Annotated in this window: 47 protein-coding genes (1 of these 47 running past the window's edge); 31 read left to right on the forward strand and 16 right to left on the reverse strand. The window is 41.1% G+C overall.

Features of this window, described 5'->3' with window-relative positions:
• Positions 1 to 228: 228 nt before the first annotated feature.
• Positions 229 to 600, forward strand: coding sequence for a single-stranded DNA-binding protein (locus BVH04_RS20125; RefSeq protein ID WP_086543266.1), 372 nt, complete (start codon positions 229 to 231; stop codon positions 598 to 600).
• Positions 601 to 1,483: 883 nt separating this feature from the next.
• Positions 1,484 to 3,796 carry a GH92 family glycosyl hydrolase gene (locus tag BVH04_RS20130; protein WP_086543267.1) on the forward strand — a complete coding sequence of 771 codons (2,313 nt, stop codon included), beginning with the start codon at positions 1,484 to 1,486 and terminating at the stop codon, positions 3,794 to 3,796.
• Positions 3,797 to 4,554: 758 nt separating this feature from the next.
• Here the strand turns inward: BVH04_RS20130 and BVH04_RS20140 are convergent.
• The 3 genes from BVH04_RS20140 to BVH04_RS20150 all read right to left on the reverse strand — a co-directional run bounded on the left by BVH04_RS20140 (position 4,555) and on the right by BVH04_RS20150 (position 9,842).
• On the reverse strand, positions 4,555 to 6,540 hold the full coding sequence (locus tag BVH04_RS20140) for a M1 family metallopeptidase (RefSeq protein WP_086543269.1): 1,986 nt from the start codon (positions 6,538 to 6,540) through the stop codon (positions 4,555 to 4,557).
• Positions 6,541 to 6,687: 147 nt separating this feature from the next.
• Positions 6,688 to 8,874 (reverse strand): acylase, encoded by a 2,187-nt coding sequence (locus BVH04_RS20145; protein WP_086543270.1) that lies wholly within the window; start codon positions 8,872 to 8,874, stop codon positions 6,688 to 6,690.
• 77 nt (positions 8,875 to 8,951) lie between these two features.
• Entirely contained in the window at positions 8,952 to 9,842 is an 891-nt protein-coding gene (locus BVH04_RS20150) for an aldo/keto reductase (RefSeq protein WP_086543271.1), read from the reverse strand.
• 205 nt (positions 9,843 to 10,047) lie between these two features.
• Here BVH04_RS20150 and pfkA point away from each other — a divergent pair, with 205 nt between their 5' ends.
• Complete coding sequence (gene pfkA / locus BVH04_RS20155) at positions 10,048 to 11,022, forward strand: 6-phosphofructokinase (protein WP_086543272.1); 975 nt, start codon at positions 10,048 to 10,050, stop codon at positions 11,020 to 11,022.
• A gap of 1 nt (position 11,023) precedes the next feature.
• A complete protein-coding gene (locus BVH04_RS20160; RefSeq protein WP_086543273.1) occupies positions 11,024 to 11,359 on the forward strand; it encodes a hypothetical protein in 336 nt (111 codons plus the stop codon).
• Here BVH04_RS20160 and miaA read toward each other — a convergent pair.
• Complete coding sequence (gene miaA / locus BVH04_RS20165; RefSeq protein WP_086543310.1) at positions 11,347 to 12,255, reverse strand: tRNA (adenosine(37)-N6)-dimethylallyltransferase MiaA; 909 nt, start codon at positions 12,253 to 12,255, stop codon at positions 11,347 to 11,349. The two genes, BVH04_RS20160 and miaA, sit on opposite strands and share 13 nt — an antisense overlap.
• A 42-nt stretch (positions 12,256 to 12,297) precedes the next feature.
• Here miaA and BVH04_RS20170 point away from each other — a divergent pair, with 42 nt between their 5' ends.
• The 5 genes from BVH04_RS20170 to BVH04_RS20190 are packed head-to-tail and all read left to right on the forward strand — an operon-like array spanning position 12,298 to position 16,045.
• Entirely contained in the window at positions 12,298 to 13,050 is a 753-nt protein-coding gene (locus tag BVH04_RS20170; RefSeq protein WP_086543274.1) for a response regulator, read from the forward strand.
• Positions 13,047 to 13,424: a response regulator gene (locus tag BVH04_RS20175; protein ID WP_086543275.1), complete on the forward strand. Its 378-nt coding sequence runs from the start codon at positions 13,047 to 13,049 to the stop codon at positions 13,422 to 13,424. The genes BVH04_RS20170 and BVH04_RS20175 overlap by 4 nt, the downstream gene beginning before the upstream one ends.
• A gap of 1 nt (position 13,425) precedes the next feature.
• Positions 13,426 to 13,704 (forward strand): hypothetical protein, encoded by a 279-nt coding sequence (locus tag BVH04_RS20180; RefSeq protein WP_086543276.1) that lies wholly within the window; start codon positions 13,426 to 13,428, stop codon positions 13,702 to 13,704.
• Positions 13,701 to 14,465, forward strand: coding sequence for an MBL fold metallo-hydrolase (locus BVH04_RS20185; protein WP_086543277.1), 765 nt, complete (start codon positions 13,701 to 13,703; stop codon positions 14,463 to 14,465). The genes BVH04_RS20180 and BVH04_RS20185 overlap by 4 nt, the downstream gene beginning before the upstream one ends.
• Positions 14,465 to 16,045 carry an NFACT RNA binding domain-containing protein gene (locus tag BVH04_RS20190; protein ID WP_086543278.1) on the forward strand — a complete coding sequence of 527 codons (1,581 nt, stop codon included), beginning with the start codon at positions 14,465 to 14,467 and terminating at the stop codon, positions 16,043 to 16,045. Before BVH04_RS20185 ends, BVH04_RS20190 begins: the two co-directional genes overlap by 1 nt.
• Before the next feature lie 345 nt (positions 16,046 to 16,390).
• Here BVH04_RS20190 and pyk read toward each other — a convergent pair whose 3' ends face one another.
• Positions 16,391 to 17,815: a pyruvate kinase gene (pyk, locus tag BVH04_RS20195; RefSeq protein WP_086543279.1), complete on the reverse strand. Its 1,425-nt coding sequence runs from the start codon at positions 17,813 to 17,815 to the stop codon at positions 16,391 to 16,393.
• Between the two features lie 7 nt (positions 17,816 to 17,822).
• Positions 17,823 to 18,251: an IPExxxVDY family protein gene (locus BVH04_RS20200; protein ID WP_086543280.1), complete on the reverse strand. Its 429-nt coding sequence runs from the start codon at positions 18,249 to 18,251 to the stop codon at positions 17,823 to 17,825.
• A gap of 152 nt (positions 18,252 to 18,403) precedes the next feature.
• On the opposite strand from BVH04_RS20200, the gene BVH04_RS20205 reads away from it, so the two are divergent.
• The 5 genes from BVH04_RS20205 to BVH04_RS20225 are packed head-to-tail and all read left to right on the forward strand — an operon-like array spanning position 18,404 to position 23,644.
• Complete coding sequence (locus BVH04_RS20205; protein ID WP_057940051.1) at positions 18,404 to 18,640, forward strand: acyl carrier protein; 237 nt, start codon at positions 18,404 to 18,406, stop codon at positions 18,638 to 18,640.
• A gap of 19 nt (positions 18,641 to 18,659) precedes the next feature.
• Positions 18,660 to 19,910 carry a beta-ketoacyl-ACP synthase II gene (gene fabF, locus BVH04_RS20210; RefSeq protein WP_086543281.1) on the forward strand — a complete coding sequence of 417 codons (1,251 nt, stop codon included), beginning with the start codon at positions 18,660 to 18,662 and terminating at the stop codon, positions 19,908 to 19,910.
• A gap of 8 nt (positions 19,911 to 19,918) precedes the next feature.
• Positions 19,919 to 20,659, forward strand: a complete 741-nt coding sequence (gene rnc / locus BVH04_RS20215; RefSeq protein ID WP_086543282.1) for a ribonuclease III — start codon at positions 19,919 to 19,921, stop codon at positions 20,657 to 20,659.
• 32 nt (positions 20,660 to 20,691) lie between these two features.
• Positions 20,692 to 22,530, forward strand: a complete 1,839-nt coding sequence (nadE, locus tag BVH04_RS20220) for an NAD(+) synthase (protein WP_086543283.1) — start codon at positions 20,692 to 20,694, stop codon at positions 22,528 to 22,530.
• Positions 22,531 to 22,540: 10 nt separating this feature from the next.
• Positions 22,541 to 23,644 carry a prolipoprotein diacylglyceryl transferase gene (locus BVH04_RS20225; RefSeq protein ID WP_086543284.1) on the forward strand — a complete coding sequence of 368 codons (1,104 nt, stop codon included), beginning with the start codon at positions 22,541 to 22,543 and terminating at the stop codon, positions 23,642 to 23,644.
• Here BVH04_RS20225 and yidD read toward each other — a convergent pair.
• Entirely contained in the window at positions 23,641 to 23,865 is a 225-nt protein-coding gene (yidD, locus tag BVH04_RS20230) for a membrane protein insertion efficiency factor YidD (protein WP_086543285.1), read from the reverse strand. The two genes, BVH04_RS20225 and yidD, sit on opposite strands and share 4 nt — an antisense overlap.
• A gap of 63 nt (positions 23,866 to 23,928) precedes the next feature.
• On the opposite strand from yidD, the gene BVH04_RS20235 reads away from it, so the two are divergent.
• The 8 genes from BVH04_RS20235 (at position 23,929) to BVH04_RS20270 (ending at position 36,531) form a co-directional block, all read left to right on the forward strand.
• Positions 23,929 to 25,389: a hypothetical protein gene (locus tag BVH04_RS20235; RefSeq protein ID WP_240510996.1), complete on the forward strand. Its 1,461-nt coding sequence runs from the start codon at positions 23,929 to 23,931 to the stop codon at positions 25,387 to 25,389.
• A gap of 74 nt (positions 25,390 to 25,463) precedes the next feature.
• A complete protein-coding gene (locus tag BVH04_RS20240; protein ID WP_086543286.1) occupies positions 25,464 to 26,285 on the forward strand; it encodes a PorV/PorQ family protein in 822 nt (273 codons plus the stop codon).
• Positions 26,282 to 28,381: a helix-hairpin-helix domain-containing protein gene (locus BVH04_RS20245; RefSeq protein ID WP_086543287.1), complete on the forward strand. Its 2,100-nt coding sequence runs from the start codon at positions 26,282 to 26,284 to the stop codon at positions 28,379 to 28,381. The genes BVH04_RS20240 and BVH04_RS20245 overlap by 4 nt, the downstream gene beginning before the upstream one ends.
• 66 nt (positions 28,382 to 28,447) lie before the next feature.
• Entirely contained in the window at positions 28,448 to 30,880 is a 2,433-nt protein-coding gene (locus tag BVH04_RS20250) for a zinc-dependent metalloprotease (RefSeq protein ID WP_086543288.1), read from the forward strand.
• A gap of 116 nt (positions 30,881 to 30,996) precedes the next feature.
• The gene (locus BVH04_RS20255; protein WP_086543289.1) at positions 30,997 to 32,373 is read left to right on the forward strand and encodes a tetratricopeptide repeat-containing protein; all 1,377 of its coding nucleotides are present in this window, start codon (positions 30,997 to 30,999) and stop codon (positions 32,371 to 32,373) included.
• A gap of 22 nt (positions 32,374 to 32,395) precedes the next feature.
• Entirely contained in the window at positions 32,396 to 34,432 is a 2,037-nt protein-coding gene (locus tag BVH04_RS20260) for a M3 family metallopeptidase (RefSeq protein ID WP_086543290.1), read from the forward strand.
• 61 nt (positions 34,433 to 34,493) lie between these two features.
• Positions 34,494 to 35,612, forward strand: coding sequence for an AI-2E family transporter (locus tag BVH04_RS20265; protein WP_086543291.1), 1,119 nt, complete (start codon positions 34,494 to 34,496; stop codon positions 35,610 to 35,612).
• Positions 35,596 to 36,531 carry a tetratricopeptide repeat protein gene (locus BVH04_RS20270; RefSeq protein ID WP_240510997.1) on the forward strand — a complete coding sequence of 312 codons (936 nt, stop codon included), beginning with the start codon at positions 35,596 to 35,598 and terminating at the stop codon, positions 36,529 to 36,531. The genes BVH04_RS20265 and BVH04_RS20270 overlap by 17 nt, the downstream gene beginning before the upstream one ends.
• Here BVH04_RS20270 and BVH04_RS20275 read toward each other — a convergent pair.
• The 3 genes from BVH04_RS20275 to BVH04_RS20285 form a co-directional block, all read right to left on the reverse strand.
• A complete protein-coding gene (locus tag BVH04_RS20275) occupies positions 36,519 to 38,759 on the reverse strand; it encodes a PAS domain-containing hybrid sensor histidine kinase/response regulator (protein ID WP_086543292.1) in 2,241 nt (746 codons plus the stop codon). The genes BVH04_RS20270 and BVH04_RS20275 overlap by 13 nt on opposite strands.
• A gap of 141 nt (positions 38,760 to 38,900) precedes the next feature.
• Positions 38,901 to 40,115, reverse strand: coding sequence for a porin (locus tag BVH04_RS20280; protein ID WP_086543293.1), 1,215 nt, complete (start codon positions 40,113 to 40,115; stop codon positions 38,901 to 38,903).
• Between the two features lie 62 nt (positions 40,116 to 40,177).
• On the reverse strand, positions 40,178 to 42,439 hold the full coding sequence (locus BVH04_RS20285) for an aconitate hydratase (protein WP_086543294.1): 2,262 nt from the start codon (positions 42,437 to 42,439) through the stop codon (positions 40,178 to 40,180).
• Positions 42,440 to 42,743: 304 nt separating this feature from the next.
• Between BVH04_RS20285 and BVH04_RS20290 the strand changes: the two genes are divergently transcribed.
• The gene (locus BVH04_RS20290; RefSeq protein WP_086543295.1) at positions 42,744 to 44,522 is read left to right on the forward strand and encodes a sensor histidine kinase; all 1,779 of its coding nucleotides are present in this window, start codon (positions 42,744 to 42,746) and stop codon (positions 44,520 to 44,522) included.
• Here the strand turns inward: BVH04_RS20290 and BVH04_RS20295 are convergent.
• Entirely contained in the window at positions 44,519 to 45,526 is a 1,008-nt protein-coding gene (locus tag BVH04_RS20295; RefSeq protein WP_086543296.1) for an acyl-CoA reductase, read from the reverse strand. The genes BVH04_RS20290 and BVH04_RS20295 overlap by 4 nt on opposite strands.
• Positions 45,527 to 45,665: 139 nt before the next feature.
• Between BVH04_RS20295 and BVH04_RS20300 the strand changes: the two genes are divergently transcribed.
• From BVH04_RS20300 to cas6, 5 genes are all read left to right on the forward strand, one after another.
• The gene (locus BVH04_RS20300; RefSeq protein WP_086543297.1) at positions 45,666 to 46,013 is read left to right on the forward strand and encodes a 4Fe-4S binding protein; all 348 of its coding nucleotides are present in this window, start codon (positions 45,666 to 45,668) and stop codon (positions 46,011 to 46,013) included.
• 178 nt (positions 46,014 to 46,191) lie between these two features.
• Positions 46,192 to 46,521, forward strand: coding sequence for a DUF3276 family protein (locus BVH04_RS20305; protein ID WP_086543298.1), 330 nt, complete (start codon positions 46,192 to 46,194; stop codon positions 46,519 to 46,521).
• Positions 46,522 to 46,610: 89 nt separating this feature from the next.
• Positions 46,611 to 47,696 (forward strand): AI-2E family transporter, encoded by a 1,086-nt coding sequence (locus BVH04_RS20310; protein WP_086543299.1) that lies wholly within the window; start codon positions 46,611 to 46,613, stop codon positions 47,694 to 47,696.
• A 7-nt stretch (positions 47,697 to 47,703) separates the two neighbouring features.
• Positions 47,704 to 48,801, forward strand: a complete 1,098-nt coding sequence (ychF, locus tag BVH04_RS20315; protein WP_086543300.1) for a redox-regulated ATPase YchF — start codon at positions 47,704 to 47,706, stop codon at positions 48,799 to 48,801.
• 97 nt (positions 48,802 to 48,898) lie between these two features.
• Positions 48,899 to 49,795: a CRISPR-associated endoribonuclease Cas6 gene (gene cas6 / locus BVH04_RS20320; protein WP_086543301.1), complete on the forward strand. Its 897-nt coding sequence runs from the start codon at positions 48,899 to 48,901 to the stop codon at positions 49,793 to 49,795.
• A 255-nt stretch (positions 49,796 to 50,050) separates the two neighbouring features.
• Here the strand turns inward: cas6 and BVH04_RS20325 are convergent, their stop codons facing one another.
• Both BVH04_RS20325 and BVH04_RS20330 read right to left on the reverse strand, forming a co-directional pair.
• On the reverse strand, positions 50,051 to 50,539 hold the full coding sequence (locus tag BVH04_RS20325; protein WP_140160629.1) for a hypothetical protein: 489 nt from the start codon (positions 50,537 to 50,539) through the stop codon (positions 50,051 to 50,053).
• Positions 50,540 to 50,567: 28 nt separating this feature from the next.
• Positions 50,568 to 51,671: a ferredoxin--NADP reductase gene (locus tag BVH04_RS20330; RefSeq protein WP_086543303.1), complete on the reverse strand. Its 1,104-nt coding sequence runs from the start codon at positions 51,669 to 51,671 to the stop codon at positions 50,568 to 50,570.
• A 219-nt stretch (positions 51,672 to 51,890) separates the two neighbouring features.
• On the opposite strand from BVH04_RS20330, the gene purB reads away from it, so the two are divergent.
• On the forward strand, positions 51,891 to 53,234 hold the full coding sequence (gene purB, locus BVH04_RS20335; protein ID WP_086543304.1) for an adenylosuccinate lyase: 1,344 nt from the start codon (positions 51,891 to 51,893) through the stop codon (positions 53,232 to 53,234).
• Positions 53,235 to 53,569: 335 nt separating this feature from the next.
• A complete protein-coding gene (locus BVH04_RS25550) occupies positions 53,570 to 53,707 on the forward strand; it encodes a hypothetical protein (RefSeq protein ID WP_169714472.1) in 138 nt (45 codons plus the stop codon).
• 226 nt (positions 53,708 to 53,933) lie between these two features.
• On the opposite strand, the gene ctlX is transcribed toward BVH04_RS25550, so the two are convergent.
• Both ctlX and BVH04_RS20345 read right to left on the reverse strand, forming a co-directional pair.
• Complete coding sequence (ctlX, locus tag BVH04_RS20340) at positions 53,934 to 54,863, reverse strand: citrulline utilization hydrolase CtlX (RefSeq protein WP_240510998.1); 930 nt, start codon at positions 54,861 to 54,863, stop codon at positions 53,934 to 53,936.
• 5 nt (positions 54,864 to 54,868) lie between these two features.
• Positions 54,869 to 55,732, reverse strand: a complete 864-nt coding sequence (locus BVH04_RS20345; RefSeq protein ID WP_086543306.1) for a hypothetical protein — start codon at positions 55,730 to 55,732, stop codon at positions 54,869 to 54,871.
• Positions 55,733 to 55,843: 111 nt separating this feature from the next.
• On the opposite strand from BVH04_RS20345, the gene BVH04_RS20350 reads away from it, so the two are divergent.
• Positions 55,844 to 56,266: a hypothetical protein gene (locus BVH04_RS20350; protein ID WP_086543307.1), complete on the forward strand. Its 423-nt coding sequence runs from the start codon at positions 55,844 to 55,846 to the stop codon at positions 56,264 to 56,266.
• A 58-nt stretch (positions 56,267 to 56,324) separates the two neighbouring features.
• Here BVH04_RS20350 and BVH04_RS20355 read toward each other — a convergent pair whose 3' ends face one another.
• Positions 56,325 to 57,671 carry the 3' portion of a xanthine dehydrogenase family protein molybdopterin-binding subunit gene (locus BVH04_RS20355; protein ID WP_086543308.1) on the reverse strand. Its footprint extends 939 nt past the window's final position, so 1,347 of the gene's 2,286 nt are visible here — the last part of the coding sequence; its start codon lies beyond the right edge, outside the window; the stop codon is at positions 56,325 to 56,327.

The following is a 57,671-nucleotide window of genomic DNA, read 5'->3' on the forward strand; positions in this document are numbered from 1 at the left end:
AGTGTATACCCGCAACTCCTCCTATTTTTACTAAACCTACTAAACTTTTTTGATTAGACAATCAACCTCAATACCTATCAAACCCACTTTATCCGACCACAAACGGATACTATCGAATACAAACGACTAGCTACCGACTTAGCGCTTTCCCATCCTGCAACTTTGGATCATAAGTTTTTCCTCTAGCGAAAACGACAAACAAATTTTCTAACCAAAACAACAAACATCATGAATGCGCTAAGAAACAAAGTACAGCTAATCGGTCACCTGGGAGCCAAAGTAGAATTGAAAACCCTGGAAAGTGGCAAGATCGTAGGGAACGTAAACATCGCTACCAACGAATCCTACAAAAATCAAAAAGGTGAGAAAGTCACTGAAACCACCTGGCATAGATTGGTGATCTGGGGCAAGAATGCGGAGCTCATCGAAAAATACACTGACAAAGGTTCTGAGATCGCCATTGAAGGCAAAATCTCCAACCGCGACTACAGCGATAAAGATGGCGTGAAGCGTTACATCTCCGAGATCGTGGTGAATGATTTCCTGCTCTTGGGCGAAAAAACTGCGAAGATGAAGGAAGAAGCAGATCTGCCTTTTTAAGAAAATTAGGCTCTAATATTAAAGTTAGAAAGGCAGGAAGTGTGTGAACTTCCTGCTTTTTTTTTCTATTTATTCCTTCATCGATTTATTTTAAGACTTGTAATTGTAATACTGATCGTGCCGTTGGCACTCTATCAAAAAAACCTTCTGTTCAAACCCAGAATTATATTCTGGGCTTTTACCTGTCTTGCCGTTGGCAAGAGGTCTGGAAATACTACTGAATACTTGTGCCAACGGCACAACCAATAATAGCCCCGAATACAGCGAAGCAAAATTCGGAGGCTTTCATAGTACTAAGTGTTGATAATACTGATAGCGCCGTTGGCACTCTATCAATAGAACCTCCTGTTCAAACCCAGAATTGCATTCTACGCTTTTACCTGTATTGCCGTTGGCAAGAGGTCTGGAAATACTACTGAATACTTGTGCCAACGGCACAACCAATAATAGCCCCGAATACAGCGAAGCAAAATTCGGAGGCTTTCATAGTACTAAGTGTTGATAATACTGATAGCGCCGTTGGCACTCTATCAATAGAACCTCCTGTTCAAACCCAGATTTGCATTCTGCGCTTTTACCTGTATTGCCGTTGGCAAGAGGTCTGGAAATACTACTGAATACTTGTGCCAACGGCACAACCAATAATAGCCCCGAATACAGCGAAGCGAAATTCGGGGTTAAAAGTAGAATATAGAATTCCAGAGTGCCAAAGGCACGATCAGTAATTCACTCAAATCCAATTTAACTGTATGCATAATAAATACTTACCCATAAACATTGTAAATCAGAGTGCGGAAATCCTTTGCGTAAATACCCTACACCTCAGGTTTGTTATCCGAACTTTTGAAACTTACTTAACCTCTCAATTCAACTGACCTCCAAGATGAAGCTCAAACATTTCCTCACTTTTCTATTTTTTCAGATATCCCTTTTCACTTTCGCCCAAACGAAAGAATCCCCAGCCGATCTGGTAAATCCATACGTGGACAGTAAAAACTCCCGCTGGTTCTTTTTCAATTCTGCCACCCGACCTTTCGGAATGGTGAATCTAAGTCCAGATACAGACACTGGCGGGGCTTGGGGTTCAGGCTATAGATATGACAGTGACTCCATCAAAGGTCTCAGCCATGTGCACGCTTGGCAACTTTCAGGACTATCTGTACTTCCGGTTTCAGGCATTGCATTGGACAAAAACACAGATTTCGGGTCCCCTTTTTCTCATGATTCAGAAATCGTCAAACCAGGTTATCATCAGCTCATACTGGACAGATACGACATCAAAGTAGAACTCACCTCCACCCTTCGCGTGGGTTTTCACCGCTATACTTTCCCGAAAAACAGTCAGCAGCAAGTCATGATCAGACTTGGTGGAATGCTGGGTCCTTCTGACATCATCGACGGCCAGCTTATCCAAGTGGATCAAACCACGCTTCAGGGATACTTGATCAATGGATCGACAATCAGGAGACCATTCAATACTGCAATATTTTATGCGATCAAGTTGAATAGACCAATAGCAGAAATTACAGGATGGTCAGACGAGGGAGTGACTTCTACGCTAAGAGACATCAAAGGAAAAAATTCTGGAGCGCTTCTGTCTTTTGATAATTCTAAGGATGAATTGCTGATGAAAGTGGGGATTTCCTATGTCAGTGCAGAGCAGGCAATGCTAAACCTGAATACAGAACTGGCTCATTGGGATTTTGAGAAAACACAAAATGAATCTTTCGAAGAATGGAATAGCTACTTAAGAAGAATAAAAGTTGAAGGAGCTACAGAGAAAGACAGAAGACGGTTTTACACTGATTTATTCCATGCACTTCAGGGCAGAAGAACGATCTCCGATGTCAATGGTAAATATGGGGACATGACCAGCGGAACGCTTTTGGCAAAGCAAATCCCACTGGACGATGCAGGAAAACCAAAATTCAGGCATTTCAATTCGGATTCATTTTGGGGCGCTCAGTGGACGATCAATACACTTTGGCACCTCGTCTATCCTGAGATCACCGAGGAGTTCGTGAACTCCATGCTGCGCTACTATCAGGACGGAGGATTGATCCCAAGAGGTCCTTCTGGCGGCAATTATACTTATGTGATGACTGGTGCTTCGAGCACGCCATTTATCGTCAGCGCTTATCAGAAAGGAATCCGGGGATTTGATGTTGAGATGGCCTTCGAAGGTCTCAAGAAAAATCACCGGCCTGGTGGAATCATGGAAAAAGCGGGCTATGAGCATAAGACATCCAAAGGTGGCGGACTATCTCATTACTTAAATATTGGCTATGTTCCATGGCCAACCCCGGAAGGAACAAGGTTTGGATTTCATCAGGATGGTCCAAGTTTGACTTTGGAATACGCCTATCAGGATTGGACACTTGCACAGTTGGCAAAAGCACTGGGAGATGATGCTTCCGCAAATGAGTTTTTGACCCGATCAGAAAACTATAAAAACACCTTTGACTGGGAATCAGGATGGATGCGCCCAAGAAATGTGGACGGAAGCTGGAAAATGCCTTTTGATGCATACGAATACAATGCAGGCTTTAACGAGGCAAATGGAAGTCAGGCAACTTGGTTTGTCCCACATGCCCTGGAAGGATTAGCTGCTATGATGGGAGGAAAAGAAAAAGCGATTGACCGACTGAACAGGTCATTTGAAGAATCTGAAAAACTTGGTTTCACTTCTGGCACCTCCCACTCTCAGGAAACTCATCCAGAATATCGAAGAATCCCCATCAACTATGGAAATCAACCTTCAATTCAGACTGCGTTTATTTTCCATAAACTTGGAAGACCTGACCTGACACAGTATTGGTCTAGAGCGGTTGTGAAAGCAATCTATTCTGACCTTAGTCCTGAAAATGGCTACAACGGAGATGAAGACCAAGGGCTAATGGGAAGTTTGGCTGTATTGATGAAAATCGGGTTGTTCCAAATGAACGGTGGCACCGAAGCTGATCCCGCCTACCAGATTGGCAGTCCTATTTTTGATAAAATCACCATAGCACTCAATCCTAAGTACTATCCCGGTAAGGAATTCATCATCAAAACCGGTGGGAATAGCCCTACAAGTGTCTATGTAAATTCTGCTTCGTGGAAGAACCAAAATGTAGGAAATATGGAGCTTTCGCATTCGCAAATCACAGGCGGCGGTGAGCTGAACTTGGAGATGAGTGAAAGCCCGAATAAATGATAATTCGGCAAGCCATGCCTACGGAAGGCAGGCATGAACCAGCTATGAAAAACAGTAGGATATTTCGCTCTTTCAGAGCTTTACTATTCTGCCTTTGTCTTTTTTAACCCAGCCCTTCCGAGCTGGGCTAAGTTATATCGGACTTTCAGCCCTTTTCCTTTGGGATAATAATCAAGTCCAGCGTCTGGAGAAGCAGGCTTCGACTTCGCTCAGCCTGACAGCTGTGCCCTCTGCGCAAAGCTCTGTGGTCTTTGCAGTTAAAAATATCTTGTGCAAGCCTGCCTAACGGAGCTTTCATCCCTTTTCCTATGGTATGACTTTCGAGTCTAGCTTCCGAAGAAGCAGGCTTCGACTTCGCTCAGCCTGACAGCTGTGCCCTCTGCGCAAAGCTCTGTGGTCTATGCGGTTAAAAATATCTTGTGAAAGCCTGCCTAACGGAGCTTTCAGCCCTTTTCCTTTGGGATGACTTTCGAGTCTAGCGTCTGGAGAAGCAGGCTTCGACTTCGCTCAGCCTGACAGCTGTGCCCTCTGCGCAAAGCTCTGTGGTCTATGCGGTTAAAAATATCTTGTGAAAGCCTGTCTAACGGAGCTTTAAGCTCTTTTCCTATGGGATGACTTTCGAGTCTAGCGTCTGGAGAAGCAGGCTTCGACTTCGCTCAGCCTGACAGCTGTGCCCTTTGCGCAAAACTCTGTGATCTTTGCGGTTAAAATCGACTTCAAAAAAATGAGGCTCCATCGAGCCTCATTCTACATTCAATTTATCTAGGCCAAACATTGTCTGCCTTTTCCTTATCAGGAAAACGTCCATGAGGATCTAAGGTGATTTGTTTGATTTTTCGATCTCCGAAGTCCATCACTGCATCAAAGGTTCGGCTGCCATCAAACCAAACCGTCACTGGCCAAGTCACTTCTGCCGTCGAAGCATCAATCATTTTCGCATTAGCCAAATTCTTGATCGCGGCTCCTTCTTCTTCAAACTCCACTTTCAAGAAAACTGGTGAAGGCATTTGTCCAGCCTGATAAACTGTCACAGTTGTTTTGCCATCTGAAGTACTAACATTCTGGATAGATCCTTCCACGGATTCTGTGGTAAATAACCAGTAATACCAGAACCACCCAAGATTTTGCCCCAACTCATTATTCATAAAGAACATGTAATCCCATGGCGATGGATGCTTGAATGCCCAAGCCTCCGCGTACTTTTTCATGGCACTGATAACTGCCTCATCGCCTACTATCCCGCCAAGCATGGATAGCATCAGTGGTGCTTTTTGATATGTCTGAAATCCGTACATAGGGCCTGCGTCATTTGCGCTCCACATCATCGGTGCCTCATCCTCCAAGCCGCTGATTCGTCCGTAGCTTTGACCCAAACCATCAAGATTATAATCCACTCCTCTACTATCTGCTGTAGAAAGAATATTCATGTATTGGTTGAAACCTTCATCCATCCAGCCGTAGCGAGTCTCATTGGTTCCGACCATCATTGGCCACCACTGATGTGCGGCCTCATGATCTGCAGCGCCTTGATTCGAATTGATCACCATAGGATACTCCATACCAGCACTTGGCCCATCTTGCAGCGTTAGTTGAGGGAAAGGATAAGGTGCCCAAAGTTTGGAATAAAACTCAAGTGCATGTCTCGTATTCTCTCCTGCTTTCTCAAAATACTGAGCTCTCTCAGGGATGAAAACCATGTAAATCGGTACTTGCCCTTTACCTGGAATATCAGCTTTAGTAGCTTTCCATATAAATCTATCCGAAGTAGCCCAAGCGAAATCATTCACTTTATCCGCCTTAAATCGCCAGGTAAGTTTATCTCCAGCTTTAGTTGCTTTTCCCGGACCTTTTTCATCTTCGCCCACTAGCGTCACTTCTGTATCAGAGTCAAGTACTTTAGCAAACCTTTCCGCTACCGTCGGAGTCAAAACTTCAGTTGGGTTTTGCAACACGCCTGTGCCACTTACAATCCAGCCAGCAGGAACCGTCAGCGACACGTCATAGCTTCCGAAGTTATTAAAAAACTCAGCTGGCCCTAAGTAAAGGCTAGTTTCCCATCCGCGAAGATCATCGTACTTAGCCAATCTTGGAAACCACTGTGTAGGCTGAAATAAGGTGCTATCAAAACGCTGAGTCATTCTATGCCCTCTGCCATTATCACCTCCGGGTAATTTGGTGTGCCAGTCAATTTCTACTTCCGCAGTTGCCCCTGCTTTGATAGGATTCACCAATGTGATGGTCGCAACTGTATTCTTCAAGCCTCTTACACTCAGCGCTGGAGGATCATTTCTCCTTCGGGGAGCAGCATTCAGATCAACAGATTCTCCCTGCACTTTTATCGCAGTGACGATCATACCCTCGGTATTTTCCGCAGGAACTGAACTTCCGCGGGGCACGTCTCCCCGAAAGACATTATGATCAAGTCGAAGGATGATCGCATTCAAATCGTCTTTGCTGTTGTTATGCACAAGGATTTTCTCAGATCCTGTGATCGTCTGTGTGCTCGGATCCAAACTAGCCTTGATCGTAAAGTCCGTTTCCAGCTGCCAATAGTTAGCACCGGGCTTACCAGAGAAGTTTCGCGATCCTTTTTCAAAAGCTTTTCGAATCGAATTCGTCATCGGAATATCTTGCCGAATTGCACGCGTATCTGTTTCTATGGACGATCGCTGCGGCTTGGGATTTTCTTGCTGCGCAAAAGCTACAGAAGTACTTAGGAGCATGAAAAAGAGTATTTTTCTCATAAGCTGAGGTGGGTTATATTCAAGTAGGAAAACTTAGTAAAAAATCCATTAACATCGTCAAAGATTGAATATGAACGGGTCTATGGATTTGATGTGCTTATATTTTTTTACATTTTTTACTTCTTACAATTTTTACTTTTCACAGAGCTACTCCCTTTTCCCCGGCACATATCTCTCGGCTGCCCTAGCCTCCACATCCTCGCGGTAAAAAGCAACATCCTTAAATTCACCATCTACATAGCCCTGAGTCTGGTCATAGAAATGTGGTGAATTTGGATCTGAGCTTTGTCCACCTGCCAGAATTGACTTGGCTTTTACTTTCTCACCAAATTCCACTGCGGCTACAAAACTGTTTCCTCTGTAACCATACAATCTCTTCGTCCCCGGATAGGTTTTGGCACCAAAAGCAGCCAAAGCTCCCCAGGTGCCTGAAGCCATTCCCACTGGAGTGTATTCCTTGGAATCATCAAATGGCATATCAATTTCACCAGTCAATCGCTGGAATCTATTGATTTCCGACCAAGGCGTATTCCAAGTACCAAAGTCCGCATTCATCTCCTCCAAAGTCTGACTGAAAGTGGAAAGAAGTTCTGTCGGTGAGGGATTTGGAATCGTAGTATTTTCGTCTGTATTGAAGCTGATCAAGTTGTTGATGTTTCCATGATTCCTCATGAAATTCATCCCGAGAAAATGAGCCAACGACATAGCCACAGACTCCTTGGAGGTGCGATAATCCCAAGCTTCTAAGATTTTGATTGCTTCGGTAAACTGAGGATCAGCTATACCTTTCTTCTCATGAGCTTTCAGCAGCATGGGAATTATTTTTTCAAAAGCAGGCAAGTATGGATCGTACGCAAGATCGATCAAACCATCCAATGTCAGTTCAGAAGCTTCATTTAGCACTTTCATAGCATGAATCCCTCTGTAATTCTCTTGGTCTGGAGCCATATAAAACGGATAATCTTCCCTTTTTGGGCTAAACTCTGCCGCAGCAGTGAAAGGCGTGGAATTACAATTTTGAATCCAACCAGTTCCAGGATTTAGTATCATAATACTTTCATCTACGGTATGTAATCCCTGCCAATCGGAATTCGGATCAGAGCCATCTACCGGTTCAGAAAAGTCAAATCCTTCATTTCTCTTTGGGATAAAATTCCCGTGGAAATAAGCGATGTTTCCGTCTGCATCTGCAATAACAGTATTGTTGGAAGAATTGGTGCGGATGTCCATCATCTTCTTAAACTCGGTATGATTGCTCAATTTAGTCCTCGTAAAACTTTGGATAAGTGCATTTACCGGATCCCAATTGATCTTGGTTGCCACCCATTTATCATCGATTTGATGTGTAATCGGGCCGTGGTGAGTTCTATAGAAAGTGAAAGGTATTTCCTTTAATTCCTCACCCGCCTTATATTTCAAAGAGATCTGAAATTCTTCTACAGCTCTACTTTCATCTCCATATTGATATTCATATTTCCCGTCTTTCTCGGAAACTTCCTCCACAAATTCGTCTATGAAATCCACTTGGGTAGAAGTATGCATCCATCCCGTCTTTTCATTGAATCCCTGATAAACAAAAAACTGACCCCATGTCACAGCGCCGTAAGCATTCAAACCCTCTTCACTCACCACATGAACTTCCGGTCTGAAATAAAATGAAGTATGCGGATTGATGAGCAGCATGGCATTTCCGGAGGCAGTCATCTTGCCATTTACAGCAATTCCATTTGAGCCTTTCGGCTCATCCAATAAGGCTTCGTACACCATTTCTTTCTCATACTGCGCCATCACATCTGGCTCTTTTTCAGCATAAAAAGCCTGAATTCCTCTCGTAGGAATCTGCTCGATATCACCACCGATAGAACCCTCACTGAAAAACATCGGCATCCAAGGTTCATAGTGTGTGATCACTTGTGGCTTCACTTCCGGATGTGTTGCCAAATAGTAATTGACCCCATCAGCAAATGCCACGCAAAGCCCCTTCAGCCAATCAGGTGCAGTTTCATAAGCAGCTTTGGCTTCGGCTTCCGTCATGTAGAGATTTGCGCGAAGGTCACTGTAAATAGACTCCTGCCCCTCCAGCTCAGCTAAACGCCCTGTGGCCCAGATATAATTTCGCTCCACTCTTCTGAAATCGTCCTCACACTGTGCATACAATAATCCAAAAACTGCATCCGCATCGCTCTTCCCGTAGATATGTGGAATTCCATAATCATCCCGGAGAATCTCAACCCTGCTAGCCGTATCTTCCCAACGTTCGGATTCGCTGAGTTCCTTGGGCTCACAAGACCAAATTAAAACCGGTAAAACAAAAAGCAACAGTCTAAATTTCATAATTGGGTGTTTAAAAAGATGAGATAAAATCAATCCTCCCAAAATAGACTATTTGTCGAGTCTAGGCAATTGGAATTTTATCTATGCTGCGTGTATAGGTTTAGCGGTATTTTCGCAGAGATTTCCTTGATCAATTCATCAGATATCATTTCGTGCTGCTGATAAGCGTAAATCATTTTTTCTACTTGCTGCACCGAACTTGCTCCTATCACAAGCGATCCTACTGCTGGCTGAATCAATCCAAAACGAATCAAAAATGCCTCGGGTAGCAAACCAGAATCTGCGATCAACTCACGGATTTCTTTTACCTCAGCGGCAGTATATTCCAGAAATGGCTCTGCAGACTTATTGATCAAAAGCCCTTTGGCAAAAGTACCTCGAATCAAAACCCTGGAATCAGACTGAGCGATCAATGGAAAAGCTGATTCCTCAGGCCTGCGGTCCAATGGATTGTATTGCATCATGATGGTAGCAGGAGAATTCATCTCTAGCACTTTTCGGATCACATTGGGTCGAATGGAAGAAATCCCAAAAGCGCGGATTTTCCCTTGACTTTTTAGAATCTCGAAAGCCTCCAGTGTTTCATCCCAAGGATCTTCCAGCGTGCCTCCATGCAACTGATATAGATCAATGTAATCTGTTTGCAACCTTTTCAGGCTTTCCTCCACAGCTTTCAGAATATAGGATTTCTTGGGATTCCAATCCCATCCGCTACCATCTTCCCTCAATTGATTCCCAACTTTAGTAGCGACTATTACATCTTTCCTTTTATCTTTTATAGCCGCTCCGACAATTTCTTCATTCAAGCCTTTTTGGTACAAATCTGCCGTATCCAAAAAATTAATTCCTCCCAAAACAGCGGCATCAATGATCTTTTGATCTTCCTTTAGATTGCCTTTCAGCGACATACAGCCTAGTGCGACGGGGCTTATTTCAAACTCTAGTCCAGGTAATTTTCTCTTTTCCATCCTTACAAATTCAGATAATTAGCGCTGGAATTCAAGCTCTTTTCCAAATCAGGATTTAATAAAAGTTTAATAATTTAAGAAACTGAAATCATTCTTCCTTTAATCCCTATTTTTGAGCTTTAAACCTATGAACATGAAATCGAGCAATATTCAGGTGTCACACATGCGAGATTCCATATGACCGCTGAAAAACAATTATAGACATATGAAAAAAATAGCAGTTTTTACTTCTGGAGGAGATAGTCCTGGCATGAACGCTTGCGTAAGAGCGGTGGTTCGGACCGCTATTTTCAAAGAATTAGAAGTATATGGAATATATCGTGGATATGAAGGCATGATCGATGGCGAAATAAAGCGCATGCAATCACATTCTGTCAGTAATATAGTACAGCGAGGTGGAACGGTGCTGAAGTCTGCCAGATCTATGGAATTCATGACGCCTGAAGGCAGAAAAAAAGCTTTTGATAATCTTAGCGCTTTTGGCATCCAAGGCTTGGTGGCAATAGGTGGTGATGGTACGTTTAGAGGTGCGAAGGTGTTTTTTGAGGAGTACGGAATCCCAACTATCGGCTGTCCGGGAACTATAGATAATGACCTATATGGCACTGATTATACCATTGGATTTGACACGGCGGTAAATACTGCACTGGAAGCGATCGATAAAATCCGTGATACGGCGGCGGCTCACGATAGGATTTTCTTTATTGAGGTGATGGGAAGGGATGCCGGATTTATTGCTGTAGAATCAGGAATAGGCGGAGGTGCCGAATTCGTGATGGTTCCAGAAACGCAAACAGACCTTGAAGAAGTCGTAAAATCTCTGAAAAACCTCAGGAAAAGCAAATCCTCAAGTATAATCGTGGTAGCTGAAGGTGATGATGCAGGTAATGCACAGACCATCATGGAAAAAGTGAAAACCAAGTTAAACGATCCTTCGAAGGATTTTAAAGTAACTACTCTTGGTCATATTCAGCGTGGAGGAAACCCTACTGCACGAGATAGAGTATTAGCTAGCAGATGCGGAATGGCGGCAGTAGAAGGTCTTATTGCTGGTCATCAATTTCACATGGCTGGAGTTGTCAATCAGGAAGTGGTATTCACAACCTTCGCAGATTGCATAGGAAAGACTAAAGCACTGATCGAAGATCATCTTAAATTAATGAAAATCTTAAGTATATAAAATGGGTTTCATACCAATATTTATCATGCTGGGAGCCGGAGGGCTCCTATTTTTCCTCACTGTGAAAAATGCTTTGCAGCGCAAACTAAATCATCAGAAAGAGCTACTCATTAAGTTAAATTCCTTAAATCCTGCTTTGGGGATTATGGTGGAAGATTCTTCTGATCCAGATTTGCTAATAGGTGCACTCAAGCAAAACCGAGTAGATAAAAGTATTGCGGAGAAAGCTCTTAAAATCATTCGAGACTTGAAGGTCAACCGTATTCAATACAATGCACTGCTAAAAAAAGCGCCATATAACTGGGTTGGTAAAATTGCCAGCTTTCAGAAAATCTGAGCTTGTAGGTAAGCTAAAATATCTTCCTGATTTTCGGGAGAAAACCACCTGATCTTCCCGTCTTTCTTGAACCAAGTCAGTTGGCGCTTGGCATAGCGTCTTGAATTTCTTTTGAGCAAGCGGATAGCTTCTTCCTTGTTGTATTTCCCCTCTAAGAATCCGAAGATTTCTGAATATCCTACAGTTTGCAATGCATTCAGATGTCTTTTCTCAAAAAGAGAACCTGCCTCATCAAACAATCCCGCATCAATCATCTGATCCATACGAAAGTCTATCCGAGAATACAGTTCTTCTCGATCTCTTTCTAAACCGATTTTGATCACCTTGAATGGCCGTTCCTTTTTGGATTTCACTCGAAATGAGCTGAATTTCTTGCTCGTAGCTCTCCAGATTTCCAAGGCTCTCATGAGTCGCTGAGGATTCTTTTGATCGACTTTTTCGAAATACTCCGGATCATTTTTAGCTACTTCCCCCTGCAGAAATCCCAAGCCTTTTTCCTCATACTCCTGTATAATCTGCTGCCTGACTCCTGCTGCTATTTCAGGCATTTCATCCAAGCCATTTACGATAGCATCGGCAAACAAACCTGATCCGCCAGTCATGATCACCACTTGGTGCTTTGCAAACAATTCCTCCAGCAATGCCATACTCTCCCGCTCAAACTTGCGGACATCATACTCCTCAACGATGGACAAACTATCGATAAGGTGGTGAGGAACTTGCTTCAATTCATCTGAATTGGGTTTTGCCGTACCTAGATTCATCTCACGATAAAACTGTCTGCTGTCACAGGATACAATTTCAGTCTTGAATTTTTTAGCTAGATTTAGACAAACATCGGTCTTGCCGACGGCGGTGGGGCCCACCACTAAGATCAAGTAGGAATGATTAGACAAAATGTGTGTGATTAGCTGAAAGCAAAAATCCAAAGTAAAGTAATGAAAAGCAAAAAGGTGTTGATTGTGGATAATAATGACTTGAACAGAAAGTTATTTGAAAGCCTGATCGGCCAGTTCTATAGCTTTGAAGCAGTCAAAAATGGAGTGGAGGCGGTTCAGAGAGCTTCCAAAGAGAAATTTGATTTGATCTTAATGGATATCCAAATGCCTGAAATGGACGGTATCACTGCATCAAAAATAATCAGACGACAAGCAGCACATCCATGTCCCATAATCGCAATTACTGCTTATTCACCTGAATCCACTAGAAAATGCTTTTTGGAAATGGGGTTTGATGATTTAATCACAAAACCTATCCGCGCCAAGGAGTTTTTGGCTGTGATCTCAGCTAAAATCCATCCTAATAAACATAATGATTCACAACTCGCAGACACCAATCATGAGGATGCTGTTTTAGATAAAAAGGTCATTCATCAACTCTTGAAATACACACCCATAGAGACTATCAAATCCATCTACGTTGACTTCCTGAGGGAATATGACCAGCTGATCTGTCATATAGACACCGCTTTTCAGGAAAGAAATATAGAGGTTCTGATTGAAAATCTACATACACTTAAAGGGAATTCGGGCACGTTGGGTGCCAACGCTATTTTTAATTTATCAAGTGATGCTGATGGGAAAGCAAGGGCACAGGATTGGGATTCTTTGGAAAAAGCAATAAAAAAACTAAAAAATGAGCGCATTATATTTGAGAATTATCTCGCAGAAGAGACTACTTTTAGCACATGAATAACCCTAAAAAAATCCTTGTCGGAGAAGACAGTTCAGTTATCATCAACTTGACAAAAAGCATTCTTTCATTTGAAAATTACCAAATGAAGGCAGCCAAAAATGGCAAGCAAGTTTTAGAGATGCTAGAAAAAGAGGAGTTTGATCTTATTCTAATGGATCTCAACATGCCCGTAATGGATGGGGCTAGCTGTACCAAAATGATCCGAGAATTGGATGAACCCACCAAATCTAAGCTTCCGATCATTGCTATTTCAGGAAACATGCATAACTATACCATGGATGAATTCAGAAGATTGGGATTTGATGATTTCATCCAGAAACCACTTGATTACGACAAATTACTTGCTACTGTGAAGAGATTCCTGAGTTGATATGGCAATAAAATATACTAAGCACTTTTTGGATAAACTTGAAAATCTATTCGCTTCATCAGAATACATGCTGCGCTACGAAAAGGGTACTTTCAAATCCGGCTACTGTGTATTGAATGATGCCAAAATCGTAATCGTAAACAAATATTTTCCCTTAGAAGGAAAAATCAATGCACTAATTGACATTCTGATCGAGCTGAATCTAGACCCCGCAGATTTCAAGGATAAAGCAAATCATGACTTCCTCACTGATCTGAGACAAACCCAGCTAAAATTTTGAAAGTAACTTTTTTAGGCACCGGTACTTCACAAGGCGTTCCCGTGATCGGATGCAGCTGTCCTGTATGCAAATCACTGGACTTCCGAGACAAGAGGTTTAGATCCTCCGTCCATATTCAAATCGGCAAATTGAGTCTGGTAATTGATACAGGGCCAGACTTCCGAAGTCAGATTCTCCGAGCAGGAATCACCGAACTCGATGCGGTGATATTCACCCATGAGCACAAAGACCATACAGCCGGTCTGGATGATATTCGCCCATTTAACTTCAAGCAACGAAAGGATATGCCTGTCTTCGGGAAGCCTCAAGTGCTGGAGCAGATCAAACGTGAGTTCGCATATATTTTCAGTGGAAAAAGATATCCCGGAGTTCCGCAAGTAGAGACCATTGAGATCGACGACAATCCATTTACGATAGAAGGAATCACGATCACTCCTATTCCTGTGATGCATTACAAGCTTCCTGTTTTGGGATTTCGCATAGGAGATTTCACCTATATCACAGATGCCAATCACATTCCGGAAGATTCGCTGAAATTAATTGAAGGAACTGAAACGTTGGTTCTCAATGCGCTGCAAATGGAGTCTCATATTTCCCATTTCACCCTTGACGAAGCTGTAGAAATGGCGAAGAAAATCGGTGCGAAGAACACTTATTTCACACATATTTCCCATAAACTCGGCTTACACAATACAGTGGACCAAGAATTACCTGAAGGAATAGCCTTGGCCTATGATGGGCTTCAGCTAACTTTGGGCTAATGCATCTAAATTATCATTTCCTGAAATACCTCTGCCCTGAGCTGGGAAAAGCTTTTTTGGGCAAAAAAATCATCGCTTGTTTTTCCCAAAACAAAGATGAGCTAATCCTCGAGACCGAGGATTCAGAAGAATCGAGATTTATCCGCGCACATTTTCTGCCACCACAGATTTATCTCTCTTTTCCAGAGAATTTCCAGCGCGCCAAGCGAAACAGCATAGATCTTTTCAAGGAACTAATCGGGGATAAAATCCTAGAATGTAACGTATTCAGTTTTGAGCGGGCTTTCTATTTTAGACTTAGTTCAGGAAAAATCCTCCTTTTCAAACTGCATGCTAATAGAAGTAATGTGCTCCTGTACGAAAAAGATGGCAATGTTCCTACTAAGTTATTCCGAAATGGAATCAGTGAAGACCGCGATTTAGACTGGAATTCCTTAAATAAAAATTATGACCTGAGCCTGGAAAGCTTCGAAAAACTGGAAGGAAATGCTTCACAGTTCCTTCCCACGCTGGGAGCTATTCCAAGAAACTGGCTGAAAGCAAGAGGCTATCCAGAGGCTGAACTGCAAACTAAATGGGAGCTCATGCAAGAGCTGTTGGATATACTTGACACTCCACTTTTTTCTTTGGTAGAAAAGAATGGGGAAATACACCTGAGCCTTTTACCAGAAAATAATCCAGTCAAAAGTTTCTCAAACCCTATTCAAGCCACCAATGAACTGTTTTATTTGGCACTTGTTCGTGGAAGTTTTGAAAAGGATAAAAACTCCTTACTTAAAAAGTATCAAGAACAATTTAAGCGAACCAATTCATACATTCAAAAATCTTCGCAGAAATTGGAAGAACTCCGCAATTCTCCTCCACCCTCACAACTTGCGGATGTGATCATGGCAAATCTTCATGTATTTCAGGATGGGAGACTGGAGGCTGAATTAATGGATTTTTATTCCGGAGAAAACATCCAAGTAAAACTCAAACCAAAACAAAAACCGCAAGATCATGCGGCATCCTTGTACAGAAAGAGCAAGAATAGAAAATTAGAATGGGAGCAACTGGACAAGACTATTGCGGCAAAAATCAAGCAAGCAGTGGTACTTGAAGGCAAAATAGAAGAACTGAATGCTATTGAGGATTTCAGAGCACTGAAAAATTACAAGAAATCTCATGGTGAGGATAAAGCCCTGCAAAAAGACGCGGTTGTATTGCCTTTCAAAACTTTTGAATTCGAGGGTTTCCCGATCTGGGTAGGTAAGTCTGCCCACGGAAACGACGATATGCTTCGCGGCTACACCAAGAAAGACGACATCTGGCTACACGCACGCATGGTTCCGGGTTCTCATGTACTTATCAAAACTTCAGGGCTTAAAAGCATTCCTGTGTCTGTACTGGAGACTGCTGCTTCCCTTGCCGCCTTTTACTCAAAAAATAAAAATGAAACTATCGCCCCGGTGATTCACACTGAAGCCAAATATGTTAGAAAAGTAAAGGGTTCTCCGGCAGGATCTGTGATGGTGGAAAAAGAAAAAGTGCTGATGGTGACACCCAAAGGGCCTGAGGAGATTTTTGGAAAAGGTGATTAGAAAAAAAATGGGAATTAGTCAGTTGCAAATCTTAGTGTAGTCAGTGCTTGTAAATTATAAAAAGTAGTAAAAGGTAAGTGGTGAGTTTTGATCTTCGCCTCCGTTCGTGTGATAGAAACGGGAAAACGCGATAAAAAAAGAGTCTCGAAAAATTCCGAGACTCTTTTTTTAAATTTACTAATTTGATTAAACGGAATCTTGCCAGTAGAAAATTTATAGGATCAAAAATTCAAAGACACCTTGAATTCTGCTTTACTCCGGTCATCGGTCATCGGACTTCCGACCCATTGACCAAAGAGAATTCACTTACTGGCAGAAAAGCGTACATACAGATTTACTGAAATCTTATTCTACGATATGCACTTTTAGCATGTTAGTTTTACCTTTTGATTTAAGTGGCATGCTACCAGTGTTTACAATTATATCACCAGCATGCACATGGTCATCTTGCTTCAGCGTATTTTCAATATCTGCAAAAGTAGCGTCAGTTGATACCAGATTTTCATAGAAATATGCTCTCACCCCCCAAACTAAGCTCATTTGCGTGATCAAAGATTTGTTTCTGGTGAATACGAAAATATTTGCTGACGGTCTGTGAGAAGCAATTCTAAATCCAGTGAAACCAGAAGAAGTAATACCTACGATTGCTTTTGCTTTCACATTTCTAGAAAGTCTAGAGGCCATCAAGATCAAGTTGTTGCTCAAGAACGTATCGTCATCCTCAGGGATTTTGTAGAGGTTATGATAGATATCTGCATTTTCTTCCAAGTAGCTAATGATACTGCTCATCGCTTTCACAGCATTCACAGGGTATTTACCCGAAGCAGTCTCAGCTGAAAGCATTACTGCATCAGCGCCATCAAGAACAGCATTCGCAACGTCATTAGTCTCTGCACGAGTAGGACGAGGATTCACAATCATACTCTCCATCATCTGGGTAGCTATGATCACCGGCTTGCAGGCAAGCTTACATTTCTCTACTATTCTTTTTTGCCAAAGAGGGACGATTTCCATAGGAACTTCCACTCCCAAGTCACCACGAGCAACCATAATAGCGTCTGTAGCCTCGATGATCGCATCGATATTTTCTAATGCTTCAGGCTTTTCGATTTTCGCGACGATTTTACAAACCTTGCCTTTCGCTACTATTCTTTCTCTCAGGTCAATGATATCTTCAGCTGATCTTACAAATGAAAGTGCGATCCAATCTACTTCCTGCTCTAAGCCGAAAGCTAAATCTTCTATGTCCTTCTCAGTAAGAGAAGGAGCACTTACTTTAGTATTTGGAAGGTTGATACCCTTTCTAGACTTCAGTATTCCGCCGTGGATTACACTACAGTTTACATTTTTGCCATCGGTATCGATCACCAAAACTTCCAGGTTGCCATCGTCAATCAAGATACGGTCGCCTGTCTGCACATCGTTGGGAAGATTCTGGTAGACAGTACTCACCAAGCTACTAGTCCCAACCACAGGATCGTTTGTAATGGTTATTTTTTCTCCGGGCTTGATCTCTACTCCATTGTTTTCTACTTCTCCTACGCGGATTTTGGGGCCTTGAAGATCTTGGAGAATTCCTAGATTAAGTCCTTCATCCTTATTAATCTGTCTGATTATTTTCGCTACTTCGGCGTGGATATCGTGTGTGCCGTGCGAAAAATTTAAACGAAATACATTAGCTCCGGCAGCAGCCAAGCTTTTGATAGTTTCGTAGTTATTTGAAGCAGGGCCTATTGTTGCGAGAATCTTGGTCTTATTGAAATGGCTCATTAGGGTGTTAATATGTTAATAGGTTTTCTTTTGATTTAAGTTTGCTTACATCCAGCTTCATCACATTTTGGATGTAGCGATTTTTTGCCAGCTGGTTGGCAAAGGTATTAATACTTATTTGAAAGGTCTCGTCCTGTACCAAAAGGAAATAGTCCATGGATTTCAATTCTGGTATCAAATACGACACTTGATTTGTTGAGTTTAAAGCCTTATTTCTTAAAAGTTGAACAAATCCATGAGGTAAAGAAAGGAAATATTGAGCGATTTTCAGGCTTGGAAGGGTCATAAATTCCAGTAAAAGATCCTCGGATTTGATAAGGTTCAGGTCTAATTCCCTATTGATAAGCCAAGCCATTTTATAGTCCTTAACGGGCGATACAAGCCCCAAAAGATCAAAATCATACGTATGTTCAATTAGTAATTTGGCCTTCTTCATGCAGGGAAAAAATGAATCAAAACAAAGTTAGAAAATATAATTCAACTTCTATGGTCAACAAATTGCATAAAAATTTACTTCAATCTTTTCTTTGTCAATTAGGCATTAAATATATTTCTTTGCGAAGTGTTAATAACTAAACTGATCACAAAATGTCTGAAATTGCACAAAAAGTAAAAGCCATCATCGTTGACAAACTTGGCGTAGAAGAGTCTGAAGTTACTTTGGAGGCGAGCTTTACCAACGATCTTGGTGCTGATTCTCTTGATACTGTAGAATTGATAATGGAATTCGAAAAAGAATTCAACATTTCTATTCCAGATGATCAGGCTGAACAAATCGGTACTGTTGGACAAGCAGTCACCTACTTGGAAGCTAACGTAAAATAATAATTCCTAAATTCATTCTATGAATTTAAAAAGAGTTGTTGTAACAGGTATAGGTGCCCTCACACCAATAGGCAATACCGCAGAGGAATTCTGGAACGGTCTGGCTAATGGTGTGAGCGGTGCTGCGCCGATTACCAAATTCGATGCTTCACTTTTCAAAACTCAATTTGCTTGCGAGGTCAAAAACCTAGACGTTGAGCAGTTTATAGATAGAAAAGAAGCTCGAAAAATGGATCCTTTCACCCAGTATGCCATGATTTCTGTAGAGGAAGCTGTGGTAGATTCTGGGTTGGATCTTGAAAAAATCGATAAATCAAGAGCTGGTGTAATCTGGGGAACAGGAATTGGAGGGTTAAGAACTTTCCAGGATGAAGTAACTGCTTTCTCCTCTGGAGATGGTGTGCCACGATACAATCCATTCTTTATCCCTAAGATGATCGCTGATATTAGCGCCGGATATCTATCTATTAAATATGGTTTTCGCGGTCCAAACTTTGTAACTGTTTCTGCCTGCGCCTCTGCCACCAACGCCCTAATAGATGCATTCACTTACATCAGAATGGGTAAAGCTGATATTTTCATCAGTGGAGGTTCTGAAGCAGCGGTTACTGAAGCGGGTGTTGGAGGGTTTAATGCAATGAAAGCTCTTTCCCAACGAAATGAATCACCCGAAACAGCCTCTAGGCCGTTTGACAAAGATCGGGATGGATTCGTCTTAGGTGAAGGTGCCGGAGCATTGATCCTAGAAGAATATGAGCATGCGAAAGAACGAGGTGCTAAAATCTATGCTGAACTAGTAGGTGGTGGAATGACTGCTGATGCACACCATATCACTGCTCCTCATCCAGAAGGTTTGGGAGCTAGCAGTGTAATGAAAATTGCTTTGGAAGATGCGAATCTCAAACCAGAAGACATTGACTACATCAATGTGCATGGCACATCTACTCCTCTAGGTGATGTAGGTGAAATCAAGGCAATCCAGAAGATTTTTGGAGAGCATGCATACAATCTGAACATCAGCAGTACCAAATCTATGACTGGACACTTGCTTGGGGCAGCGGGAGCTATTGAAGCTATCGCATGTATCTTTGCCATGAATAAAGGCATAGTGCCTCCTACGATCAATCACTTCACGGATGACGAGGCGTTTGACCCAAGACTAAACTTGACTTTCAACAAAGCGCAGAAGAAAGAAATAAATTATGCGTTGAGCAATACGTTTGGATTTGGTGGACATAATTGTTCAGTAATTTTCAAAAAATATAATTAATCCAGATTTTGAAATTATTTCAAAGACTCGGATTTAATAATTTCTTCTTTAGTGAAAAAGACAAAAGGCTTGCTGCCTCCATCAGTTTGATGACGGGGAGCAGGCCTTTTAATTTATCTCTTTACAAACTTGCCCTTACTCCATCGGGACTGGGCGAGGAGACTTCTCAAGGCTTTCGCCTTTCCAACGAACGATTGGAATTCCTGGGAGACGCAATTTTGGGAGCAGTCATCGCCGAATTCCTTTTCCAAAAATATCCCTTCCGCGATGAAGGCTTTCTCACTGAAACGAGGTCGAAACTAGTAAACAGGGAAACTCTCAACGATACCGGGATCAAAATCGGATTGCGAAAAGCATTAGAAATGGAGATCGGTGAGCGAAACTTCACTGGAAACAAATCTTTATATGGAGATATGCTGGAAGCATTTCTTGGAGCTATTTATCTAGATAAGGGCTATCATTTCACCAAGAAATTTATCACTCAAAGAATCCTTCTACACTTCGATGTGGAGAGTATGATCGCCACCACGACGAATTATAAAAGCAAGATCATCGAATGGTCTCAAAAGGAGAGCAAAGAAGTAGAATATGTAGTACTTAGTGTAAGCGGCAATCAACGGTTCAAAGAATTCAGAGTCGCGCTGCAAGTAGCAGGAGAAGAAATAGCGCAAGGAAAGGGGAGTACCAAAAAGAAAGCAGAGCAGGAAGCTTCCAAAAATGCATGCCAAACACTAAGAATTGCCACCTAGCTGAGTAATTTTAGGATCAACTATATCTATCCATGCCTTCAATAAAAATCGCGGGAGCAACCGTCAATCAAACACCGCTGGATTGGTCAGGCAATCTGAACAGAATCATTTTGGCTATTGAAGAAGCCAAAAGACAAGAGGTAGAAATCCTGTGCTTGCCTGAATTGGCTATCACAGGATATGGTTCGGAAGATCTATTTTTAAGCTATTGGTATCCAAAAAAAGCGCTTGCACAGCTGAAACTTTTAATTCCTCATTGCAAAGGAATGACCGTGGCTGTAGGTTTACCAATTAGAATTCAGGATAAAGTGTACAATTGCGTAGCAGTCATTGAAAATGCTAAAGTCAAAGGCTTTGTCGCCAAGCAGTTCATGGCCATAGATGGAGTTCATTACGAATTTCGATGGTTCACACCTTGGAAAGCAAATGAAACTGTTGAAATAGAATTTCAGGATCAACAAGTACCTCTTGGAGATCTGACTTTTCACCATAAAGAAATTCACTACGGATTTGAAATCTGCGAAGATGCCTGGCGAGGAAAGCTCAGACCTGGATATAGGCTTTGTGATCGCAAAGTTGACTTGATTTTCAATCCAAGTGCAAGTCATTTTGCCATGGGCAAGACAGCGCTTCGCAGAGAGTTACTTGAAGAAAGTTCTGCCACTTTTGACTGCTATTATTGCTACGTGAACTTGGTGGGTAATGAAGCTGGCAGAATGATTTTCGACGGGGAAATAATGCTTGCGAAATCAGGGAAATTGCTTTCTAGAAATAAGCTCCTTTCCTACGAAGACTTTCAGGTAAAGAGTTTTTATCTGGAACCAACACCTCAAGACATCGCTCCTTTCACATCAAAAAATGAGGAATTTGTCCAAGCTTCCGCTTTGGCACTATTTGATTATATGAGAAAAAGCCGAAGCAATGGCTTTGTACTCTCACTTTCGGGCGGCGCCGATTCCTCTTCGATTGCAATCTTGGTAGCTGAGATGGTGAAGCGTGGAATAGACGAATTGGGACTGGAAGAATTTTGCAAAAAGGCAGGAGTTAAACATGTCCCTAATTCGGGAAATCCAGAGAAAGAGCTGGTTGGGCAACTATTGACTACAGCATATCAAGGCACCAAAAACTCATCTGAAGATACTTTTTCCTCTGCCGAATCACTAGCTGAAAGTATTGGGGCGACATTCTATCACTGGGAAATAGATGAGGAAGTGAACTCCTATACAGCCAAGATAGAAAAAGCCATAGGCAGGAAATTGACTTGGGAACAGGACGACATTACATTGCAAAACATCCAAGCGAGAACCCGGTCTCCTATCATCTGGATGCTTGCCAACATCAATAATGCTTTACTCCTTTCCACTTCCAACCGAAGTGAAGGAGATGTAGGCTATACGACCATGGACGGTGATACTTCTGGAAGTATTTCGCCTATAGCAGCAGTAGACAAATACTTTATCCTCAATTGGCTTAGTTGGGCTGAGAATAACCTAGACCGACCAGGTTTGGCAAAAGTAAACTCACTTCAACCAACTGCCGAACTTAGGCCATTGGAAAGGACTCAAACAGATGAAAAAGACTTGATGCCTTATGCGGTAATTGTAGAAATAGAAAAACTTGCTATTCGAGATCGCCGTTCACCAATGGATATTTATCTCATGCTTTCTGAGGAACTAGGATTGGAACCTGCCACTTTGAAAGGCTATATCAAAAAATTCTTCCAACTTTGGTCGCGCAATCAATGGAAGCGAGAAAGACTTGCCCCCTCCTTCCACCTGGATGAATTCAATGTAGACCCAAAAACCTGGTACAGATTCCCGATTTTGTCGGGAGGATTTGCTGAGGAACTTGCGCAACTAGATCAACTTTAAACTATCAATTATGCTTGACTTAATCATGAACTATATTATCTGGGATCCTAACCCTTCCGTAATTCACGGTTGGGAAAGACCACCGTGGTATAGTCTTCTTTTTGCGGCTGGCTTTGTGATTTCACAACAGTTTATGGTTCACTTCTTCAAGAAAGAAGGCCAAAACCCAGAATTGGTTGACAAATTAACCATCTACATGGTTGTAGCGACTATAGTAGGCGCTAGACTTGGTCATGTACTTTTCTACGAACCAGCCAAATACCTGAGCAATCCAATTGAGATCTTGAAAGTCTGGGAAGGCGGACTCGCGAGTCATGGAGCAGCAATTGCTATTTTAATCGCTTTGTGGCTGTATGCAAAAAAAACACCGGGTCAAAACTACCTGTGGGTAGTTGACCGAATTGTGATCGTGACAGCTTTGACAGGAGCTCTGATCCGTTTTGGGAATTTGATGAATTCGGAAATTGGCGGGAAGGACACTGGCTCGGATTACGGTATAGTTTACGCATGGGACACGGAGGAATTACTCTCTACACTGAAAGTACCGATAGAATCAATCGATCCTTACAAGCCTGACGATCGCCAGGATGAATTGGTAGGGAATGGAATCGTTCCTTTAAATATTGACATAGCAATCAACAAAGGCTCTTATTCTTTGGAGGAATTAGAAAGTACGCTGAGACGAGACATCAAGTATGCGTTGACCCAATTCAACTCCAGCCAAGATTATCTGGCTGAGCCAAAAGAAAGCCCTTTGGATATGACAATCTCTGATAAGGGAGATCACTATTTAGTGACTGTCAAGACCTTTGGAAGAACCAAACATCCAACGCAGATCTACGAGTCAATCTCCTATTTTGTAATTTTCTTGGTGCTTTTCGCCCTTTGGAACAAATACAAAGAACGATTGCCTGAGGGAATTCTCCTTGGCCTATTCCTCATCTCTGTATTCGGCATGCGCTTCATTTGGGAGTTCTTCAAAGAAAGCCAAGTGGATTTTGAAGATGCTATGACCTTCAATATGGGTCAACTGTTGAGTGTTCCACTTGTAATCGCGGGGGTAATATTGGTGATTCTTGCGATGAAAAATGGACTGAAACCTATCAAAAACTAAGGAACCGGATCATGCCCGTGGCCTCCCCATGGGTGGCAACTGGCTATTCGCTTTAGCCCCATCCACCCACCTTTGAAAACTCCATGCTTCATTATTGCCTCCTTCATGTATTGGCTACAGGTAGGTGAAAATCTACAACTAGAAGGAAATAAGGGAGAAATAGTGTATTGATATACCAAGACTGGAAATATAGCTATCTTTCGAAGTATGGATTTTGCCATGAATAAAACCTAAAATAGTGGTGACTGCGTAAGTAACCAAAAATAAACTTTCAGAATTCCCTCTTGATCATCAAGAAACCAAATATCCTTTATTTCTCTCTACTATTTTTAGCTCTTTTTCTGGAGTCAGGAGAAAACATTTCTTATGCTCAAGGTGACACCTCCTTTGCGCCTGCAAGTAAAACAACACCCGATAGTGTACGGGTTAATACCATTTTTATAGTAGGGAATGTGAAAACAAAAAAGAGTGTAATTCTCAGAGAGTTGGATTTCACAACTAACTTCTACTACGATTGGAACACCTTCTTAGAAATACTCATCGCTGATGAGAAGAAAATCTACAATCTTAGGCTTTTTACCTCAGTAGAAATCACCCCACTAATGACTGGAGGTAATGAAGTAGAAATCCTCATCACTGTAAAAGAACGTTGGTATATCCTGCCACAGATAATATTCGAGCTTGCTGACCGGAATTTCTCAGAATGGTGGACTAATCAAAACCGGGATTTTTCGCGGGTAAATTATGGATTACGATTAAGCCACAGCAATGTAGGAGGCAGAAATGATAAGCTTAAGTTTGCTGGACAACTAGGTTTCACCAGAGCACTAGACCTTCAATACAGTAAGCCTTACATAGACAAAAAACAGAAACACGGATTAGCGGCTCAGCTAACTCTCAATGAAAATAAGACAATCCCCATCAGGTCAGCATACAACAAGCAGGTCTTCTATTCGAAGGAAAATGAAGAAATTATTCGAAAAAACTTTGCGGCAGCGCTGAGGTACACTTTTCGAAGAAGTTACTATAACTATCACTTCTTGACTTTAGGCTATAGTTCTACGTGGGTTGCTGATGATGTATTGATCGAAAATCCTGAATATTTCCAGCACGGCGGCAATAAGCTGCGGTATGCTTTTGCTACCTATACATTCAGACATGACAAAAGAGATAATATCGCCTATGCCACTGATGGAGAATTACTTCAGCTTTCTATCACAAAATATGGTATTATATTCACTGACGAATTAGACGAAGTAGAAGTGAATCTCACTGCCAACAAGTATTTAAAGATCTCTGATAAATTCCACTTTAATACTGGTCTTACAGCGAATTGGTTTTTAAGTCCAAGTCAGCCTTATACATTGGTAAAAGGAATTGGATACAGTCCCAATTTCATCAGAGGATATGAGCTAAACGTAGTGGAAGGTCAGCAGCTTTACGTTCACAAAAACAGTTTGAGATGGAAGTTCTTGGATTGGAAAATTGACATGTCCAACATGATCAAATTGGAGCAATTCAATACCATTCCAATACGTCTGTATTTAAGTGCAAACTTCGATCATGGTTATGTGAAAGATCGTAACAACATCCCTGAAAATTCGCGTCTCGCAAACAAATACCTAATGGGATATGGCACCGGGATAGATCTGGTCGGTTTCTACGATATGGTATTCCGTTTTGAATATTCTTTGAATAATAGCAGGGAAGGCAACATTTTCTTTAACTTTTCAGCGCCTTTCTAAAAAAAAATAAATAGCCTTCTGGATTGAATATCAAGTTTTTAACTAAATTAGTTAAGACTTTTTTTCGATCCATTATGAAGCAATTGACTTTTTTCTGCTTCCTGCTTTGCATGCATTTTTCTGCTAAAGCACAAACAGACCCACTCACTCAAGTACATGGCGCCAGGAGTCAGGGCATGGGGAATCTACGCGTGCATGGAACGGACACCTGGAGCTATTTCAATAATCCTGGTGGACTCGCAAAACTGGAGTCTTCCGCTATTTCTGCCGGATATGACAGCCGTTTTGGGATAAAAGAGCTAGGTACAGTAGATCTCGTCGGAGCTTGGAAAATAAAAGCTGGAACCCTCGGCTTTGGCGTCTCACGGTACGGAGGGAAATTATTCAATCAACAATCTCTGGGGTTAGCTTTCGCAAATAAGCTGGGAATAGTAAGTATTGGAGGAAAATTGGAATGGTTTCAGACACAGATTGAAGGCTTTGGAAGCGGAAACAGCCTTATTTTCAGTTTGGGAGGAATGGCAGAACTCAGTCCAACCTTCTCCATCGGTGCAAGCATTTCAAATCTTAACCGCTCCAAAATATCCAAAGATTCTGAAACAAGACTTCCTACTGGCGTAAGCCTTGGTCTCTTCTATTCTCCTATATCACAATTTCAAATTCACCTCGAAGTAGAAAAAGACATACAGATCAAACCTATCGTAAAAGCTGGACTGGAATATGCCCTCAAAGATTGGATATTCCTGCGAACTGGAATCAACAGCAATCCTAGCAGGTTGTTTTTTGGTATGGGTTTGAAATCAAACCAGTTTAGTCTGGATTATGCCTATGGGCAAAATCAGGCTTTGGGAAGTACGAATCATTTGAGTTTGGGCTTTTCATTGACTGAAAAATGAAGACTCTCATCCTCATAGTGTGCCTCTCTTTTTGCCTGGATTCTTATGTGCATGCACAGCAACCTCCCCAAAAGGAAATAGACTTAGAATCTTTCATGGAGCGTCTTTTCCCTGTCCAAGACGAGGATTTGGATTATGAAGCGATCTACGAAGTGCTCCTGCAATTGTACCTGAATCCTATTGATGTCAATCGAGCAAATGCAGAAATATTGGCTTCAAGCTACCTGCTTGATCCGAGACAAATCAGCAATTTGATCGCTTATAGAACTAAGTTTGGGCCACTGATTTCTCTATATGAACTTCAAGCTGTTCCAGAATTTGACCTGAAAACTATAGAACAAATCCTTCCATTTTTGTCATTAGGAACAACTTCAAATCAAACCCAATCATTCTGGAAACGTGTTAAAAATGAGCAACAAGCTTATTTTCTACTTCGTCATCGGCGCACTTGGGAAACCCGAAAAGGATTTACACCCGCGGACACCAGTTCTACAGGAAAGATTTCCAGCAGATATTTAGGCGATCCAAATGAATTCTATCTCAGGTTTCGAGTACAACATGCGCGGGACTTTAGCCTTGGTTTTACGCTGGACAAAGATCCTGGAGAGCCATTCACTTGGGATGGGAAAACGGCCAGATATGGCTTCAACTTTTTCTCATTTCACTTCACTAAGTATTATGTTGGAAAATGGAAAACCATAGCTCTGGGAGATTTCCAGGCACAATTTGGCCAGGGTCTAGTTTTCGGAGCTGGATACTCTTTAGGCAAGGGGGCTGAAACTGTCCCTACAGTCCGAAGAAGTAGCGTGGGGATTTTGCCCTATACGGCAGCGTTAGAATTTGGGTTCTTTCGCGGAGCTGGGCTTACTTATCAAAGTGGAAATTGGCAAAGCAGTCTCATCGCTTCCTATGCACCGCGGGATGGTCGGACTAGTAGCTCCTTAGATACACTCAGTACCGAAGATTTGACGATAAGCTCATTCAACCAAAGTGGCCTGCATCGAACAAGTAGTGAACTTGCTACCAAAAATCAATTTCGTGAGGTAAGCCTCGGTGGTAATTTGCAGTTTACTTCCTCTTCAGGTAAACTTCAGGCTGGAAGCAATTACCTGTTCACCCGATTTGATCATTCGTGGATCAAAGCACCCACGCTTTACAATCAATTTGATTTTGCAGGGCAAAGCAATAGTGTGGGTAGCCTTTATCTAAACTACAATTGGAAAAACTTCTTCCTATTTGGCGAGTCTGCTTTTTCTCAATCAGGCGGAAAAGGCAGTGTGGTAGGATTTATTTCCAGCCTGAGCAAGCAGGTAGATTTCTCATTGCTATGGAGAAAATACGATTCCAATTTCCACAGCTTCTACGGCAATTCTTTTTCAGAAAGTACGAGACCCGTAAATGAGCAAGGCATCTATCTCGGCATTCAAGTCAAGCCAATTCCAAAATGGAAAATCAATGCCTATTATGATTTTTTCAAATTTCCATGGCTTAGATATCGAGTTTATGCTCCGTCTAAAGGCTACGAATGGCTAGGCAGAATCAGCTTTCAGCCAAACCGAAATCTTACTGCATTCTTTCAAATCCGGGAAGAACAAAAAGATAGAAACTTATCTGATTCTGGAGAGTCTGGCCTCCCCTATCAAATCAGGCCTTTGAATAAAGTAAACGGATTGCTCAGTCTGGAATATCAAGTCAGTAAAGCTTTCTTTTTTCGATCCAGAATTCTCTTCAGTAGAGTCAACTACGATAACCAAAAATCTTCGGGATTTATGGTTCTTCAGGATGCACAATACACTTTCAGTAAATTCAGAATAACTGGTAGAATAGCACTGTTTGACACCGATGATTACGATACACGACTTTATGCTTTCGAAAACAATGTGTTGTGGACTTTCTCTATTCCCGCATTTGCAGGACAGGGCATGCGCTATTACCTTCTTGCACAATATCAAATCAACTCGCAAATCACCACCTACTTTCGGTTTTCAAAAACTTCCTATACCGACCGGGAAATCATCAGTTCGGGACTTCAGCAAATTGATGGTTCAAGTCAAAGTGAAACCACCTTGCTTGTCCGATACATGCTCCATCGCTAAATTTCCATCAGTGGTATAAGCCAGAGCCTACTTTTTTGATAATTTGTACTCAAACCCCACAGCCCTATGAAAACAATACTACAACTAACTATTTTCTTCCTGCTTTCTTTAAATCTCGGCTATGCTCAAAACCTAGACTTGAGCAAAATGAGCAAGAATGACGGATTCATTCCCTTTTACCTGGATGAAGAAAAAGGCAAAATATACCTAGAAATCGACAAGCTAGAATGGGAATTTCTCTATGTGAATTCACTTACAGCTGGAGTAGGCTCCAATGACATCGGGCTGGATCGAGGCCAATTGGGAGATACTAGAATTGTTGAATTCAGAAAATCTGGAAACAAGCTTTTCTTGGTTCACAAAAACTACGATTTCAGAGCTTATTCTGATAATCCGGCTGAAGTACAATCCATCAAGGATGCTTTTGCAGAATCTATTCTTTGGGGATTTGAGATCACCCAAAAAGATGGAGACAAACTTATCGTGGATGCCACTAATTTCTATCTTCAGGATGTCCACGGAGTAGCGGAAACCTTGACCAGAAGTCGTCAGGGATCCTTCAAAGCAGATGCAAGTCGCTCTGGTTTGTACTACCACATGACCAAAAATTTCCCTCAAAACACTGAGGTGGAAGCCACTATCACTTTAACTGGTCAGGCAACAGGTGGAAATCTTAGATCGGTGACCCCTACTCCTGATGCAGTGACGGTGCGCCAGCGTCATTCCTTCATTCAGCTTCCTGACGACAAGTATGAGCCACGTGAGTTCGATCCAAGAGCGGGTTTTGGAAGCATTTCCTACATGGATTTCACCACGCCAATTTCCGAACCTATCATGAAAAGATTTATCGCTCGTCATCGCTTGGAAAAGAAAGACCCAAGTGCAGCAATGTCAGAAGCAGTCGAGCCGATCGTATATTACCTTGATAGAGGAACTCCAGAGCCAGTTGCTTCGGCATTGATCGAAGGGGGAAACTGGTGGAATCAGGCTTTTGAAGCTGCAGGATTTATCAATGCTTTCCGTGTGGAACTAGCCCCAGAAGGTATGGATCTGATGGATGTGCGATATAATGTGATTCAGTGGGTTCACCGATCTACTCGGGGCTGGTCTTATGGTGCGAGTGTTCGAGATCCTAGAACAGGCGAAATTTTGAAAGGCCATGTTTCTCTGGGTTCTCTTAGGGTGCGACAGGATTATTTGATTGCTCAGGGACTTTTGCAGCCATTCGAAGATGGTGCTGCCGCCAATCCTAAGATGCTCGAACTTGCTATTGCTCGACTGAAACAATTGTCGGCACATGAAATCGGCCACACCATCGGTCTTGCACACAGCTATGCTACTTCAGCTAATAATCGCTCTTCCGTGATGGATTATCCATATCCTCTGATCACTGAAACCGCCGATGGAGGACTCGACCTGAGCAATGCCTATGATGACAAAATCGGTGATTGGGACAAATGGGCAATAAAATATGGCTATGCCGTCATTCCTGAAGGTGAAAATGAAGCTGCTTTCCTGACGAAAACATTGGAAGACACCTACGAGGCAGGACATGAATTTATCACTGATTCAGACTCCAGAAGTCCCAGTGGCGCTCATCCGAGAGCTCATCTTTGGGACAATGGCGCTTCAGCTTCTGAGGAATTAATGAGAATGCTGAAGCTGAGGGGAAATCGAATGAAAATTTTTGGCCTAAATGCAATCCCAACCGGACAGCCTGAAGCTTTGCTAGAAGAAGTATTTGCACCGCTTTATCTAATGCATAGGTATCAAATAGAAGCCACTACCAAGCTAATAGGAGGTTTAGATTATCATTACAAAATCAAAGGTGACAATCAGCCTCGTCACATGTGGGTAAGTGCCAAAGAGCAAGATGATGCTTTGAAAGCACTGCTTTTTACAATTTCCCCTGCTCAATTGGAAGTTCCTAAGCAGGTGCTGGACCTGATTCCTCCACGTCCATTTGGCTATGATAAAAACAGAGAAACCTTCGTATCACGGACTGGGCTTATGTTTGATCCTATTGCGCCAGCAGAAAGCGTAGTGGACTTGACCTTCGATTTTATATTCGATGAGTCAAGAGCCGATCGCATTTATCTCCAAAACTTACAAAACAAAGCTCTGCCTGGCTTTGATGATCTGCTTAGCACAATCGCCAAACAGGTATTTACCGCAAAAGCACCAGAAGGACTTCAAGCTGAAATCAAAATGATGACTGAAACAAAAATGATTGATCATCTAATTGAATTGGCAAAAAGCTCCCAAGGGTCCAATACCGTAAGAGCAATCGCAAGAGGGCAATTAAAGCTATTGCAGGAAACCACTTTAAATGATAGAGGTGGATTAGGGAATTTAATGGCATGGCATTCAGAATACTTATCAGACAAAATTGAAGCATTCTTAGATCTACCTGTTGAACTAACAGTCCAAGAAGAAATCAAATCACCTGATGGCTCACCGATAGGAATGTCGGCAATGAGTTGTGATTTTGACTTCTAAAGCCTACAACAATTGTAATTTTCTTAAAGCGGGCAGAAATGTCCGCTTTTATTGATTTAATACATTGACCACGAGAAGGATAAAGATTATATTGGATTTTTAAACCTGATATTTTTATGGGAGATACTAAAAAGAGATGTTTTGTAGTGATGGGCTTTGGCACCAAAACAGACTATGTAAGCGGAAGAAAGCTAGACCTCAATAAATCTTACAAATTTCTGATCAAACCTGTAGTAGAGTCTAAGGGTCTTGAGTGTGTACGCGCTGACGAAATTTTACACTCTGGCTCAATCGATGTACAGATGTATAAGCAACTTTTAATGGCCGACTTGGTAATAGCTGACCTCTCTACCTCAAACTGTAATGCCATATACGAGCTTGGAATAAGACATGCACTGCGCCCCTATACAACTATCGTCATCGCTGAAGACAAACTGATTTACCCTTTTGACCTGAATCACATCGTAATCAACAAATACATCCATCTCGGAGATGCAATAGATATTGAAGAAGCAGAACGATTCAAAGAAGGATTGGCAAAACAAATCGAAGCAGTGATAAATAAAGAGGAATCTGACAGTCCCGTATATACCTACCTGAATTCGCTGATGCCTCCCAAAATCCAAGAAGCTTTAGATGATGCGGTTGAGAAAATTGCTGAGACAGACATTCCACTTCAGGTACCTGGAGCAGCACTTTCGAAAATCATTCAAGATGCAGAAGACTTGATCGAGCAGAAGGAATTTGAAAAAGCAAAACTTCTCTTTCAAACAGCTGCCGTACTGGCAAACATGAATTCCTCTCAGCCAGACACTTATTTAACACATAGACTTGCTTTCGCCACTTACAAAACGGCCAAACCGGATCTGGTAAGCTCGCTCCATGAATCTATGAAACTACTTCAATCCATCAATTTGGCGCATACCAATGATCCTGAAACCGTATCTATGGCTGGGGCTATTGAGAAAAAATTGTATGAATCCGGTGAGGGAGATCAGCACTTAGATGAAGCGCTCCTGTATTTTTTGCGTAGCTACTATACCCTGAATAATCGCTACAATGCTATCAATCTTGCCATAACTTATGTCTATCGTGCAAAGTCGGGACTTGCCACAAGCGACGTAGAAAGAAGTGCTGATTTGGTAATGGCAAAAAGAACATGGAACCGGGTTCTATTTTTATGTGAACGAGATTGGCCTGTTGTATTGGAAAAGGAAAAAAATGACGAAGTGAGGGTCAATGACGGCACAAAAGATGGGCAAGAATTGCAGGAATATTATAACGCTCAAAAATTCTGGATATCAGTCAACCGAGCAGAGGCCAATTTTGGTCTGGGACAGTTTGATGAATACCATAAATATTTGGAGTTGGCGAAAAAAATTCCCTATCCTCTGTGGATGTGGGAAAGCTTTACAGCACAAATGGGTAAATTAGCCACCGAATTAGCCAAAGTAGGTCATTTGATGGAACCTTCCTGGAAAGCTCCTGTTTAATTAGCCAAACGATTTTAGATTTATGAATAACCCACTATTGGCGGATTTCGCCACTCCTTTTGAAACAGCTCCTTTTGATCAAATCACTCCAAACCATTTTATTCCTGCCGTAAAAGCGGCTATTGCTGAAGCTAAAGAAGACATCTCCAAGATAAAAACCGAACCTCTTCCATCATTTAAAAATACCATTGAAGCTCTGGATTGCTCAGGCAAACGACTTGGTATTGTAGCTGGAATATTTTTCAATTTAAACTCAGCTGAGACCAATGAAGAAATTCAATCTCTAGCCAGAGAAATATCACCGCTCTTGACTGAGCACGGCAATGATATTCTTCTCGACCAAGCTCTTTTCCATAGAGTATCACAGGTTTTTGAGCAAAAAGATCAACTGGGCTTGACTCCAGAGCAAACTACTTTGCTGGATAAAACTTACAAATCTTTCGTAAGAAACGGCGCCAAACTCAAAGGTGACAAAGCAGATCAGCTAAGAAAAATAGATCAGGAATTGGCTCAAGTTTCCTTGAAATTTGGCGAGAATGTACTTGCAGAGACTAACAAGTTTGTGCATTTCGTAGCACAAGAATCTGATCTGGAAGGACTGCCAGAGGGAATCAAAGAAGCGGCAGCGCAAATCGCTGAAGAAAAAGGAGAGGAAGGCAAATGGGCCTTTACGCTAGACTATCCAAGCTATATACCAGCGTTGACCTATGCCAAGAATAGGGAATTACGCGAAACGCTATTTATGGCTAGCGGGACAAAATGTGCTAAAGGGGATGAGTTGGACAATCAGGAAATCATCAAAAAAATCCTCAAACTTCGTCATGACCGCGCAGTACTGCTCAGCTATAAAAGCCACGCAGATTTCGTATTGGAAGAGCGTATGGCCAAAAGTCCAGACCAAGTCATCTCGTTTTTGGATGCTTTGCTCGAAAAAGCAAAGCCAAAGGGAATTGCTGAGATGAAAGAGCTAGAAGCTTTTGCAAAGGAAATTGATGGGCTTGAAGGTTTGAAAAAATGGGATTTCGCCTACTATTCCGAACTTCTAAAAAAGGAAAAATACGCATTAGACGACGAGTTATTGCGCCCATATTTCCAACTGGAAAAGGTGATTGACGGTGTATTTCAAACAGCTGAAAAACTCTTCGGAATTACTTTTTCTCCTGTAGCTGACATTCCCCTTTACCATAAAGATGTAACCGCCTACGAGGTTAAGGACAAAGACGGAAAGTATCTCTCCGTATTCTACGCAGATTTTTTCCCACGCGCAGGCAAAAGAAATGGCGCGTGGATGACTAGCTATAAAGGCCAAAGTGTCAAGGAAGACGAGGATATTCGACCACATGTTTCTATCGTTTGCAATTTCACCAAGCCGACCAAATCGAAACCCAGTCTACTCACATTCAATGAAGTCACAACCCTTTTCCATGAATTCGGGCATGCACTCCATGGAATGATGGCAAAAGGAACCTATGAATCCATTTCCGGAACAAGCGTATTTTGGGACTTTGTAGAGTTGCCTTCACAGATTTTGGAAAATTGGTGCTATGAAAAAGAGTGCCTGGATCTTTTTGCGAAGCACTACGAAACAGGTGAAAAGATCCCTGAGGATCTAATCGAAAAGATCAAAAAGGCTTCAAATTTCCAGCAAGGCTATCAGACGGTAAGGCAAATTAGTTTGGGGCTTTTGGATATGGCCTATCATAGCAAGGATCCAAGCGAGATCACCAGCATTTTCCAATTTGAAGAAGAAGTGATGAGGCCTACCGATTTACTTCCCAAAGTACCGGGAACATTGATGAGTACTTCGTTTTCGCATATCTTCCAAGGAGGTTATTCCTCGGGGTATTATAGCTACAAATGGGCAGAAGTATTGGATGCTGATGCATTCGAATTATTCCAAGAGAAAGGCGTTTTCGATAAAGCTACCGCAGATTCCTTCGTCAAAAACATCCTCTCAGCTGGCGGAAGTGAGCATCCGGAGATTCTATATAAGAGATTCAGAGGAAGAGAGCCTAAGCAAGATGCCTTATTGAAGAGAGCTGGATTGATTTCAGAATAATTCGCTTTCTTTACTCAATTATATAAAGGAATAAGGTGTTGACACAAAATCCCAAATCTTAATGGAAAAAGCTGGCTTTAGCATTCCTACTTATGTACGTGCCCTTGCGGTAATGATATTTATTATCGTGTTGGTATTTTTTCTTATTGTAGGAAAAAGTCTCCTTGTCCCCCTATTTATGGGTGGATTTTTCGCGATTTTGTTTACACCACTATCTATATGGCTGGAGTCAAAAAAAATCCCAAGAATACTTTCTTGCATTATTTCTCTTCTATTGATGATTGCATTGGTGGGAGGTCTTTTGACATTAGTTGTGGGCAATGTAGCTAGTTTCAGCAAGGATTTCGATGATGTGTCTGGAAGACTGACGGACTATGCAGAAGATGTCGATCAATGGGCGATGGACACATTCTCCTATGATACAGCATTAGCTGAAAAAGCCAATACTGATTACCTGAAAAATGTGCTAACAGAGAATAGTTCGAGTATAGGTGACTTTGCTATGAAGACAGTCGGCTCACTTACAGGGCTGGTATTGATTCCAGTTTTTATGTTTTTCTTTCTTCTTTATCGAAATCACCTGACCAATGTGATTATTCATATTTACAAAGATAAAGACCCTGAATTGGTAAAAATGCGTATTGTCAGCCTTCGTAAGGTGATTTTAAACTATATCGTGGGTGTAGTAAAAGTGATGGGAATCCTAGCAGTACTAAACATCACTGCTTTTTCCTTATTGGGGATCAAGCATGCCGTATTTTTCGGTACGCTTGGAGCCATGTTGAATATTATCCCATACGTTGGTCCATTTTTCGGAGCAATGCTACCTATGGTCTATTCCTTCCTTACAAAGGATAGTTTGTTTTATCCAGCAGGAGTGCTCGTGAGTTACCAAGTAATACAGATGATAGAGGGTAACTATCTTACCCCGAAAATTGTGGGCGGTAATGTTAACCTCAATGCATTTATCACATTTTTGGGATTAATTGTAGGAGGCACGATCTGGGGAGTGGCGGGAATGATTTTAGTCATTCCAATGATGGCAATACTTCGGGAGATATTTGATCTAAGTGATTCCACGCGGCCATTTGCAATACTACTCGGTGAAGAAAAAGAAGAAGAAAAGGAAGAAGCTCAGAATGAAGAAGGAGAAGATATAGAACATGAAAAAAACCATTAAAACGCTTTTAGTCCTGATCAGTATTGGGACAGGATTTTCTTGCGATTCTGACGAAAGTAAGAAAGGTAGATTTCTCTTGAAAGGAAATGAAAAAATGGAGGAAAATGATCCCAAAGGAGCAATGGAATTCTACAGTGAAGCTATCGAAATGGATTCAACATATGCTGATGCCTATTACAATAAAGCCCTTGCACACTTACAGCTGAACCAATCAATAGAGAGTATCCAAGATCTCAGTCTGGCCATTAAATATAAGCCTGATTACTATGATGCTATTTTCCAAAGAGGACTTAACTACCTCGACAATGGTGAGTTTTATAACGCACGAGAAGATGCTCAAAAGCTAGTGCAACTCGACGATCAGAATTGGAAAAGTTACTTTATCACTGGACTGGTGGAAGAAAAGCTAACCAATTTCCCTGACGCATTGGAGGCATTTGGAAAAGCTTCCAAACTCAATCCAGAGAATTCTGATCTGCTGGTTAACCAAGCGACTATATTCTATTATCAAAAAAATCATGAAGCAGCAATAAAAATTTTAGGTGAAGCAATGGCCATCAATCCATTGGAACCGAATCTTCATAATCTGCGATCGATGATCTATTTTGATGAGAAAAACTACGCTGAAGCTTTGAACTCCGTAGAAAAGGCAATTTCTCTGGATAATAGTCAGGCTTACTTCTACAATAATAAAGGCTTGTACCTCCTATTTTTGGATAAACAAGAAGAGGGTCTTGACTTTATTAATCAAAGTATCAAGATGGACTCAGATAATCCTTTTTCGCTAAGAAATAAAGGGATTTATTATGTGATGAAGGGAGATAAGACTTCTGCACTACAGTATTTGGTGGAATTGAATCAGAATTATCCAGCTATGGATTTGGTAGAAGAATACCTGGAGAAGGCTCAGGCGCTCTGATTTTTGGCAGAAATCACCTCTTGGATAATCTTCTGTAATTCAGCTGCGTCTATTGGTTTTGCTACGAAACCATCAAAATCGCATGTTTTTATCCGTTCTATGATTTCAAGTTTTGCGGCTGCAGTTAGTGCAATTACTGGCGATTCAGTGATTTTTTTGATGGCCAATGTTGCATCAAAACCATTCATTTCAGGCATTTGAATATCCATCAAAATACAATCAAATTTGGTTTGCTTCACTGCACTCACAGCCTCCAATCCATTTAAAACTCGCTCGTAAGTAAAGCCCCATTTTTTAATAATTCTACCCAAAACGATGGCATTTACATCATTATCCTCAGCAATGAGAAGATGAAGCGATGAACTGTGATTCGCAGATCTGTTGATATCGATCGGCTTATCCAATTGCAATTCGGCTAATTCAAATTCCAGCTCAAAAAAGAAGATACTTCCTTCATTCAAAGTAGACTTAAGGCCTATTTCTCCTCCCATTAAGTTCAAGAGCTTTTTTGTGATAGAAAGTCCAAGGCCTGTACCTCCATATTTTGTACTGAAAGTTGGTCTTACTTGGTCGAAATCATTAAAAATCTTATCCTGATTCTCTGGCGCTATACCTATTCCATTGTCTCTTACTTCAAAGTAGACTTTGGCTTTACCATTGCTGTTTTCAATTAAATTCGCTGTCACTTTGACCTCACCTTCATTTGTAAATTTGAGTGCATTGGTGATCAAGTTGTTGAAAACTTGTGAAAGACGTGTTTTATCTCCCAAAACCGTAATATCCAATCCTTCTGAGATATAAACTTCCAATCTATTTTTACTATCTCTGGCATGGAATGATAAGCCTTTGACTATGTTGTTTACAAAGGAGGTTAAAAGGAAAGGTGCTTTTTCGATAGTCAATTTACCTGCCTCAATTTTCTGAAAGTCCAGCAAATCATTGATCATATTAATCAGGTTATCTACGGCAAAATTTATAGTATCCAACTCCGCTTTTTGGTGCAGTGGAGGTTTGTCGTGAAGTAAGGAATAGGTAGAACCTGAAATTGCATTCAGTGGAGTACGAAGCTCATGACTGATCATAGAAAGGAAATCAGACTTAATTTGATTTGCCTTCTCAGCAGCTTTCCTTGATTCATCTAGCGTCACTTCAAACTCTTTTTGCTTGCTTATATCTGTCAGGTATCCATACCACACCTTATTTCCATTTGCAAGTATTTGCGGCCTGGCAGCTCCGAGGATCCAGCGATATTCGTCAGAATTTGGATCCGACTTTACCCTGAATTGACATTGCCAAGGTTCTACATTACTTGCCGAAGCTAAGGAACTCATGATCACTTGAGGCAAATCCATTGGGTGAACATGAGAAATTGCCATGGATATATCTGTGAAATTCTCAAGCTCTTCAGGCTTCAAGCCGAATACCTGCGCAATGCCTCTAGAGAGGAATGAAATACTAATTTTCCCCTCCGTATCTAATACAAGTTGATATAAACCACCCGGAATTTGCTCGGTAAGGTTCATTAAGAAATTGCCACTAGCCTCCAATTCTTTCTCCAGAGTAACTTTCTCCGAAATATTTTGGAATGAAAGCATTACGTATTGTCTCTTATCCACCACAAGCTGCTTTGAAGCAATTTCAAGAGACAATTGATCTCCATATGAACTTGTAAGAGTGGATGAAAATCTGTGAGTATTTGCCTCCGAAACAGCCGTACTAACCCAATTCCCCCATTGCAGAGGTTCATGGACCTTCCCTTCCAATTCTCTGAGATGAGTGAATGATTCACCCCTAGCATATCCAAAAAGTTTCAATGCTTCTGTATTAGAATAAAAAATCTCACCGTCAGGCTTTACTACTAACTGTGCATCGGGTGATTCTATTAAAAACTGCTGCAATTCCTTTTTTGTAGGCAGATCCTGAGCTCTAACTTTTTTTCCTTTGTAAAAAATAAAATAGTTTGTTGAGCTATCCTGAGGAAGTTCTACATGGAAATTATAATCATTTCCCCCAACACTGAATTCCCATTCTTCTTTGAAAGAAAATCTACTAATATCGAGCCCTATCCCAACTAAACTTCTCTCTGTTAGACTTGCTCCTATCAGATCTTCAAATGATTTGTTAGAATAAATGATCAGATGAGGAAATATATCATCTGCAAGAAACACCATCTCTGATGACTTGTAAATAAGTTTCTTAAAAGTGCTGTTGAGTTCTTTCTCTTGCATTGAAATAGTCGTTGCGTTGATTGATTTTTGATCTTGATAAAATCATAAATCCAAAAACTAATCTTGTATGGTGTAAACATACAGCAATTTGTATTTCAAAGCTAGCTATCTAATTTATAAATACATTTATTTGATGATTATTTAAATCCCAAATTCTACCTGAAAAGTAGCAAACCAATAATTATCCAAGTTTATAACTTCGATTTGTCCATTACTCCAAGCATAGCCAAGATTGCCCTGAAGCTTGATTCGATGTCCGTTGAGATATCTGGAACAGCCTAATGCTGCTTCCTCTAGCCTGTTTTCATATTCACTTATTTCCTTCTCAGGACGTACGGATGCATATCTTAAAGCCAATTCAGACTTCCTAGAAATCATTTTACTTAGTTGCATGTTTGTACCAATTCCAACAAAGACTGCTTTAATGTCACCTTCTTCATTCTGCGTGATCGGATCGTTTGCGCCTCGCTTAAAAAACTCCGCCATAGCTCCCCATCCAGCATATTTAAACATGGCATCGGTAATAAATACATTCAGATCTCTACCCTCATACAGTTTAGATCCCAACTGCCCTCTTGCTCGGTGTGCATTTTCATTCCAGTTAAAGCTCATACCAAATGAAAGCTTTGGAGTCTCTTCAAATTCCAGATCACCTTCCGAGTAATCCCCGTTGTTTTTGAACGTACCGAAGGGCAAATACTCTAGCCTTCCCGTATAGCTCAGCCCTCTGTCTCCCACAGATGGATTTCTTCCTTCACCAGTGTTAATCGCACCTTTAAGTTGGAACTGAGACTTCCCTTTGGTCTGATACGTGTAATATCCGAAAAAGCCAAAATCCCGATCCAGCGTAAAAAAGCCATTGGCGATGGATCGATCAGCAAACTGAAGATTACCTGAACTTACTACTCGCTCTCTATTCCCTGGTAGCTTTGATTGTCCAAAACCCAGGTAAAAATTGGGTTTTACATAATAATACACGATCGCATCCCGTATGGGCTGCGCATAATCTCCAGATTCCAAATCCAAATCTGCTTTAGAAAACCCTAATTGTATATAGTATTGAATTCGAGGACTGAGCACATAGCCATCAAGTCGGAGTCGGAGTCTTCGAATCCGGAAATCTATTCGTTCAATCTCTAAATCCTCACCGCTGGAGGTATTGAAACCGAAACGGTTTTGCATTCTGAATCTCAGATTAAGTAGAAAAAGGGAATCCTTTGAAATACTTATTCCATTTTTCACATTGATGAGCGCCCGTTCATCTGATTCATTCTGTGCAAAAGAATCCTGAGTAACAGATAAGATAAAGGCAAAACAAAAGCAAAGGAAAACTGGGAGTTGATACTGCTTTTTCATGGATTAAGGGCAAGAAAAAAGCCGTAACGGAATCGCTACGGCTTATAATTGGATTAGTATTATTAGGCTTTCGCTTTGATCAGGTTGAGTGCTGATCCTGCTTTAAACCATTCTATTTGACCTTCATTGTAGGTGTGATTCACTTGGATAGTATCAGAAGACCCATCCGTGTGGTTCAATACCACTTGCAATTGCTTACCCGGAGCAAATGTAGTCAAGCCGATAATATCTATAGAATCGTCCTCCTGTACCAAATCATAGTCAGCAGGATTAGCAAAAGTCAGTCCTAGCATACCTTGCTTCTTCAAGTTAGTCTCATGAATTCTAGCGAAAGATTTCACCAAGATCGCTCGTACTCCAAGGAAGCGGGGCTCCATAGCTGCATGCTCTCTAGAAGATCCCTCGCCGTAGTTTTCATCACCTACCACGATAGAACCTACTCCGTTAGCTTTATAATCACGCTGCGTAGCTGGCACTTCACCATATGCGCCAGTCAGCTGATTCTTTACCGAATTGGTAGCATCCGTGTAAGCATTGATGGCTCCGATAAGCATGTTGTTAGAAATATTATCCAAATGTCCTCTGAATCTTAACCATGGTCCAGCCATAGAGATATGATCCGTGGTACATTTCCCTTTTGCCTTGATCAGCAGTTTAAGACCTTTCAAATCTGTTCCTTCCCAAGGCTTGAACGAATCCAATAACTGAAGACGATCAGAGGTAGGGCTTACCACAATAGTCACTGAAGACCCATCTTCTGCCGGTTGCTGATATCCGGCATCTTCTACTGCAAATCCTTTTGCAGGCAACTCAAGTCCACTAGGCTCATCCAACATGACCGATACGCCATCTTCATTTGTTAAGCTATCAGTCATCGGATTAAAAGTCAAATCACCGGCAATTGCCAATGCAGTCACGATTTCAGGAGAAGCTACGAATGAGTGCGTGTTTGGGTTACCGTCAGCACGCTTCGCAAAGTTTCTGTTGAAAGAAGTAATGATCGAGTTTTTCTCCTGCTTTTCAGCTCCATGACGAGCCCACTGACCTATGCAAGGTCCGCAGGCGTTTGCAAGAACTACACCGCCCATTTGACCGAAAGTATCCAAGAAACCATCTCTATCGACAGTAAATCTTACCTGCTCAGATCCTGGAGTTATGGTAAATTCAGACTTAGCCACAAGCTTTTTATCTACCGCCTGCTGAGCTAGAGATGCTGCTCTGGAAATATCTTCGTAGGAAGAGTTAGTACACGATCCGATCAAACCAACTTCCAATTTTGCTGGCCATCCATGTTCTTTGACAGCAGCAGCAAATTTAGAAATAGGCCAAGCCAAATCAGGTGTGAATGGACCATTTACATGTGGCTCCAATTCAGAAAGGTTGATCTCGATTACTTCATCGAAATAAGTAGCTGGGTTAGCATAAACTTCCTCATCACCTGTAAGGTGCTCCGCGATTCCATTTGCCAATTCAGCCACATCAGCTCTGTCGGTAGAACTTAAATAAGCTGCAGATTTTTCATCGTAACCAAAGATAGAAGTGGTCGCTCCGATTTCAGCTCCCATGTTACAAATTGTGCCTTTTCCTGTAGCAGATAGAGATCTGGCACCTTCACCGAAGTACTCTACGATAGCACCAGTACCGCCTTTTACTGTAAGAATACCAGCTACTTTCAAGATTACGTCTTTGGCAGAAGTCCATCCAGAAAGTTTACCTATAAGCTTAATCCCAATTAATTTCGGGAATTTCAACTCCCAGGGAAGTCCAGCCATTACATCACATGCATCAGCACCACCTACGCCGATCGCTACCATTCCCAGTCCACCAGCATTCGGGGTATGAGAATCAGTTCCGATCATCATTCCTCCAGGGAATGCATAGTTCTCCAATACTACTTGGTGAATAATACCTGCTCCTGGCTTCCAGAAACCTAGGCCATATTTATTAGAAACAGAGGCTAAGAAATCATAAACTTCTTTGTTTTTATCTTTTGCTTTGGTCAAATCCTGAGCCGCTCCCACTTCAGCCTGAATCAAGTGATCACAGTGAACAGTAGAAGGCACAGCCACTTGGCTTTTACCTGCTTGCATAAACTGAAGCAAAGCCATCTGGGCAGTGGCATCTTGCATTGCAACCCTATCTGGCTGAAAATCAACGTAAGAAATACCTCTGCCGTATGCCTGTGAAGCAGCACCTTCGCTCAAGTGCGCGTAAAGAATCTTTTCAGTCAAAGTAAGTGGACGCCCCACAGCCTTACGAGCCGCTTCGATACGTTCGGGGTATCTGGCATACACATTTTTGATCATTTCAATATCAAAAGCCATTGTATTGGGATTTTTTGTTTGGTAAAAGTTTCGAATTTTAACGACTGCAAATATAGGAAGTTAGCCCAATAATTTGTAACCGTTCGTCAGGTGTAAAGCAGCCTTTTGATTATTTAAAACTATTTTAGCTTCATAGAGTAGTCTGACAGTTCTATAAAACGACAGTGATTGTTTATCATAGGGAAAACTGACTTTTTTATTTTCTGTAAGGGTTTGCGCAGTTTATTTTTTTAGTCATGATTTATCAGCTATACTTATAGTCCGAAAGGTACTTCGCCCTCGAACCAACTATTTTCCTGCCTAAATGGAGTTTATTCTCAATCCATTTTCAATCACTCTTTTACTGTCTGGATTGCTAGTCGGAGGGCTTTCGCTTTATATAGTATTTACTGTAGTGGGCTCCACGAGGTGGATAGCGCTTACTATGCTCTGCGCGGCAATTTGGGGATTTTTTTATGGACTAGAGTTAAGTGTTTCTACTCTTAGTGCAATGATGTTTTTTATTTACCTACAATACATCGGAATAGCTTTTATTGGGCCTTGCTGCCTGATTTTTAGCTTAAAATACACGAGCTATAAGTCTAAAAACCAAAGCTCCAAAATTGCGCTGATCCTTATAATCCCTATCCTCACTATATTACTTCTACTGACCAATGAAGCTCACCACTTATTTTACAGATCAGTTGGGGTGATAGAGTCCGGCCCTTTCCCAACTTCAGAAATTATAACTGGCCCTTGGTATTACGTTAACCTAATTTACGTTTACTTAACTTTTACCTTTGGAAATACCATCCTCTGGAGGAGATTTAGGTTTTCAGACCAATTATTCAAAACCCAAACAAGATTAATGATATTGGCAGGCATTTTCCCGCTGATTTTTAACCTATTATATCAAACTCATATTTTCAGGCTATTCGAAGTCATTGACTTAACTCCTTTTGCCTTTTTGCTGTCCTACCTGATTTTAGGATTTGCGATTCTCAAATACCAGCTTTTTAGCCTAAAGCCCATTGCTCGCACCAAAGTTATGGAAGCTATTACAAAAGGAGTTTTGGTGCTGGATTCTGAATCCAAAATTGTAGACTTCAACCCAGCATTTATTTCCTTTTGTGCTTCGCCAAAAAAAGTAAAAGTTGCCACCAAAGCTGAAGAACTATTCAAGACTAGAACGGACATCCTTGAGTTAATTGCCATTGAAAAAGCAAATAGTATTGAGAGCAAAGTTAATTTAGGTGATAAAGAAAAATATTTTAGAATTGAAGCGATTCCACTTTTAGACAAAAAGTCTATAAACAATGGTCTAGTTTTGCTTTTTGACGATATCACGGAGCAAAAGTCAATTAATGAGAAGCTTAAAAATCAAGCTGCTGAACTCCAACAGTTAAATGATCTCAAAGACAAATATTTTAGCATCATATCCCATGATCTGAAGGGCCCAATTTTCGGGATCAAAGAACTAATTCATCTTACAAACACTGGGTTGGTTTCCAAGGAAGAGTTTATGGATATGCTCCCGGAAGTCTCTAAGAACATGGAGCAGGTAGCACTTTTACTTGAAAATCTTCTGGCTTGGTCAAGCTCTCAACTTCGAGGTGGAGAAATAGTGAATATTCAGGAATTCGATATCCGCAAAATTTTGAGTCAACAGAAGATTATTTTAGAAAGGATTGCAAATGAAAAGAAAATTGAAATACTCATAGACGCTCAAGCCAAATCGATGGTAAAAGCTGACAAACATATGATCGAACTGGTAGTGAGAAACCTAATCAGTAATGCAATTAAATTTTCCAAGCCAGGAGATAATATCAATATTTCAACTTACGATGAGCTGGACTTTGTCAAGATTTGTATTGAAGATTATGGGAAAGGGATTTCTAGCGAAAATCTATTGAAAATTCGCAATGGAATCTCATTTACCACCACTGGACAAAACAAAGAATCAGGAACAGGTCTTGGCTTAATTTTAGTAAAAGATTACATCCAGAAAAATAATGGGCAATTGGAAGTCTCATCTCTAGAAGGAAAAGGCACTAAATTCTGTATCAAATTACCCCTAGCTAACGGAGAGCATGCTGTTTCCTAGGCCAATTCCAGTAGAAAAGCCATAGTATCCACCTCATCAGCATATTCCCATGGCTCAGGACTTTGCGCGGATCCAAAAGGAATCCTATCAGCTTCATTTCCCACTACGCACTGTATTTTAGCTTTCAGTTTGTCAAGTTTTTCTACCAATTGCGATTCATTTTCATATAACTCGTAAAAGAGAACCGAGATTGGCGAAACCAAGTCCTCGCTTTCTTTCACTAGCAAAAAGCCATTATCCAAATGCTCCTCCAGGTTCACCAGATAAATTGACTTATTGTAATCGTAGTTGTTATGGTATTTGTGATGTAAGCTGATTGTTGAGTAAACTTCCAAAGCTCCCAGTAAATCCTGAAGTTGATCCTTCGACTTCACATATATTTTAGAGACATTCCTACAACCCAATCCATAGTACTGGAAAATATCCCGACCTAAACCTATGTAGTCTTCCGTAGTCTCATTTCCTGAAAGCACAGCTACTGAAGTCCGGTTCTGACGAATCACATGTGCATACTTCCCGAAATAATAATTGAAATACCGAGATGAATTATCGCTGCCTGTAGCTATATATGCATCCATTCCCTTAAGCATCTCTTCGATCCGAATCTGCTTTTCTAGTCTAGGATCTATTTCGATCAGCTTTTTTATGATCCATTTCATCAAAATTTCGTCTGTTGAACTCAACTTTATCACCGCTTGATGCCCTGATAAAATGACACACATCAAATCATGAAAGCCTACTGCAGGAATATTTCCCGCCATCATCAAACCAACTGACTTCGGGTTTTCCACTTCCTTTAATTCATAAATTGAGAGCCAAGCATCTAATTTCTCAGCTGATAACATAAAGGAAATACCTTCGAGAGATGACTCAACAGAATCTTTAGTAAACCAATTGTTATTGTTTTCGGCTCTCCAAAGCAACTCCTCTTTCTCGTCTGAACTTAATTCTTTGATGGCTTTTCCAAGTTTGAGAAATGCTGATATACGTTCTGCTGGCTTCATGTGATCGAATTATGGAGGCAAATTTAGCTCTTTTGACAGGAAGGAAACTTAGAATCGAATTAAATTAGTTAGTATGACAACTTTTTTATTGCCTCACAGTTTTAAGGTTGTTACTTTTGAGCATTAAATAATTGAAGTTATGGCTATAATGATTACCGACGAATGCATCAATTGTGGTGCATGCGAACCAGAATGCCCAAACACTGCGATCTATGAAGGTGGCGTAGAGTGGACTTGGGGTGGCGGTACTACTTTGAATAAAGTCACTTTAGAAGACGGTACTGTCGTAGATGCAAATGAGAAGCAAGAGCCTGTATCGGACGAGTTCTACTATATCGTGACCGATAAGTGTACAGAATGCAATGGTTTTCATGAAGAACCTCAATGTGCTGCCGTATGTCCAGTAGATTGCTGTGTGGATGACCCTGATCACCGTGAGTCAGAAGAAGAACTACTTGCGAAGAAAGCAATGATGCATGGCGAATAAGCCACATACCGCATATTGAACCCATAGACACACTAAGTTTTAATCAGATTTTCAGCAAATTTTATTTGTGAAAAGGGATACTGATTAAAATAATAAGTGTCTGGCTTGAATTATCGGTTCTAAATGTTTTATCTTAGGTCGTATTTTAACTAACCTTATTCATATAACATACAGAATTGTGGAAGATCAAAGAGGCTATGATAGAGAGGAGATTTTCTCTAAAAAAGTAAAAGCAGGTAAAAGAACGTATTTTTTTGATGTCAAATCTACTCGCTCAAATGATTACTATCTGACTATTACAGAGAGTAAGAGAAAAATGAACGGTGAGAACTTCACTTACGAAAAGCATAAAATTTTCCTTTACAAGGAAGATTTCTTCAAATTTGCGGAAGCCCTCAATGAATCGGTAAATCACGTGAAAAACGAACTTCTTCCTGATGTTGATTTCGAGCAGTACGAAAAAGAAGAATCTCAATCAGAATATAACGATGAATTGAAGTGGGAATAATCCACTTAGATTTGCCAAAGCTCTAGTTTCAAAATAGAGAAATAGTATATTAGAGGAGACAGTAATGTCTCCTTTTCTTATTTCAGAATATGCAGCGTTTTTTCGTTTATCTCTTTCTATTCATTGCAGTTTTCCTGCTATTTGGCTGGTATTTCTCCAATATCACTCTTTACTTAATTATTTCGTTAATTCTAGCCGCTCTTTTGCGCCCGCTGACTAACCATCTAAATGACTTCCACTTATTAGGACAGCATATCCCCAGATGGTCTGCAATACTCCTATCCTACTCGGCAATAGTGCTGCTGATGGTTTTGCTAAGCTTCCTTTTCTTCCCGCTGATCAATAACCAAATAATTATTCTGAGTGAGTTAGATCTAAACGGAATTTATGAGCAAATCCAAGTTCCTGTCACCAGAGTAGAGGGGTTTCTCTTTCGGCATGAATTACTAGAAACTCAGCCTGGATACTTATTTGGTCGCTTGAAAACCAGTATGATCGACATGATCACAGGATTTGACTTCACCTCATTCATAGGTGGTGTCATCAATACCACGAGTAGCCTTTTTATAGGAACAATGGCTATAGCTTTTATCAGCTTTTTCCTTCTTTTGGAAAATGGCCTATTGCGAAGAAACCTACTAAACTTGATACCAAACCCTTATTTTGAACTTTCGGTAGCGACTTTTACCAAAGTAGAAAAATTACTCTCCAATTACCTTTCTGGTCTCTTACTACAAATGCTGGCGATTTTCTCTTTAGCTAGTTTTGGCCTTACCGTCATGGAAGTGGAATATGCCTTAACTATTGCACTATTTGCGGCAGTGGCAAATCTAATTCCATATGCAGGGCCATTACTTGGTGCTACATTTGGGATTATCGTCGGGATTTCTTCGGGGACATTTGAAACCAACAGCGAGTTAAATTACCTGATCATTAAGATACTTTCGGTCTTTGGCTTAGTCCAGATTACTGACAACATATTTCTACAGCCTATGATCTTTTCTAAATCTGTGAAAGCACACCCCCTTGAAATATTTGTTGTTATCTTTGCCGGGGCAAAAATCGCCGGCGTAGTCGGGATGATATTTGCCATACCGCTTTATACCATCTTTAGAGTTTTCATTTTGGAATTCTACAAGGGGTATAAATCTTACAGAATATTTCAAATAAAATAACGAATTAATGGCATTACAATGTGGCATAGTAGGGCTTCCAAACGTAGGAAAGTCCACTCTGTTTAACGCCCTATCTAGTGCGAAAGCTGAAGCAGCTAATTTCCCTTTTTGCACTATCGAACCTAATGTGGGTGTAGTTACAGTACCAGACAAAAGACTTCAAATTCTTGAAGAACTTGTCAATCCGCAACGAGTTCTTCCGACGGTGATAGAGTTTGTGGATATCGCGGGCCTTGTAAAAGGCGCTAGTAAAGGTGAAGGACTGGGAAATAAATTTCTTGCAACTATCCGTGAGGTAGATGCTATAATCCATGTGATCAGATGCTTTGATGATGAAAACATCGTCCACGTCGCTGGTGGTGTAGATCCAATTTTCGACAAGGAAGTGATCGATACTGAGCTTCAATTAAAAGATCTGGATTCCGTGGAGAAAAAAATCCAGAAATCAGAAAAGGTTGCGAAGTCTGGTGATGCCAAAGCAAGAAAAGAACTGGAAACACTAGTGCTATTCAGACAAGCGCTGACAGATGGTAAAAATGCGCGTTCTGTAGATGTGGACAAGGAAGAATTAGAAGCAGTTCGTGATCTGCATTTATTGACCATCAAGCCTGTAATCTATGTAGCCAATGTGGATGAGGAAAGTCTGCATACTGGCAACAAATATGTAGATAAGCTTAAGGAAGAAGTGAAGAATGAAAATGCTGAAGTGATTATACTTTGTGCAGCTATAGAAGCCCAAATCGCAGAGTTTGAGGATCCTGAGGAGAAGGAAATGTTCCTTGGAGAATATGGTCTGAATGAAAGTGGATTGAACAAATTGATCTATGGTGCGTATTCACTACTACACTTGATTACCTATTTCACTGCTGGAGTACAAGAAGTTAGAGCTTGGACCATCAAGAAAGGATGGAAAGCACCTCAAGCTGCCGGAGTAATTCATACAGATTTTGAAAGAGGTTTCATCAAAGCTGAAGTAATTAAACTAGCTGAATATCAGAAATTCAAAACTGAAGCAGCTTGCCGAGAAAACGGTAAAATCGCCATCGAGGGTAAGGAATACGTCGTTCAAGATGGTGACATTATGCATTTTAGATTTAATGTGTAACATTTTCTCAAAAAAAATGATAATTTTGCAATTGCTTGTTCACCCCAAACGTTACAATTTTATCTTATTTATTGTCTCATTTTATTTTTAATTTACCGTGAGAGTTAGACTAATATTTTCCCTAAAAAACAAGGGTTCCTATTTACCATTCCACCATCAGTACATACTGGCGCAATTCCTCAAAGGATTAATTGTGAAAGGTGGTAGAGAAGAGTTTTACAACTATAACTATTTCAACTTCTCTGGTCTGAAAGGCCAGACTAAAGTTAGTAGAAGTGGCTTGCATTACTATTCCAGTTTGGTTACCCTAGTGCTGTCTTCCCAGAGTGAAGACTTCATGGACTACTTGCTAGAGCAGGTTTTTGCCACCCCAAAAATCGAACTTGGCAACCTAATTATGGTTCCTGAATACACTGAAATAGAAGTAGAACCAGTATTGGAGACTTCAAACAAGTTTGTTTGTATTTCACCATTGGTATTGATCACTCCTGCATTCAATGAAGAAGCGGGTAAGCGATTCATTAACCCGGACAGCGATGAGTTTTCCGATTTGCTCTATGAATCGACGCTTACTAGAATGGAGCGATCTGGCTGGTACACTGCCGAGCAAATGGAAACTTTCTACAAGTTTCAAGTTGTGCCGGATATGGTTTATGTAAATAAACTAAAAGAAGCCCAGAAAAAATTCGCAAGAATCTATGCCGTTTATGACATGGATGTGAAATACGAAGTTAGAGGGTACACCCTTCCAATCACTTTGTATGCAGCTCCTGAAGTTCAGGACTTCGTATTCAAATGTGGTTTGGGCGCATTTACGCATAAAGGTTTTGGTATGCTAGATTTGGCTAATCACCCAACTGGCCCTAGAACTACGACTTACAAATTCAAAAGAGAGGGATTTGTTCCTTACAAGCCAAGTGAGCGTATACGCGAGAATGTCGCGCCACTTCCTGAAGAGAACAAAGAAGACTCCTCGCCTACAGAAGAATCATAAAAAAATCCCTTCCGTTTATTCGGAAGGGATTTTTTCTTTTTGTCACTTTTAGCAGCAAATTCATAAAGGTTTTCGCACCGATCGCTGTATGTTGATTTGTTTTACACTTTTAGAATGTGTGGCAAATACTCAACTATGAAATAGTAATTTTCACCAAGATGAGCTGATTTTTCTATCTGTAATCTTGGCTATTTCTCTGTGAATCTAACATCTTAAGTCTCGAATCCAATTCCATTAAGTCTAAGGACTATAAACTTATTCAGGCCTAGATGCCAATCTAATAATCTCCGCATCTTCCTTATTGAGCTTAAGTAACGTTTTGATCCGCTCAGGAGTAGGTTTGCCAAAAGAGAAAAAGAAAAGTGCGGTCGCAAAAATTACATTGTAAATAGCTGATCCGAATAGTAGCAAGCCAGCGGAGCAAAGCATTGCAACTATGAAAAGCATCAGATACCGATCACGAGTTGCTTTTGCATAGATTTTTAGCTTGATCAATAAATCCTCGGTTTGGAAAACTGCCTTTACTCTTTTTCGAAACAGTAAGTTTTGAGCTACTAAAAGGCCAATTCCTGCTCCTGATAAAATCTGCCCAACAAGTATCGGCAATTCAGGGAGATCCCATGTTAGTTTTCCAGAAGATTGATACAAATAGATCATCCCGAAAATGGGGAGAACCAATATTAAAAGTATCAAAATAAGCTGATCGAGGTTTTTGTAAACCTTCCTGTATTCCTGAATTTCCAAAATGGGAGTTTTAGTAAGATAACCTGAATTACTCAATCGTGATCTTCACATCATCCGTCAATGGATGCGATACACAGCACAGCACATAACCTGCCTCTATTTCATTTGGACTCAAACCAGCATCTTCATCCATCTTGACTTTTCCACTAAGCAATCTGCCTCTACAAGCAGTGCAAAGTCCACTTTGGCAACTATAAGGCATATTGAGATTCTGTGCAAGTCCAGCTTCTAGGATGGTTTTATCTGGTGATACAGTGACAGCACACTCCTCGCCTTCCAAAATGACCTTCACATCTCTGGTCAAAAATGCGCCTGTAATCCCGTGAGCAGCATCATCATGCGCTTTATCGGCAGCTGCAGAATAAAAACTCTCACGGTGTACTTTTTGTCTATCCACCCCCAACTCATCCAAAACTGCAACCACATTATCCATGATTCCTTCTGGCCCACAAGCGAAATATTCCTTATCGAAATCTGGCTCCGACTCGGCTTTTTTAGCAAATTCAAGAATGCTTTCCTTCGTCAACCTTCCTTTCAAACCAGCCCATGCTTCATTCGGTTGGCTCAGATTATGAATCACTTCCAGTCTATCTGTATTCTTCCCTACCAATGATTCTAATTCCTTTTTGAATATAATTTGATCTTCATTTCGGCTACAGTAAAGCAAAGAAACTTTAGAATCTGGCTCATTCGCCAACACAGATTTCAAAATACCCATAATTGGGGTGATTCCACTACCAGCGGCCACTAAGAAAAAATGCTTTCTATTTTTGGAGTGAAAATCAGTCGTAAAATTCCCCAAAGGCTTTAGCACATTGATTGTCTTTCCAGGGAAAACTCGCTCGTTCAGAAAATTAGAAAATTTACCCTTTGGAACACGCTTTACAGAAATACCCGGAAATGGATCTACATACGGCGAAGTACAAAGGCTGTAGGATCTCCGTTGCTCTTTGCCCTCAAAATCCATCACAAGCGTCAGAAACTGACCTGGCTTATAATCAAGAAATGGCTCCGGCTGCTCAAAATACAAGGTGACCGTATCTTCTGTCTCTCTTACTACCTCCCTCACTTTTAGTGGCAAATACTGTGGCGATTTTACCTCTTCCTTCTTTTTCTTAAATAAATTGAACATTCCTGATCTGAGCTTTTATCTGTTTAAACGGTTGCAAAAATAACCCGCAAAGCCAAATATTCTGACTTGTAGCTGATTATTTGCTCATCATAACTCAGATAATGCCTCAGTGGTTCGAATTATTCGAAGGTTATTTCCCCAATTAGGCTAATCAAAACCGATCTTTTGGCTTCAAAAAACTAACTTTGAAGCTTTCTGAAACTAAATTGATTTAAAGAGATGGAATTAAACGCATTGACCGCAGTGACCTCTGTAGATGGACGCTATGCTGGCAAAACTGCTCCTTTGAGAGCCTATTTTTCTGAGTTTGCGCTTATCAAATACCGTGTGCATGTAGAAGTAGAGTATTTCATCGCGCTGTGTGAACTTCCATTGCCTCAACTGAAAGATTTTGATCGAAGCCTTTTCGAGAATCTTAGATCCATCGTTACTGACTTTTCGCTTGCTGATGCAGACATTATAAAAGGCACTGAAAAAATCACAAATCATGATGTGAAGGCTGTAGAGTATTTTCTGAAAGAGAAATTTGATGGACTGGGACTCGCGGCGCACAAGGAATTCATACACTTTGGCCTGACGTCACAAGACATCAATAATACCGCCACGCCTTTGATGCTGAAGGATGGTTTGAATGAGGTGATTTTACCACAACTGGATGCTTTAATTGACAGACTACAAGTGTTGGCAACTGATTGGAAAGATATCCCAATGCTGGCAAAAACGCACGGACAGCCTGCTTCGCCTACCCGTCTGGGAAAAGAGATTGAAGTGTTTGTGGTTCGTCTCACTAAGCAACTTATACTACTAAATCACATTCCTTTCTCTGCAAAATTTGGCGGAGCCACAGGAAATATGAATGCGCATCATGTGGCATATCCAGAATACGAATGGAATGAGTTTGCTTTCCAATTTGTAGGGGAATATCTGGGATTGGAAAGAAGCTACCCTACTACTCAGATTGAGCATTATGATAATCTTGCAGCTATTTTTGATGGATTGAAAAGAATCAATACTATCCTTTTGGATCTTTCTAAGGATGTTTGGCAGTATGTAGCAATGAATTACTTCAAGCAAAAAATCAAGGCTGGCGAGATTGGATCTTCAGCCATGCCACATAAAGTCAATCCGATTGATTTCGAGAACGCAGAAGGGAATTTGGGCATAGCAAATGCGCTTCTGGAGCACCTAGCTGCAAAACTGCCAATTTCTCGATTACAGCGTGATTTGACTGACAGCACAGTTTTGAGAATCATCGGGGTCCCGCTAGGGCACATGTTGATTTCATTTGAATCCTTACTCAAAGGTCTAGGCAAACTTGAGCTGAACGAAGCTGCTATCCATGCTGATTTGGAAGAAAACTGGGCTGTGGTAGCTGAAGCTATCCAAACGGTATTGAGAAGGGAAGGCTTCCCTAAACCTTACGAAGCGCTAAAGGATCTTACCAGAACAAATACTAAAATCACTGAAAAATCAATCTCCGAATTCATCTCAAATCTTCCAATTTCGGATGAGTTGAAAGCTGAGTTGAGTGTGATTTCTCCATTTAACTACACGGGTATTTAATTAATATCTGACAACCGGGGCGGCTAGGATGCTTTCCCGCCGCGTTTGATCAAATGATCAGACTTTTATATAGGCTTGAGGTTTCAAGATTTGGTGACATTTCATGCAGCCTTAAGCTTATCCTTTTTCATTTTACCTAGTGTTTTCCGCTGTACAAATTAATTACTGGCAAAATAGCGTGTATTCACATAACATTGAATTGCAGACACAACAATTGCTTCCGAATGTTAATTTTCTGATAATTAATCATTACTTTAATTTTACAAAACAAAAAAAGCATTTCACACTTATTTGAATGCTGTTAATTATTTCAAACCCTATAATGATTATAAGCCATGAAAACAAAAAAATCAATCAAACCTGATTCAGAAGATCAAGCTACAACCTCAGCGAATGACGCTGTCAAAAATATCTCAGAATTAGGCAAAACAGAACTTATAAGAAAAAAGAGAGTAGATCCAGGAATAGCTTAATCTAGGGCCTTCACTGAAGCTATCGCCGGTATTTAGACGGTCTGTGAGTGACACGGACCGTTTTTATTTTATATTCTTTCATGGTCTTTTCCCTCTTAGACTGTTTTTACTTTTCAATAGTAATACTCTCACCACCTTTCGTGCCCCAAGAATGGCAAAACTATATACCTGCCAGTTCTTAATCATTTAGTTGTATTACTCACACTGCTGAAAAAAAGTCAACCCTTCAACCTCTAGGTAAAAAAAGCTCTGCCATCATACATCGGACTGAGCCTCCTCCCAGCTTTTCGATAGTTGGAATACTTGGACTGATGATAGTAGTGTATTTTTCTATCAGTTGGATCTGTCCAATATTCAGTGAATCAAGAGCAGTTTCTGATATTACTGTGAATTTCTCTCCTCCATCATTCCCTACTTCCAACATATTTCCGGCGAAACGAAACTTTTGTTTTGAAGTGATCGGCACTACTTTTTTGCCCGCTTGAGTCAAGCTTTTTTGCACCGCCTGCTTTTCGGAAGCTTTCGGTATACTATCCAAACAAACCACGGCCAAATCAGACCCTACGTGCATCATTACATTGGTATGGTAAATCGGTGTGGACATTCCATTAACCTCTTGCAGTGCATGGAATCCAACTACTTTGTACCCAAGAAGCTTACCTACATATTCAAGAGGGATTTGATGCGTACGCTCTGAATAGCAGGCATAAATTGTCTCGGACTGATGATCCATTACCATGCTTCCAGTCCCCTCCAAGTACTGCCCATCTTCTTCGAAAAAGCTCAAGTCTATAATCTCCTCCACTTTAAACTTGCGCTTCATTAAGTTCTCGATCAAGTCCTTTCTGCGCTCCAATCTCCTTGCAGGAGAATACATAGGATACAAAATCAACTTTCCATCAGGATGTGTGCTAAACCAATTGTTAGGAAATATAGCATCTGGCTTGACAGGTTCAGAAGTATCTTCCTCCACGATCACACTTACGCCCTGATCTCTCAGCATAGCCACAAAGGCATCGAACTCTTTTTGGGCCAGAGTATTGATTTCATCAGCAGACCTAGCATCTGCTTGCTGATAAAAGTTATTCCCAGCGGTTTCAGGATTGAATCCGAAATTCGCCGGGCGAACCATCAGAATATTGGAGGAAGTCTGCATAAGTGCTATTTGGCGGTGTACTTGTATAGTACGGGGACCAAATCGAATCGTTTTTCACTAAGAGTGTAATAAGCTTTACCGCTAGGCAAGAAGCCAATTGCTTCTCCCTGAGGCTCTGGGGAGTAAGGTAACTGAATCGGTTCTCTACTCATGGCTTTCATCACGGTTTCTCTTGGATTTCTCTTCCAGTAAAAGATAGTAAGGTAATTTTTTACCAGAATTTGACTACCATCAGCCGAGATATCCGCTGCGGTAGCACTTGTAAATGGGAGTTTATTCAGTTCTTCTAGTTCTGCCTCACCATCTCCAAATTTATCTGCCGGTAACCGATATAGGGTATTAAGGCTATCTCGCTTAGAAAGAATGAAAATATCTCCTGAAATGGGATCAACCATAAGCGATTCTGCATCTCTCGCTCCTCCTGGATATTTGAGTGTGGTTTTTTGAGGAATTACCTGGGTATTTGGGTTGATATTTTCTGGTTCCGGAATTCTATAAATGACTACTTCTTCGTGAACAGCATTATTATCTCCGATTTCTCCAACATAAATATAAGACCTACCATCTACCCCTGGACCAATAGCGATATCCTCCCAATCTCTGTTTTTCGTCCCAAGGAATTCAATTGTACCCACACTATTTCCTAGGGAATCTAATAAATAGACAGCAGCTTCTCCGCCACTATCGTTGTGAACATAAATCACACCCTTCAATATTCGGCTACAGACCATACCCGAGATCTCATCGAGCCTTTCGTCTTGCAGTGTGGCAACAGCAACTCCTTCACCGAAACTTGTATCAATTTCTTCCTGAGCATTGACACAAGAAAATGAAAAAAATAAGATGATAATTAGTACATTTATTTTCATGGGATCGCTTTAAATTCAGGCTAAAAGTAAATAAAATGCGGAGTAGCCTCGCTATGTAATCAACGCTTGGTTGCTTATTTTTATATTAGTAGACTTGCACCAACTTGAAAAATGGATCCAATACTGAAGAAGATGACTTGGAAAGACGGGATGAACATCCAAATTTGGAATGCTCCTCCTGAATTAAAAGCATTGATTTCATCATGGAAATCAAAAGGATTGATCAATCCTGAAGCAAAGTCGGATTTCATGCTTGCCTTTGTGCAAACAGAAGCCGAAGTGGAAAAATACTTTTTTGAGATGCAAAAACTCGCTCCAAAGGATCAACAAATTTGGATTGCCTATCCAAAGGGCAGTTCCAAGCGATACAAAGCACAAATCAACAGAGATTCTGGTTGGAGTTATTTAGGCAACTTTGATTATGAAGCTGTTCGCCAAATTGCCATCAACGAAGACTGGTCAGCACTTCGATTTCGTAGTACAAAGTATGTCAAAGTCATGACTCGAACGTTCAGCGTGAAAGACAAGAAATAAAAAAACCAGCTCTCAACCCCAATTGAGTCAACATTAGGGACTGAGGCTGCTTTGAAAATCAAATATTGAAAGGCAGCTTATATATTCGCTCTCCATTCATTTGATACATGGCGTTTGCCAAAGCTGGAATGAATGGTGGAACAGGAGGCTCCCCCACTCCCGTTGGTTTAATCTGGCTTTCTATGATATGCACATGAATATTTTTTGGTGAAGCTGGCATTCGAATAATCTGATAGGTATCAAAGTTATTTTGCTGAACCTGCCCTTTGTCAAAAGTGATAGCCGAAGTAGTCGCCAAACTTGTAGCAAACTGGGATCCACCTTCAAACTGAGAACGAATCCGATCTGTATTGACCGCCACGCCACAATCTACTGCATAGTAAACATCAGAAATGACGGTTTTGCCATCACTTCCCTTCTCCAAAACAACGACGCAACCTACATAGGTGAGAAAGCTTTTATGAGCTGCAAAACCCATGATTTTCCCTGCAGACTTGTTAGCAGTCCAATTTGATTTCTCAGCAACAGTTCGGATGACATTTTTCATTCTTCCAGTATTCCACGGATAGTCTTCTATTTTCTCGCCGTAGTTACCATATTCACCGCCAACTATTTCCGAATCAAAAGTAATATCCCTGTCTTCACCCAAAAGCTCAAGCGCATTTTCTACCGCATCTTTTCCTCTTGCTTCAGCGATTTCATCCATCATCGCATGCATTGCGAAAGCATGATGAATATTACTGACAGAGCGAAGCCAACCAATTCGCGTATTCCCAGTGGACTCATGTGACTCTATTCGGATATTGGGAACATCAAAAGGATAGTCAATACAGCCTAAAGCCATTTCCCCATCTGAAGGGTGTAATTCTTCTTTACTGCCTGTAGCTCCGATAGCTGGAAAAACTGTATGGTGATTCCAACCTGTTAAATTCCCTGCCGAATCTAACGTTGCTGTGATTCGCTGTGCACTATGGGAATGAAAAAAGTCAAAATGTAAATCATCTTCCCTTGTCCACTGAACCCGAACAGGGGCTTTTGCGGCCTTTGAAAGCAGCGCTGCTTCCACTACAAAATCCGGCTTTGATTTTCTTCCAAATCCACCGCCGAGCAAGGTTACGTTTACTTTGACCTTGGCAATATCTGCTCCTATTGCAGCAGCTACTGCACCTCTAGCCCACTGTGGATGTTGACTTGGTGCCCAAACTTCGCAGGAACCATCTTCCTTGACGTCAGCGATTGCCGCAGGTGGCTCAATGGTTGCATGAGCATAGTAAGGAGCTTCGTAAGTTCTTTCCAAAGTTTTAGAGGCCGATCTTCCAGCTGCATCAAAATCACCTCTTTCTCTTCTTACTTTTCCATTGCTTTTGGTACTCTCAAGCATTTCAGCTTGCTGCTGATCTGAGTT

The organism is Algoriphagus antarcticus, assembly GCF_002150685.1.
GTDB lineage: Bacteria > Bacteroidota > Bacteroidia > Cytophagales > Cyclobacteriaceae > Algoriphagus > Algoriphagus antarcticus.

Excerpts from the sequence above, each read along its gene's own strand:
- BVH04_RS20125 (WP_086543266.1), top strand. The coding sequence starts at position 229 with ATGAATGCGCTAAGAAACAAAGTACAGCTAATCGGTCACCTGGGAGCC.
- BVH04_RS20130 (WP_086543267.1), top strand. The coding sequence starts at position 1,484 with ATGAAGCTCAAACATTTCCTCACTTTTCTATTTTTTCAGATATCCCTT.
- BVH04_RS20140 (WP_086543269.1), bottom strand. The coding sequence starts at position 6,540 with ATGAGAAAAATACTCTTTTTCATGCTCCTAAGTACTTCTGTAGCTTTT.
- BVH04_RS20145 (WP_086543270.1), bottom strand. The coding sequence starts at position 8,874 with ATGAAATTTAGACTGTTGCTTTTTGTTTTACCGGTTTTAATTTGGTCT.
- BVH04_RS20150 (WP_086543271.1), bottom strand. The coding sequence starts at position 9,842 with ATGGAAAAGAGAAAATTACCTGGACTAGAGTTTGAAATAAGCCCCGTC.
- pfkA (WP_086543272.1), top strand. The coding sequence starts at position 10,048 with ATGAAAAAAATAGCAGTTTTTACTTCTGGAGGAGATAGTCCTGGCATG.
- BVH04_RS20160 (WP_086543273.1), top strand. The coding sequence starts at position 11,024 with ATGGGTTTCATACCAATATTTATCATGCTGGGAGCCGGAGGGCTCCTA.
- BVH04_RS20170 (WP_086543274.1), top strand. The coding sequence starts at position 12,298 with ATGAAAAGCAAAAAGGTGTTGATTGTGGATAATAATGACTTGAACAGA.
- BVH04_RS20175 (WP_086543275.1), top strand. The coding sequence starts at position 13,047 with ATGAATAACCCTAAAAAAATCCTTGTCGGAGAAGACAGTTCAGTTATC.
- BVH04_RS20180 (WP_086543276.1), top strand. The coding sequence starts at position 13,426 with ATGGCAATAAAATATACTAAGCACTTTTTGGATAAACTTGAAAATCTA.
- BVH04_RS20190 (WP_086543278.1), top strand. The coding sequence starts at position 14,465 with ATGCATCTAAATTATCATTTCCTGAAATACCTCTGCCCTGAGCTGGGA.
- pyk (WP_086543279.1), bottom strand. The coding sequence starts at position 17,815 with ATGAGCCATTTCAATAAGACCAAGATTCTCGCAACAATAGGCCCTGCT.
- BVH04_RS20200 (WP_086543280.1), bottom strand. The coding sequence starts at position 18,251 with ATGAAGAAGGCCAAATTACTAATTGAACATACGTATGATTTTGATCTT.
- BVH04_RS20205 (WP_057940051.1), top strand. The coding sequence starts at position 18,404 with ATGTCTGAAATTGCACAAAAAGTAAAAGCCATCATCGTTGACAAACTT.
- fabF (WP_086543281.1), top strand. The coding sequence starts at position 18,660 with ATGAATTTAAAAAGAGTTGTTGTAACAGGTATAGGTGCCCTCACACCA.
- nadE (WP_086543283.1), top strand. The coding sequence starts at position 20,692 with ATGCCTTCAATAAAAATCGCGGGAGCAACCGTCAATCAAACACCGCTG.
- BVH04_RS20225 (WP_086543284.1), top strand. The coding sequence starts at position 22,541 with ATGCTTGACTTAATCATGAACTATATTATCTGGGATCCTAACCCTTCC.
- yidD (WP_086543285.1), bottom strand. The coding sequence starts at position 23,865 with ATGGCAAAATCCATACTTCGAAAGATAGCTATATTTCCAGTCTTGGTA.
- BVH04_RS20240 (WP_086543286.1), top strand. The coding sequence starts at position 25,464 with ATGAAGCAATTGACTTTTTTCTGCTTCCTGCTTTGCATGCATTTTTCT.
- BVH04_RS20245 (WP_086543287.1), top strand. The coding sequence starts at position 26,282 with ATGAAGACTCTCATCCTCATAGTGTGCCTCTCTTTTTGCCTGGATTCT.
- BVH04_RS20250 (WP_086543288.1), top strand. The coding sequence starts at position 28,448 with ATGAAAACAATACTACAACTAACTATTTTCTTCCTGCTTTCTTTAAAT.
- BVH04_RS20255 (WP_086543289.1), top strand. The coding sequence starts at position 30,997 with ATGGGAGATACTAAAAAGAGATGTTTTGTAGTGATGGGCTTTGGCACC.
- BVH04_RS20260 (WP_086543290.1), top strand. The coding sequence starts at position 32,396 with ATGAATAACCCACTATTGGCGGATTTCGCCACTCCTTTTGAAACAGCT.
- BVH04_RS20265 (WP_086543291.1), top strand. The coding sequence starts at position 34,494 with ATGGAAAAAGCTGGCTTTAGCATTCCTACTTATGTACGTGCCCTTGCG.
- BVH04_RS20270 (WP_240510997.1), top strand. The coding sequence starts at position 35,596 with ATGAAAAAAACCATTAAAACGCTTTTAGTCCTGATCAGTATTGGGACA.
- BVH04_RS20275 (WP_086543292.1), bottom strand. The coding sequence starts at position 38,759 with ATGCAAGAGAAAGAACTCAACAGCACTTTTAAGAAACTTATTTACAAG.
- BVH04_RS20280 (WP_086543293.1), bottom strand. The coding sequence starts at position 40,115 with ATGAAAAAGCAGTATCAACTCCCAGTTTTCCTTTGCTTTTGTTTTGCC.
- BVH04_RS20285 (WP_086543294.1), bottom strand. The coding sequence starts at position 42,439 with ATGGCTTTTGATATTGAAATGATCAAAAATGTGTATGCCAGATACCCC.
- BVH04_RS20290 (WP_086543295.1), top strand. The coding sequence starts at position 42,744 with ATGGAGTTTATTCTCAATCCATTTTCAATCACTCTTTTACTGTCTGGA.
- BVH04_RS20295 (WP_086543296.1), bottom strand. The coding sequence starts at position 45,526 with ATGAAGCCAGCAGAACGTATATCAGCATTTCTCAAACTTGGAAAAGCC.
- BVH04_RS20300 (WP_086543297.1), top strand. The coding sequence starts at position 45,666 with ATGGCTATAATGATTACCGACGAATGCATCAATTGTGGTGCATGCGAA.
- BVH04_RS20310 (WP_086543299.1), top strand. The coding sequence starts at position 46,611 with ATGCAGCGTTTTTTCGTTTATCTCTTTCTATTCATTGCAGTTTTCCTG.
- ychF (WP_086543300.1), top strand. The coding sequence starts at position 47,704 with ATGGCATTACAATGTGGCATAGTAGGGCTTCCAAACGTAGGAAAGTCC.
- BVH04_RS20330 (WP_086543303.1), bottom strand. The coding sequence starts at position 51,671 with ATGTTCAATTTATTTAAGAAAAAGAAGGAAGAGGTAAAATCGCCACAG.
- purB (WP_086543304.1), top strand. The coding sequence starts at position 51,891 with ATGGAATTAAACGCATTGACCGCAGTGACCTCTGTAGATGGACGCTAT.
- BVH04_RS25550 (WP_169714472.1), top strand. The coding sequence starts at position 53,570 with ATGAAAACAAAAAAATCAATCAAACCTGATTCAGAAGATCAAGCTACA.
- ctlX (WP_240510998.1), bottom strand. The coding sequence starts at position 54,863 with ATGCAGACTTCCTCCAATATTCTGATGGTTCGCCCGGCGAATTTCGGA.
- BVH04_RS20345 (WP_086543306.1), bottom strand. The coding sequence starts at position 55,732 with ATGAAAATAAATGTACTAATTATCATCTTATTTTTTTCATTTTCTTGT.
- BVH04_RS20350 (WP_086543307.1), top strand. The coding sequence starts at position 55,844 with ATGGATCCAATACTGAAGAAGATGACTTGGAAAGACGGGATGAACATC.